Consider the following 56803-nt stretch of genomic DNA (forward strand, 5'->3'; position numbering starts at 1 on the left):
TCCATTGGCAGGTCGGGCGGTATCACGCGGATCGGGCCGCTGATGGGGTTGAACTGATTATCGAACAGGCCGTAGGCGTCAACGCCCTTCATGTCGAAGGTCATGCTGGTGGTCAGGGCTTCCACCAGCTCTTCGCCGTCAAACCGCTGGAACAGGTGCTGGCGCTGCATCAGGGAGTGGCGCGAGAGGTCGCCCAGGTAACCGGACACCTCGTAGTACAGCACGCCCATGAGGATGCAGCTCCAGGCCACGAACAACGAACTGTAGAGCGCCAGCAGCCGGCTGCTGGAAGAGCGCCAGCCTTTAGAGGGGTTCAGCAATGACATACCCGGAACCTCGTACCGTGCGGATCAGCGGCGTGAGGCCCGGCGGGTCGATTTTTTTGCGCAGGCGACCGATGTGCACGTCGATCAGGTTGGTGCCCGGGTCGAAGTGATAACCCCAGACTTCCTCGAAGATCATCATCCGCGAGAGGATTTGCCCGGTGTTGCGCATCAGGAATTCCAGCAGTTTGTATTCGGTCGGCAACAGGCTCAGGGGCTGTTCGGCGCGGCTGGCTTCACGGCTGATCAGGTTCAGTTCCAGATCCGCCACGCGCAAGGCAGTTTCGAACTCCTTGACCGTGCTTTTGCGCCGCAGCAGCACTTCGACGCGGGCGGCCATTTCGTCGGAGGCGAACGGTTTGGTCAGGTAGTCATCACCACCGGCCCGCAGGCCACGTACCCGTTCATCCACATCGGAGAGGGCGCTGATCATCAGGATCGGCGTGGATACGCCGATGGTGCGCAGGGTGGTGACGATGGCCAGGCCATCCAGTTCCGGGAGCATGCGGTCGAGGGTGATCAGGTCGTAATCACCGCTGACGGCACGGACCAGGCCTTCGCGGCCATTGTCTACCCAGTCTACGTCCAGTCCATGGCTACTCAGCTCGGCAACGATCTCGCGGGCCGTTACGGCGTCGTCCTCGATGGTCAAAATGCGGGTCATAAGGATTACCTGGTGAGCGATTCACACTGAAGTGCGGGCATTTTGCCAAGAAATGATAGCCCGCTTCCTAAATAAAAATTTATGTAGGCACAAACGACACAATTCACCATAACCCGCTGAATCTGAACGAACGCTGTGTGTGTAGGATTTTTTGCATGCCACGGCGTGCGTACGGGTTATTTCCTACGAGGAATGCAATACGCCCGCCGCTCCGGGCCATTTCTTGCAAGTTGCATGGTTCAAATTAGTTCAAATTAATTAAGTTATTGAAATATATGAAGTTTTAATTTTCGAGCTTCTGGCACGTCGCCTGCACTGTCCCTTTTGAGACTTGTAACACTATTTTTCATGCCTGGAGCAAAACAACAATGATTACATCCTCATCCACGCTGCAAGAGTCGAGCACGCTCTCCGGGGTTTCCTGGGGCGCGATCTTTGCCGGGGCCGCTGCCGCGGCTGCGCTGTCCTTGATTCTGGTACTGCTGGGCTTCGGCCTGGGCTTTTCGGCGGTGTCGCCGTGGGCCGACAGTGGCATCAGCGCCAAAGGGCTTGGCATTTCTACCATTGTCTGGCTGGCGGTTACGCAAATCATCGCGTCGGGGATGGGCGGTTACATCGCCGGTCGCCTGCGGGTGAAATGGGCCAATATGCACGGCGATGAGGTGTACTTTCGCGACACCGCCCATGGCTTCCTGGCCTGGGCCGTGGCGACACTGGTAACGGCGGTGCTGATCGTCGGTTCGGTCAGCAGTGTGGTCAGCGGTGGTGTGAAGGCCGGTGCCAGTGTGGCCTCGGGTGCCGTCAGTGGCATGAGCCAGGTGGCTGGCGCTGCCTCCAAGGGCGAAGACTTTGGCTACTACGTCGACAGCCTGTTCCGTGATGATCGCCCGGCCGCCGTCAGTGATGACGCGGTGCATGGTGTGGTCGCTCGCATCTTCGCTCGTACCGTGAGCAACAATGGTCAGCTGGCACCTGAAGACCGTGCGTACCTTGCACAGTTGATCAGCCAGCGGACCAACCTCAGCCAGGCCGATGCCGAGGCGCGTGTTGACCAGGTCTATGGCCAGGCTCAAAAAGCCCTGGATGACGCCAAGTTGAAAGCCAAGCAGGCTGCCGACACGGCTGCAAAAGTGGCTGCCTACACGTCGCTGTGGACCTTCGTGGCGCTGTTGATCGGTGCGTTTTTTGCCAGCCTCGCTGCAACCTTTGGTGGTCGTCGCCGGGATGCCGTGGTGTATCTGGAAACCACTCCCCACACCACTTCCGTTCGTTAATTCAAGGAGAACGTCATGCGCTCATTACTGCTGTTTTTCCTCGGTGTGCCTATCCCGGTCATTATCCTGATCGCGATCTTCATGCACTGATCCTCAGGCTTGCTCGGTCCCCATGTGGGAGCGGGCTTGCTGGCGAAAAAAGCGGTGTATCAGTCACATATGAACTGGCTGATACACCGCTTTCGCGAGCAAGCCCGCTCCCACATTTTGTTTTGTGTCGTTGCTGCATTCCGGGCGAAGGCGAAATCTCCGGATTTTGTTAATTGTTGCTTAACCACCATTTGGCTAAGCTCCCGTCCCATGAGCCGCTATCTGCGTTTTTTCCTGGTACTGCTGTTGAGTCTTGCGCTTCCCCTGACCGGGATGGCGGGTGTGCCGTCGAGCACCGAGCCGTGCCCGATGCAGATGTCCGACATGCAGATGATGAGCGACATGGCCCCTGACTGTTGCCAGGACGGCGCAGCTGCCGACCACGGCAAAAGCTGCAAGCCCGGCCAGGAGTGCAAGACCGGCGGCATGCTGCAATTGTCGATGCCGGTGCTCAAGGCCCCGGTGACTGCTTCCAATGCGCTGGTTGTCAGCGTCTCTTCTGATTTCATCCCCGACCGCACGCCGTCCGGCGTCTGGCGCCCGCCCCGTAGCTGAATCCTGTTGCACCTGAAGACTCGTCCCTGAACCGGGACGGCCTTGCTGTGGGCCGCGTAAAGCGGTGCGCAGCGCAACAGAACAGGACACTTCAAGATGAATTTCCTATGCGTGCGTGCCCTGGTGATGGGCGTGCTGGCGTGGCCGACGCTGGCGTCTGCGCTGACCCTGGATGAGGCCTTGCGCCTGGCGCAAAACAACGCGCCGTCGCTGACGGCTGAATCCTCCAAATTGCAGGCCGCGACCCAGGCGGCGATTCCGGCCGGCGAACTGCCGGACCCGAAACTGGTAGTAGGCCTGCAAAATTTCCCCGTCGGCGGGCCCAATCGCGGCACGTTGTATGGCGATGACATGACCGAGCAAATGATCGGCATCCAGCAACAAGTGCCCAGCCGCGACAAGCGCAAGGCACGGGTTGAGTTGGCGTCGGCCAGCGTGGACACGGCTGCCGCCGAAGGCCGGATCGAGCGCTTGAATGTGCGTCAGGCCACCGCCCAGGCGTGGATTCGCGCCTATGCGGTGGAGCGCAAAGAGGCACTGTTCAAGGACTTCTATCAGCAGAATCGCCTGCTGCAAGACACCGTGCGTGCGCAACTGGCCGGCGGTCGCGGGCAGCCTTCCGACGTCGTGATCCCGAAGCAGGAAGCGGCTGACCTGGCCGAGCGCGAGGATGAGCTGATCCAGCAACGCGCCCAGGCCCGGGCGGCCCTCAAGCGCTGGATCGGCCCGGCCGCCAGCGAAGCCCCCAGCGGGCAATTGCCGAACTGGAAAATCGACACCACCGGCTTCACCCACAACCTGCACCAGCACCCGGTTCTGCAAGCCTTTGCACCGCGCACCCGCGAGGCCGAAGCCCGGCTGAACGAGGCCAAGGCGCAAAAGACCTCGGACTGGAGTTGGGAAGTGGACTACCAGCACCGAGGCCGTGAGTACGGGGACATGGTCAGCCTGCAATTCACCTTCGATTTGCCGATCTTCCCCGGTCGCCGGCAGGACCCCGGTATCGCCGCCAAGCAGGCCGAACTCGACCAACTGGACGCCGAACGCGAAGCCAAGACCCGTGAACATACCCAGGAACTCGAAGACGCCCTGGCCAACTACCAGCGCCTGGACCGCGCCGTGCAGCGCAGCCAGGACAGCCTGGTGCCGCTGGCCGAGGAGAAAGTGTCGCTGAGCCTGGCGGGGTATCGCGCGGGCAAGGGCGACCTGATGAGCGTGGTCAGCGCCCGCCGCGAGTGGGTCGAGGCGCGCTTCAAACAGATTGATGCCATTGAGCAGCGCGCCCTGACCGGCGCCCAGCTGTATTTTGCTTACGGGGAACCCGCCAATGAATAACCGAATCGTGAATATGGCCCTGTTGGGCGGCGTCCTGCTGCTAGGTCTGGGTGGCGGCTATTGGCTGGCGCAGACACGCGAGGCACAGCCGGCCATGGTCGGGACGATGCGGGCGCCGGACGAGAAAAAGGCGCTGTACTGGTACGACCCGATGTACCCGCAGCAAAAATTCGACAAGCCGGGCAAGTCGCCCTTCATGGACATGCAGTTGGTGCCGCGCTACGCCGGTGGCGCCGAGGAGAGTGCGGCGATTCAGATCGACCCCAGCCTGACCCAGAACATCGGCGTGCGCCTGGCGAGCGTCAGCCGTGGGGTGCTGGCGTCGAGTCTTGAGCTGTCGGGAATCCTCGCCTTCAACGACCGCGATGTGGCGGTGGTGCAGGCGCGCGCTGCCGGATTTGTCGAGCGGGTTTACGCCCGTGCGCCGGGGGATGTGCTCAAGGCCCAGGCGCCCCTGGCGGACATTCTGGTGCCCGAATGGGCCGCCGCTCAGGAAGAGTTCCTTGCTCTGCGACACAGCGATCCAGGTTTGTTGGCTGCCGCCCGCCAGCGTCTGCGCTTGAGCGGCATGCCCGCCGGGCTGATCACGCAGATGGAGCGCAGCGGCCGGGTGCAATCAGTGATGACCATCACCACCCCGCTGGGCGGCGCGTTGCAAACCCTCGACGTACGCGAAGGCATGACCGTCGCGGCGGGCCAAACCCTGGCGCGGGTCAATGGCCTGGGCACCGTGTGGCTGCAGGTCGCCGTGCCTGAAGCCCAGGGCGCCGCGCTGGCCGTTGGGCAAACGGTCGAGAGCCGTTTTGTCGGGTTGCCGGGACAAGTCGTCAAAGGCACCGTCGCCGCGATTCTGCCGGCAACTGCCATGGACAGCCGCACCGTGCAGGTTCGGGTCGAACTGCCCAACCCTGACGGTATGTTGCGCCCCGGTATGACCGCCCAGGTGCGCCTGGCCCAATCCAGCGGCCAATCGGTGCTGTTGCTGCCGAGCGAGGCGTTGATTCGCACCGGCAAACGCGTGCTGGTGATGGTGGCCGAGGAGGGCGGGCGATATCGCCCGGTAGAAGTCCAGGTGGGTGCAGAAAACCAGGACAACACCGTCATCCTCGCCGGCCTGCAGGAAGGCCAGCAGGTGGTGGCCTCCGGTCAATTTCTGCTGGACTCCGAAGCAAGTTTGAAGGGAATTACCACTCAATCGTCCGGCGGTTTTTCAGATGAGGGGGCCATGGACGGCATGAGCATGCAACCGGGAGCCCGGCCATGATCGCCCTGTTGATTCGCTGGTCGGTGGCCAACCGCTTTTTGGTGTTGTTGGCGACTTTATTCGTGACGGCCTGGGGTTTGTGGTCGATCCAGAACACCCCGGTGGACGCCTTGCCGGACCTGTCGGATGTGCAGGTGATCATCCGCACGCCTTACCCGGGCCAGGCCCCGCAGATTGTCGAGAACCAGGTCACTTACCCGATGACCACCACCATGCTCTCGGTGCCGGGGGCGAAGACCGTGCGCGGCTTTTCGTTCTTCGGCGACAGCTACGTCTACGTGCTGTTCGACGAGGGCACCGACCTGTATTGGGCGCGCTCGCGGGTGCTGGAATACCTGAGCCAGTTGCAGGCGCGTTTGCCGGCATCGGCCAAGCCGGCGCTGGGCCCGGATGCCACCGGTGTCGGCTGGATCTACCAGTACGCGCTGGTGGACCGCACCGGAAAACACGACCTGGCGCAACTGCGCTCGTTGCAGGACTGGTTCCTCAAGTTCGAGCTCAAGACCCTGCCCAATGTCGCCGAAGTGGCGACCATCGGCGGCCAGGTCAAGCAGTACCAGGTGCAGATCGACCCGCTGGCCCTGGCCAGTCGCGGCATCACCCAGGCCCAGGTGGTGGAAGCCATCGGCAAGGCAAACCAGGAAACCGGCGGTTCGGTGCTGAACATGGGTGAGTCGGAATACATGGTGCGTGCGTCCGGCTACCTGAAAACCCTGGAGGACTTTCGCGGCATTCCCCTGCGGCTCGACACCCACAACGTGCCGGTGACCCTTGGGGATGTGGCGACGATCCAGCTGGGCCCGGACATGCGCCGGGGCATCAGTGAACTGGATGGCGAAGGCGAGGCGGTGGGCGGCGTGGTGATCCTGCGCAGCGGCAAGAACGCCCGCGAGGCCATCGCGGCGGTCAAGACCAAGCTGGAGCAACTGCAAACCAGCCTGCCGCCCGGGGTGGAAATCGTCACCACCTACGATCGCAGCAAACTCATCGATCGCGCCGTGGACAACCTCAGCCACAAGCTGCTCGAAGAGTTCCTGGTGGTGGCGCTGGTGTGCGGGATCTTCCTGTGGCACCTGCGCTCCTCGCTGGTGGCGATCATTTCGTTGCCGGTGGGGGTGTTGATTGCCTTTATCGTCATGCGCTTCCAGGGCATCAACGCGAACATCATGTCCCTGGGCGGGATTGCGATTGCCATCGGCGCGATGGTCGATGGCGCGGTGGTGATGATCGAGAATGCCCACAAGAAAATCGAAGCCTGGCACCACGCGCATCCGAACCAGGAATTGAAGGGGGAGGCGCATTGGAAGGTCATCACCGATGCAGCAGTGGAGGTGGGGCCGGCGTTGTTTTTCTGCCTGCTGATCATCACCTTGTCGTTTATCCCGGTGTTCACCCTGCAAGCCCAGGAAGGCCGCTTGTTCGGGCCGCTGGCCTACACCAAGACCTATGCCATGGCCGCTGCAGCGGGGTTGTCGGTGACCCTGATCCCGGTGCTGATGGGCTACTGGATTCGCGGGCGTATTCCCGATGAGCAACGCAACCCGCTGAATCGCGGCCTGATCAAACTCTACCAACCGGCCCTCGACGCGGTGCTGCGCTGGCCGCGCATGACCTTGCTGGTCGCGCTGCTGATGGTCGCCAGTGCGCTATGGCCAGTGTCGCACCTGGGCGGTGAATTCCTGCCGCCGCTGGATGAGGGTGACCTGTTGTATATGCCGTCGGCGTTGCCTGGTTTGTCGACGCAAACTGCCGGCGCATTGCTGCAACGTACCGACCGCTTGATCAAGAGCGTGCCGGAAGTCGCCCACGTGTTCGGCAAGGCCGGCCGCGCCGAAACCGCCACCGACCCGGCGCCGCTGGAAATGTTCGAAACCACCATCGAGTTCAAGCCGCGAGACCAATGGCGGCCGGGCATGACCCCGGAAAAACTGGTGAAGGAACTCGACCGGGTGGTGCAGGTGCCGGGGCTGACCAACATCTGGATTCCGCCAATCCGCAACCGTATCGACATGCTCGCCACCGGGGTCAAAAGCCCGATCGGCGTGAAGGTCGCGGGTTCCAGCCTGATGGACATCGACGCCGTGACCCAGGCCGTGGAAAAGGTCGCCAAGACGGTGCCCGGCGTCAGCTCGGCGCTGGCGGAACGCCTGACGGGCGGGCGCTACATCGACGTGGATATCGACCGCCCGGCCGCCGCGCGTTATGGCCTGAACATCACCGATGTGCAGTCCATTGTCTCCGGGGCGATTGGCGGGGAAAACATCGGCGAGACCGTCGAAGGCTTGGCGCGGTTTCCCATCAACCTGCGCTACCCGAAAGAATGGCGCGACTCGGTGAGCGCGTTGAGCAACCTGCCGATCTATACGCCGTCGGGCAGCCAGATCACCCTGGGCACCGTGGCCAGGATCAAGGTCAGCGAAGGCCCGCCGATGCTCAAGAGCGAAAACGCCCGGCCTTCCGGCTGGGTGTACATTGACGTGCGTGATCGCGACCTGGCGTCGGTGGTGAAGGACTTGCGCGAGGCGATCAACCAGAACGTGCAACTGCAACCGGGCATGAGCCTCAGCTACTCGGGGCAGTTCGAGTTCCTGGAGCGGGCCAATGCGCGCCTGAAACTGGTGGTGCCGGCGACCTTGCTGATCATCTTCGTGCTGCTGTACCTGACGTTCCGGCGGGTGGATGAGGCGCTGCTGATCCTCGCCACGTTGCCGTTCGCGCTGACGGGAGGGGTGTGGTTGCTGTACTGGCTGGGCTTCAACCTGTCGGTGGCGACGGGTGTTGGATTTATCGCGTTGGCGGGGGTGTCGGCGGAGTTTGGCGTGATCATGCTGCTGTATTTGAAAAACGCCTGGGCCGAACGCCAGGGAGGAGGGGACCAGGCCCTGCTGGAAGCCATCACCGAAGGTGCCGTATTACGCGTGCGGCCCAAGGCGATGACCGTGGCCGTAATCATCGCCGGCTTGCTGCCGATCCTTTTAGGCGGCGGCACCGGCAGCGAAGTCATGAGCCGGATTGCCGCGCCCATGATTGGCGGCATGCTCACAGCGCCGCTGCTATCCCTGTTCGTCATCCCGGCGGCATATAGGCTAATGCGCAAATCCAAAAGCTAACGACAATCAAATGTGGGAGCGGGCTTGCTCGCGAAAGCGGTGTGTCAGTCGCCAGATGCCGTGGCTGACCCACCGCGTTCGCGAGCAAGCCCGCTCCCACATTTAGACCTCATTCAGCCTGACCCACCGCTCCTCCTTGGCCGCCACCCGAATCGCCGTGGCCAACCGCTCAATCTCCCAAGCCGCCGCAAAATCCGTCCCGTCACTGCCCTTGCCGGCCAACGCCATCACCAACTCATGCACCTCCAGCGTCTTCAACTCGTTGTACCCCAACTGATGCCCCGGCGCCGGACTGAACGCCGCATACCCTGGCAACGAAGGCCCCGCCAACACCCGCTGAAACCCCTCCTGCCCAACCCGAAACAGCTGCAATTCATTCAACCGTTCCTGATCAAACAACAACGTGCCCCGCGTGCCACTGATCTCAAAGCTCAGGTGATTCTTATACCCATGCTTCAGCCAGCTACTGCTCACCGTCCCCCGTGCCCCATTGGCAAACCGCAACAACGCATGCACCTGGTCATCCACCGCAATCTCCCGCAGCGTCTCACTCCCGGCGGTGGCAGGCCGCTGCCCGTGCACCGTTTGCGTATCGGCACACACACTCACCACATCCCCCACCAAATACCGCGCCATGGACAGTAAATGACTGCCCAGATCCGCCAACGCACCGCCGGCATGTCCAACCTCACAGCGCCACGACCACGGCGACGCCGAATCCGCCATGAAATCCTCGCTGAACTCCCCCTGAAAACTGATGATCTCCCCCAACTCACCGCGGGCGATCAACTGCCGGGCCAAGCCAATCATCGGGTTGTGCTGATAGTTGTAACCCACCCGCGTCACCACCCCGGCCTTGCTCGCCGCATCACGCATCGCGGCCGCCTGCTCCAGGCTCACCGCCAGCGGCTTCTCGCAATACACCGCCTTGCCTGCCGCCAGTGCAGCCATGGCCATGGGGTAGTGCAAATGGTTGGGAGTAGTGATGGCGACAACATCCACCTTGGGATCGTCAATCAACTGCTGCCAGTCGCCATGGGCCTGGGCAAACCCCCAGTCATTGGCGCAGCGTATTGCGCGCTCGGTATCGGCATCGGCCAGGGCGGCCAGCGTGAGCTTCACCGGCAGCTCGAACACCGCCCGCGCATTATTGAACGCCAAGGCGTGGGCACGCCCCATAAAGCCTGTACCAATCAGGCCGATTCCGAGTTCGCGCATAGCCGGGTTCCTTCGAATTATTGTATTGAGAAGCCTATTTATGGAATAAATATTCCCAAAACTCAACACATGGAATAAAAATTCATTCCAAGACCCACACCTCACCCCGTGGCGAGGGAGCTTGCTCCCGCTGGGCTGCGCAGCGGCCCCAAAAAGCGTAGGAGCGCTGCGCACTCCAGCGGAAGCAAGCCCCCTCACCCCAACAGCCCCCCTCCACGGATCACCGCCGCTGATAGCACTACATTCAGCACCAACCCAAACCCCTCCAGTTAACAAAACATAACGTAGCGCCGATTGTCAGACGATTCCAAAGCCCGCTAGGATGGCCCAGCTTGCCCAAGGCGCTCTAGATTGCAGGTTTCAGGGCTCCCCACGGCAAGACGACCTAACAATAATAAATGGGAGAAAGGTCTATGAGTGAGCCTGTCATGGGTGTGGTGTTTTTCCGCCCGAAGGCCACGCGCAGGGTCGCATTGCTGGCCACAGCGCTCTCGTTGCTGGGGGTTGTCGCGTTGTCGACACCGGCCCATGCCGCCACAGAAACCACCGCCGCCGCGGTGTTCGCCATTGACTCCCCCAAGGCCGCCAAAAGCCTGATGATCGACGTGGTCCACGCAGGCAAGCGCCTGGTCGCGGTCGGTGATCGCGGGCACATCCTCTATTCCGACGACCAGGGTGTCACCTGGACCCAAGCCAAAGTCCCCACCCGGCAACTGCTGACCGCCGTGTTTTTCGCCGACGACCAACACGGCTGGGCGGTGGGCCATGACGCACAGATCCTCGCCACCACCGACGGCGGCGTGACCTGGACCCAACAATTCCAGGACCTCAAGCGCGAAGCACCGCTGCTTGACGTCTGGTTCAAGGACGCCAGCAACGGCTTTGCCGTGGGTGCCTACGGTGCGCTGATCGAAACCACCGACGGGGGCAAGACCTGGGACGACGTCAGCGACCGCCTCGACAACGAAGACCAATACCACCTCAACGCCATCGCCCAGGTGAAAGACGCCGGGCTGTTTATCGTCGGTGAGCAGGGCAGCATGTTCCGCTCCCATGACGAGGGGCAGACCTGGGAAAAACTCGAAGGCCCCTACGAGGGCTCGCTGTTCGGCGTGATCGGCACCGCCCAGGCGCAGACGCTGTTGGCCTACGGCCTGCGTGGCAACCTGTTCCGCTCCACGGATTTTGGCAGCACCTGGGAGCCGGTGGAGCTGAACGCCACTCGTGGCGCGCTGGAGTTCGGTTTGTCGGGGGCGACCCTGCTGGACGACGGTTCCATCGTGGTAGTGGGCAACGGTGGCAGCGTGGTGGTCAGCCACGACGACGGCCTGACCTTCAGCGTATTCAATCGCCCGGACCGCATTTCGCTGTCGGCGGTCACCGCGGCGGGCAACGGCAACTTGATTCTGGCGGGGCAGGGCGGCGTTCGCGTGGCCAGTCCAACCGGCGCCGAGCCGACAAAACAATAAGAAGGCGGGGACACAATGAGCAGTCATCACAACGACAAGGCCACGTTTCTCGAGCGCCTGATTTTCAATAACCGCCCGGCAGTCATCACGATCTGCCTGCTGGTGAGTATTTTCCTGTTCTGGCAGGCGACGTTGATTCGCCCGTCCACCAGCTTCGAAAAAATGATCCCCCTCCAGCACCCCTTCATCGAGAGGATGATGGAGCACCGCAACGACCTGGCGAACCTGGGCAACACGGTGCGCATTTCGGTGGAGGCCAAGGACGGTGACATCTTCACGAAGGAGTACATGGAGACCCTGCGCCAGATCAACGACGAGGTGTTCTACATCTCCGGCGTCGACCGCTCCGGCCTCAAGTCCCTGTGGAGCCCCAGCGTGCGCTGGACCGAAGTTACCGAAGAAGGCTTTGCCGGCGGTGAAGTGATCCCGCAGAGCTACAACGGCTCGCCGGAAAGCCTCGACCAGTTGCGCAACAACGTGCTGAAGTCCGGGCAGGTCGGTCGGTTGGTGGCCAACGACTTCAAGTCGAGCATCGTCGACATTCCGCTGCTGGAGTCCTATCCGGACCCACAGGACCAGGGCAAGCTGCTGGCCCTGGACTACCGCAAGTTCTCCCATGAGCTCGAAGACAAGATCCGCGACAAGTTCGAAGCGCAGAACCCTAACGTCAAGATCCACATTGTCGGTTTCGCCAAGAAGGTCGGCGACCTGATCGACGGCCTGGTGATGGTGGTGATGTTCTTCGGTATCGCCTTCGTCATCACCCTGGTGCTGCTGCTGTGGTTCACCAACTGCCTGCGCAGTACCGTCGCGGTGTTGAGCACCACGCTGGTGGCGGTGATCTGGCAGCTCGGGCTGATGCATGCCCTGGGTTTCGGGCTGGATCCCTACTCGATGCTCGTGCCGTTCCTGATCTTCGCCATCGGTATTTCCCACGGCGTACAGAAGATCAACGGCATCGCCCTGCAATCCAGTGATGCCGACAACGCCCTGACCGCGGCCCGGCGTACCTTCCGCCAGCTGTTCCTGCCGGGCATGATCGCGATCCTCGCCGATGCGGTCGGTTTTATCACCCTGTTGATCATCGATATCGGCGTGATCCGCGAGCTGGCAATCGGTGCTTCGGTGGGTGTGGCGGTCATCGTGTTCACCAACCTGATCCTGCTGCCGGTGGCGATCTCCTATGTTGGCATCAGCAAACGCGCCATCGCCAAGAGCAAGAAGGATGCGCATCGCGAACACCCGTTCTGGCGCCTGCTGTCGAAGTTCGCCAGCCCCAAGGTCGCGCCGGTGTCGATTGCCCTGGCGCTGATCGCCTTTGGTGGCGGCCTCTGGTACAGCCAGAACCTGAAGATCGGTGACCTCGATCAGGGTGCACCGGAACTGCGCCCGGACTCGCGCTACAACAAGGACAACAATTTCATCATCAACAACTACTCCACCAGCTCCGACGTGCTGGTGGTGATGGTCAAGACTCCGCCCGAAGGCTGCTCGCGGTATGAAGCCATGGCGCCCATCGACCAGTTGATGTGGAAGATGCAGAACACCGAAGGCGTGCAGTCGGCCATCTCGCTGGTGACCGTGTCCAAACAGATGATCAAGGGCATGAACGAGGGCAACCTGAAATGGGAAACCCTGTCGCGCAACCCGGACGTGCTGAACAACTCCATTGCCCGTGCCGATGGCCTGTATAACAACAACTGTTCGCTGGCGCCGGTGCTGGTGTTCCTCAACGACCACAAGGCCGAAACCCTCGACCGCGCGGTGCATGCGGTGCAGGACTTCGCCAAGGAGAACAACAAGGACGGCCTGGAATTCATCCTCGCCGCCGGTAACGCCGGGATCGAGGCGGCCACCAACGAGGTGATCAAGGAGTCCGAGCTGACCATCCTGATCCTGGTGTACCTGTGCGTGGCCACCATGTGCATGATCACCTTCCGCTCGTGGGCGGCGACCCTGTGCATCGTGCTGCCGCTGGTGCTGACCTCGGTGCTGGGCAACGCGCTGATGGCGTTCATGGGCATCGGTGTCAAGGTCGCGACCTTGCCGGTGGTGGCGCTGGGGGTGGGGATCGGCGTGGACTACGGCATCTACATCTACAGCCGCCTGGAGAGTTTCCTGCGGGCCGGCCTGCCGTTGCAGGAAGCCTATTACCAGACGCTCAAGTCCACCGGTAAAGCCGTGCTGTTCACCGGCCTGTGCCTGGCAATCGGCGTATGCACCTGGATCTTCTCGGCCATCAAGTTCCAGGCCGACATGGGTCTGATGCTGACCTTCATGCTGCTGTGGAACATGTTCGGCGCGCTGTGGCTGCTGCCGGCGCTGGCACGCTTCCTGATCAAGCCCGAGAAGCTGGCGGGGCAGAAGGGCAATTCGCTGTTCGCCCACTGATCCAACGCTGTTTGCCAAAACGCCGTGGCCTGTGCCACGGCGTTTTGCATTGCGCGGGCTTAGGCCGATGCAACGATTTGACCTATCATGAGGTCTTTCCTCTTGATGATTGATGGTTATGACTGCCGACACCGCTACCTTGCCCGACGCTTTTGAAGACTGCCAGATGGTCGAAATCGATGGCCTGCACAGCTTCGATTTCAGCCTGGATGACCAGACGTTATTGATCATCTGCATGGACGGTCGCGTCGAGAAGCGCTGGAGTTTCACCCTGGAGCAAGTCAAGGCGGCGACCTTTGATCAAACCCTGCAAAGCTGGACACTTACCGATGACAAGGGCGAACACCGCCTGGTCTGCATGAGCGGCGTCACCGGCAACAATAATGACGAGGATGAAGCGGATGATGATGCGTAAATTCTGGCCCCTGCTGATGGCCGGCAGCGTAGGCGCAATGTCGGTCCAGGCCGCGCCGGTGGACACCTATGAATTGCTCGTTGGCAGCTACACCGCCGGCACCAGCGAAGGTATCTACCGTTTGCAGTTCGACAGCCGTACCGGGCAGTTCAGCGGCCAGCCGGTGCTCGCCGCCAAGGCGGCCAACCCGTCGTGGCTGACCCTGTCCAAGGACCAGAAGCACCTGTTTGTGGTCAACGAAAACGGCCCGGGCCAAAAAGACCCGGTGGGGCGCGTCAGCAGCTACAGCATCGACCCGAAGAACCATCAACTGACCCTGATCAACCAGGTGCAGAGCCTGGGCAACGAGCCGACCCATTCCAGCCTGGCCAGTGACGGGCGCTACCTGTTCGTGGCCAACTATTCGGTGCTGGAAGATCCGGGCGGCAGCCTCGCGGTGCTGCCGCTAGACACCGAAGGCAAGCTGTCGCCGCCAGTGCAGTTGAGCGGGCACCCGGCCAGCCGGGTCAACCCGGAGCGCCAGGCGTCCAACCACGTGCATTCGGTGGTGTCTTCGCCGGACGGCAAATACGTGTTTGTCCAGGACCTGGGGGCGGACAAGATCTTTGCCTACCACTACGACCCCAAGGCCAACCATGAACTGCCGCTGACCCCGGCCGACCCTGCGTTTGTGCAATTGCCACCGGGCAGCGGCCCGCGGCACCTGCTGTTCACCGCAGACGGCAAGCACGCCTGGCTGACCACCGAGATGAGCGCGCAAGTGGCGGTGTTCGACTACAACGATGGCAAGCTGACCCAGAAGCAACTGGTCAACTTCGCGGATGGCCAGCCGGTGTCCGACAAGGCCGGTGCTGCACTGCACACCTCAAGCGACGGCAAGTTCCTCTACGTGAGCAACCGTGGCACCGCCAACCAGATGTTGGTGTTTGCCATCGACCCGGCCACTGCGCAGCTCAAAGAGATCCAGCGCCGATCGGTGGAAGGCGACCATCCCCGGGAGTTCGCCCTGGACCCCAGCGGCAAGTTCCTGCTGATCGCCAACCAGAAGAGCAACGAGATTGTGGTCGTCGAGCGCGATCCCAAGACCGGTCTTTTGGGCAAAACCGTGCAGAAACTGGCGATTGGTGCCCCCAGCGACCTCAAGTTCCTGGTGCGGCAATAAGCCACAGGCCCCGCAGTGCGGGGCCTGACTTGTTGTATTAATACTATTAATAGCGGCTAGTGTTTCAATGAATTTCTAAGGCTAACCCCTCGGGCGTAAGTTTGGTTCCAAGGCCAACACAGGCCACCAAGCCAACCGAACACAAGGGTTACCGACATGAACTTCAATCTTTTCTCGATCATCGCCGCTTCCGCTGTTTCCGCCACCGTAGCGTTGCCAGCCAGCGCCAGTGTTGAAATCAGCAGCAAAAAAACCAGCACCAGCGCCTACACCCAGAAATACCTGCAACAAAGCGCCAACTTCTACGCAGCGCTGGACCACAAAATCCAGAACTGATCTTGAAGCTGATGAAGATCAAATGTGGGAGCGGGCTTGCTCGCGAAAGCGCCGGGTCAGTCTATACATGGGCTGACTGATACACCGCCTTCGCGAGCAAGCCCGCTCCCACATTTTGTCCTGCGACAGTCTCAGGTTTTTGCCATCACGGCGATGAACAACGGCGATTCCAGGAAGCGCTGCAACCAGTCCTGCAACCGCGGATACGGCGCCCGGGCAAACCACTCCCGATCCACATGGGCAAACTGCCGCACAAACGGCGCAAGTGCCACATCCGCCAGGCTCAAATGCCCGGCCAGCAAATACTCCCGCTCCGCCAGCAACCCCTCCAGCCTCATCAAAAACACCTCACCCTCGGCCCGATAATGCTCCATCGGATACTCCGGATAGCGCTCGGCATACTTGTATCGATTCAATTGATGTTTGAAGCCCTGATCATTCTCTTCAATCAGCGCCTGCGTCGCCCGATCATCCCCAAGCAACCAACCCTCAGGATCGTTCTTTGCCAGTGCCCAGCGCATGATCGCCAGGCTTTCATCGATCACCCGGCCATCCACGCTCAGCACCGGCACCGTGCCTTTGGGTGACAACGCCAGCATCTCAGCCGGCTTGGCCTTGAGGCTGACCTCGATGATCTGCACCGCCACCCCTGAATACCGCAAGGCCATCCGCGCCCGCATCGCATAGGGGCAACGGCGGAACGAATACAACACGGCCTCGCTCACTTGACCTCCAGGGTGCTCAAGCCATTGCCCTGGCGCTTGACCTGAATCTGCACCGGAATCCGCTCGTGCATTTCCTGCACATGGGAAATCACCGCCACCTTGCGGCCCTGGGCCTGCAAGCCGTCGAGGGCATCCATTGCCAGTTGCAGCGACTCGGGGTCGAGACTGCCGAAGCCTTCGTCGATAAACAGCGACTCGATCTTCAACGTGCTCGACGCCATCGACGCCAGGCCCAAGGCCAGCGCCAGCGACACCAGGAACGTCTCGCCGCCGGACAACGAGTGCACCGAACGCAGTTCGTCGCCCATCTCCGTGTCGAGTACCAGCAGGCCGAGCATGCTGCCACCGCGCTTGAGGCGGTAGCGGCGCACCAGTTGGCGCAGTTGGACGTTGGCGTGGTGCACCAGCAGGTCGAGGTTGTAGGCCTGGGCGATCTTGCGGAAGGTATCGCCGGTGGCCGAACCGATCAGTGCATTCAGGCGTGCCCAGCGTTGCCATTCTTCGTAGGCCTTGGCGATCTCGGCCGCCAAGGCCTGGTTGGCATCCTGGCGGCGCTGGTCGTCGGCCTGTTGGGCGCGCAGTTCGGCGCAGTGTTTTTCGCCAATGATCAGCGCGGCATTGAGTTCGGCCAGGGCGCTGTCCAGTTGCTCGGCGTCGAGGTTGCCGTTGTGCAGCGCCTGGTGATCCTTGAGCCGCTGTTCGCGCTCTTGCAGCAACACCTTGGCCTGCTCGATGGCTTTTTCGCTGTGTTGCAGTTGCTGGCGTAGCTCGGCCACCTGCGGCTCATCGAAGGCCACCAGGCGCGCCAGGCCTTCGTCATCGAGTTCCGGGTGCAACGCGCGCCAGTCGCTCAGGCGCGTAGTGAGGGCCGCGTGTTCGGTTTCCAGGGACTGTTGGCGTTCTTGCAGCGATTTGAGGTCGGCGGCCAGTTGGATCAACTGGTTGCGGGTGTCCTGCAACTGTTGGTTGGCCTCGGCCTCATGTTGCCGCGCCTGGTCGACGGCCAGGTCCAATTGCTGTTGCCAGTGTTCGGCGCTGGAGTTTTCGCCCAGTAGGCCGGCGAGTTTTTCCTTGGCGGCGTGTTGCAGGGCGCTCTGTTCGGCGAGCTGTTTGTGCAAAGTCTCCAGCTGCTGCTGGCGATGTTGCTGGCGGTCCTGCTCTTTCTCGATGGCTTGCTGGCGCTGCAGCTGCTCGGCCAATTCTTCCTTTTGGTTGTCGAGCTGTTCCAGGCGCTGGCTGACCTGCTGGTCGAGCAACATGAAGGTCGCCGCCGGCTCGCTGCGCAGGCCTTCGAGGGTCTCGGTGGGCAGCAGGCTGGCGAAGGCGTTGAGTTCTTCGTCCAGGCGTTCGCGGTCGTTGGACAGTTCCCGTTGCTGGTCGATCAGTAACTGGCGCGCCTGTTGGCTGGCGTCCTGGGCGGCTTGCAGTTGTTGCTGCAAACGCCCGGCGTTCTGTTGCAGGTTGAGCAGGGCGCCCTGGCGTTGCTCGTCCTGGGTGAGGCTCTGGCTGAGCTGGCTCAGTTGCTGGGCGAGCCAGGCGTCGCGCTTGGCCGCGTCCTGGTTGAACAGCGAGGCGGACAGCGGATGGGCTTCAAGGCTTGGCAGCAAGGCCTGCAACTGGCTGGCGAGTTGCTCCTGTTGTTGCAGGAATTCCTTTTGCTGGGCGATCAGGCCGCCCACTTCGCCACGCAGGTCAGTGAGTTTTTCCTTGAGCACATCCACGGCTTGCTGCGCGTTGGCTTCTTCGCTTTCGTCGTGGCGGGTCAGGCTTTGCAGCATGGCTTCGGGCTGGTGATACGGGTGCTCGACACTGCCGCACACCGGGCACGGCTGCTCATCCTGCAGCTGGCCGCGCAACTCTTCGACGCTGGCACTGCGGGCCAGGCGCTGGCGCTCCAGCAGTTGCTTGGTGACGGTCAGGGTTTGTTCGGCGACGGCCAGCTCGGCCTTGGCCTGCAAGCCGCTCTGGTTCAACAGTTCGCGTTGTTGCTGGGCGAGGGTCTGCTTTTGCGTCAGGGCCTGGCTCTGGCTGTCGAGTTGCTGATGGCTGTTCCACAGCCGCGCCAGGTCCTCAAACGCGCGATGTTGCTTGCGGTTGTCCTGGAGCAGGCTGCCGAGCAACTGGATCTGTTCGGCCACTGCATGGGGTTCGGCGCCGGCTTCGTGGTACAGCAGGTCAAGGGCTTCGCGTTGCTCGGTCCATTTTTCACCGAGACGGGTGGCGCGCTCTTCCAGTTGTGGCAGTTCGGCCTGGCCTTTATTGAGGCGATTGCCGATCAGCATCAGCTGTTGCAAGCGGTCGCGGTAGGCGCTCCAGGCCTCACTCAACGGCGCGAGGGCGGCGCTGCGTTCAAGCTCTGCGGCCAGCCTGTGCAGGCGTTCGGCGACAACTTTTTGCTTGTCGAGCAAGCTGGTCAACGTCGCCTGGCCTTCCACACAGGCAGCTTCGCCCAGCTGTTTCTCTTCGCTGCGTTTGGCCAGCTCGCGGGTCAAGTGGGCGAGGGTGGTTTGCTCCTCGAAGGCCTGGCGCAGCAAGGGCACAGCGTCGGCTTGCTGCTTGAGGGCCTGGGCGAGGGTGGCTTGCACGTCGGCCTGTTGCTGTTGCAGTTGGGTCTGGCGGGTGTGCAGCGCTGTTTGTTGCTCAAGGTGCTGCTGGATCTGCGCGGCAAGGGGCTGCAACTGCGTGGTCAGTTCGGCCTGGCGGGCGAAGTGGTGACGTTGTGGCGCCAGTTGTTCCAGGCGGCTGAGGTCCAGGCGCTGCGGGCCCTGGCTTGCCCAGTGTTGCTGGGCCTGTTGCAGTTGCTCGACCGCACTTTGTTGGCGCTCCTGCCACTCCCGCAGTTCCTTCAGCCAGGTGTGCTGCAACTCAAGGTGCTTGAGCTGCGCCTGCTGGGTCTTGAGTTGCTGCTGGGCGGCGGTCAGCTGTGCGTCCAGCTCGGCGCGGGCTTCAGGGGCCAACGGGGTGACGCCGATGGCCTGGTCCTGCAGGTGTTTGTGGGCGTCCCGGGCGTCCTTGGCCTTGTCGAAGGCGCGGCGACCGAGCTGGGTGTAGAGCGCAGTGTCGGTGAGCTTTTCCAGCAGTTCGCTGCGCTCGTTGTCGTTGGCCTTGAGGAACGCGCTGAACTCACTTTGCGCGAGCAACACCGCGCGGGTGAACTGCTCGAAGTTCAGGCCCAGGGCCAATTCCAGCTGGGTCTTGTATTCGGTTTTCTGGCTGGCCAGCAGCTGCTCGCTGTCCAGGTCGATCAGGCTTTGCCGGCTGGCTTGCAGCTTGCCGCTGGCCTTGTCCCGGGCACGGTTGGCTTCCCAGCGGGCGCGGTAGCGGCGGCCACTGACGCCGACAAAATCCACTTCGGCATAACCGCCGCCAGTGCCCCGGCGAATCAGGGTGCGTGGGTCACCGATGGAAATATCGGTGTCGGCATCCGGCATTTTTGCCTGGCCGGTATCGCCCAGGCGCGGCACGGCGCCAAATAGCGCCAGGCACAGCGCATCGAGCAAGGTACTTTTGCCGGCGCCGGTGGGCCCGGTAATCGCGAACAGCCCGGCGCTGGCCAGGGGCTCGGCGGTAAAGTCGATTTCAAACGGACCCGCCAAAGAGGCGAGGTTTTTCAGGCGAATGGCGAGGATCTTCATGGCTGTTCGCCCTCCTGTTGTACTTCCTGGAGCAGCACGGCGAAGTCCTTCAGGGTCTGTTCGTCCACTTCACTGCCGTAGCTTTCCTGCCAGGCGCGGCTGAACAATTCCTGGGGCGTGAGCTGGTCGAGTTCGATCAGGCGGTCTTCCTGGCTGTCTTCACGGCCTCCGCTACCTGCGTATTCAGCGGCGATGCGCACCAGGCGCACGGCCTTGCCTTGCAGGGCGTTTTCCACCTGCTGGCGCAGGTCGGGCTGCGGTTCGTCGAGGCGCACCCGCACTTCCAGCCACGGTTGGCGCTGGGTTTCGGCCAGCAGGTCGATGTCGGGCAGGTCGGCCAGTTGCTTGAGGATGTCGGCCAGGGGCGCGGCTTCCAGGCGTTGCAGGTTGACCGAGCGCGGGATCAGGCGGGATTCGACGCTGACCAGGATTTCGCCGTCCAGTTGCACGTCGAGGATCTGGTGCTGGTAGCCGATTTCCGAGAATGACAGCGGAATCGGTGAGCCGCAGTAGCGAATCCGCTCCTCGCCATTCACCCGCTGGGGTTTATGCAAATGGCCGAGGGCCACATAGCTGACGGTGGCATCGAACAGGCTGGCCGGCAGCGCTTCGGCATTGCCGATGATCAGGCTGCGCTCGGAGTCTTCCGACACCGAGCCGCCGGCCATGTGCGCATGGCTGATGGCAACCAGTGCCTGGCCCGGCTGGCGCTTGGCATTGGCGGCAGCAATCAGCCACTCGTGAACCTGGCCGATGCCCCGCAGGTAATCGTCCCCCAGTTGTGCGCCGGTCACTTCGGCCGGGCGCAGGAACGGCAATGCCAGGCACCAGCCGGCAATTTCACCGTCGGCACCGGGCAATGGAATCAGCAGGCGTTCGACATCCAGTTGTCCGTCATCCAGCCACAGCACCCGTCCCAGGGCGTGGGTGCGCAGGCGGCGCATCAACGGCGCCGGCAGTTCGATGCGCGAGCCGGAGTCGTGGTTGCCGGCGATCATCACGATGGTCAGTGCAGGGTTTTGCTCATGGGCGCTGATGATGAAGTCGTACAGCCGCTCCTGGGCCTTGAGTGGCGGGTTGACCGTGTCGAAAATATCGCCGGCGATCAATAGCACGTCAGGGCGATGCAGGCCCAACTGGCCCAGCAGCCAGTCGAGGAAGCAGGTGTGTTCGAAGTCGCGTTCCTGGCCGTGCAGGTTTTGCCCAAGGTGCCAGTCGGAGGTATGAAACAGACGCAAGGCGATCTCCGTAAAAAAGAGGGTGACCGCTCAAGACAAGGTGGCGGTACGCAGAACCGCCAATTCTACTTTGCAAATGAACCTATTGCGCGTACGCCCTGCTTTTTGTGGTGAGGAGCTTGCGGTGGTGAAGGAGAGTGCTGTGGTGGGGGAGCTTGCTGTGGTGAGGGAGCAAGCTCCCTCACCACAGCAAGCTGTCTCACACTCATTGAGGTGTCTGGCGAAGTTAAACGTCGCGCATCAAAAGGCCGAAACGCAGGTCCATCTCCGCCGGGATCGGCAAATACACCGTATGCCCGTCGCCCGGCGCCACCGCGATGGCCTCGCCCTTGGCGTTGTGCAATGAGCCCAGGTCAAAGTGGAAATTCCCCGCCGGGGTCATCAGTTCCAGGTGATTGCCCACGGCAAAACGGTTCTTGACCTTGACCTCGGCCAGTTCGCCGCGCCGTTCACCGGTCAGTTCGCCGACGAACTGCTGGCGTTCGGACACCGAGCTGCCGTTCTGATAGTTCTGATACTCATCGTGCACGTGCCGGCGCAGGAAACCCTCGGTGTAGCCGCGCTGGGCCAGGGATTCGAGGTTGGTCATCAAGCCCCGGTCAAAGTCGCGCCCGGCCACCGCGTCATCAATCGCCTGGCGATATACCTGGGTGGTGCGGGCGCAGTAAAAGTGGGATTTGGTGCGGCCTTCGATCTTCAACGAGTGCACGCCCATGCGCGTCAGCCGCTCGACGTGCTGCACCGCCCGCAGGTCCTTGGCGTTCATGATGTAGGTGCCGTGTTCATCTTCGAAGGCGGGCATCTGTTCGTCGGGGCGATTGGCCTCCTGCAGCAGGAACACCTGGTCGGTGGGCGCACCGAGGCCCAGGGTCGGCTCGGGCGCATAGTGCTGCACGATGTCGCCGACCGCGTTTTCCACCGCCGGCGTCGCCTGGTATTTCCAGCGGCAGGCGTTGGTGCAGGTGCCCTGGTTGGCATCCCGCTTGTTCATGTAGCCCGACAGCAGGCAGCGCCCGGAATAGGCCATGCACAGCGCACCGTGCACAAACACTTCCAGCTCCATGGCGGGGACTTGCTGGCGAATCTCGTCGATTTCCTCCAGCGACAACTCCCGCGACAGGATGATCCGGCAGATGCCCTGCGCCTGCCAGAATTCGACGCTGGCCCAGTTCACCGTATTGGCCTGCACCGACAGGTGGATCGGCATGTGCGGGAAGTGCCGGCGCACCAGCATGATCAGGCCCGGGTCGGACATGATCAGCGCATCCGGGCCCATGGCGATCACCGGGGCAAGGTCCTTGAGGAAGGTTTTCAGCTTGGCGTTGTGAGGCGCGATGTTGACCACCACATAGAACCGCTTGCCCTGGGCCTGGGCTTCCTGGATGCCGAGGGCGAGGTTGGCGTGGTCGAACTCGTTATTGCGCACCCGCAGGCTGTAGCGCGGTTGCCCGGCGTAGACGGCATCGGCACCGTAGGCAAAGGCATAACGCATGTTTTTCAGGGTGCCGGCGGGGGCGAGCAGTTCGGGGGCGATAACGGGAGGCATGGGTTCGGGTCGCAAAAGGGCGGCAGGGTAGCCGGGCCGGGTGCGCAGTTTATTGATCCAGGTCTAATAAGTAGGGCACTCGCGGGATTTGCAGTGGACTAAACATCAAGGCGCACATGAGCGCCTGGTGTTTTAGACATGGACCGGACATGAACCAAACCAATCTGCAATTCAAAACCCTGCTGTTACTGCTCGCCCTGGTGACCATCGCGTTTATCTGGATTTTGCTGCCGTTCTACGGCGCGGTGTTCTGGGCGGTGATCCTGGGGATCATCTTTGCGCCGATGCAACGGCGCTTCCAGCAACGTTTTGGCTGGAACCGCAATCTCACATCTCTGGCAACCCTGACGGTGTGCCTGATAATCGCGATTCTGCCGGTGATCATCACCAGTGCCTTGCTGGTGCAGGAGGGCGCGACGCTTTACAAGAACGTCGAGAGCGGCAAGCTCGACGTTGCCGGGTATATCGAGCAGTTCAAGAACTTCCTGCCACCGTATTTCCAGCATCTGCTGGACCGCTTCGGCATGGGCAACCTGGAAGGCCTGCGGGAGAAGATCGTCAAGAGTGCGATGCAGGGCAGCCAGTTTTTTGCGACCCAGGCGTTCAGCTTCGGCCAGGGCACGTTTGATTTCCTGGTGAGCTTTTTCATCATGCTGTACTTGCTGTACTTCCTGCTGCGCGATGGCCCCGAGCTGGTGCGCAAGGTGCGCACCGCGGTGCCGCTGGCCGAACCGCAGAAGCGTCGCCTGCAATTGAAGTTCAACCGGGTGGTGCGTGCCACGGTGAAAGGCAACGTGCTGGTAGCGGTCACGCAAGGCGCGTTGGGTGGTTTGATCTTCTGGTTCCTGGACATTCCCAGCGCGCTGCTCTGGGCGGTGTTGATGGCGTTTCTGTCGCTGCTGCCGGCGGTGGGCGCGGGGATTGTGTGGGGGCCGGTGGCGGCGTACTTCCTGCTGAGCGGGTCGATCTGGCAGGGCGTGGTGCTCGGGTTGTTCGGGGTATTTGTGATCGGGCTGGTGGACAATGTGCTAAGGCCCATCCTGGTGGGCAAGGACACCCGCATGCCGGATTACCTGATCCTTATCTCAACCTTGGGCGGCCTGTCGATCTTTGGCTTGAACGGCTTTGTCATCGGGCCACTGATTGCTGCGTTGTTCATGTCCAGCTGGGCGCTGTTTGTGGAAACCAAACCGCGGGTGCAACTGCCTTAGGCATGAAAGCAATGCGCCATTTTGACCGACAGGGCCTGGGCGGCCGGTAATGAAGTGAGTGGGCCGCTGATGGCTTCGCCATCGCGTACCAGGTACCAGCAGGCGAGCAAGCCAAGCTCCCGCAGAGAGGCGGGAACGGCACTGCCGATGACAGACATGATTTGAATAGTGGGCATGATGACCTCCGATACGCTATGGAGGTGACATTACGGTGCGTAGGCCTTCAGGGAAAATCAACCTGCTCGATAGTCGACATCACTGTTATCGAGCGACCCTCAGTCAGTCGACCACCTGGTCGAGCATATGCACCACTTCCTGTTCACTGAGCAGGCCCTTGCGCACCAGGTTTTCCGTCAGCAAGGACAGGAACTTGGCGTTGCGATGGCCTTCCAGGGCCTTGAGCTCCGTCAGTACGCTATAGACCTTGCTCGAGGTGCAGAGGCCGGCGGTGCGATGTGGGTTTTGCGTGGGCATGGGCAATCGTCCTTGTTGTTATTGGTCGGACAGTGTTGATAGTGGAAGCCTTTTGAGACACAAACATGACAGCGCAGGCCCCGTTCGGGCAAGCGCCTATTGAGATCAATGATGTGGGATTTGGCCACAGCCATTGTCCTTATAACGACCTTGGCGAGATTTATTCAGACCTGCAGGCCAAAAAAAGGCCCCGCTTTTAGGGCGGAGCCTGTTCAGGTGTATCAGTTGAGGCTTACCAGCCGCGACCGTAATAGCCGTGTGGAGGGCCGTAGTAGCCGCGCGGTGGGCCGTAGTAGACCGGCGCCGGGCGGTAATAAACCTGTTGTTGCACATACACAGGCGGTGGCGGTGCGTAGTAGACCGGCGGCGGAGCGGCATACACCGGCTGCGGCTGGACATACACCGGTTGTTGCACGTAGACCGGCCGCGATTGGCTGGCGACGATCGAGCCGCCTACCACTGCACCAACAACGGCTCCCAGTGCGAGCGGAGCACCCCAACCACCACCGTGGGCGGAGGCCTGTCCTGCCATAGCGAGTGCGCCGATCAGCAAGGCGATCTTGGGGAGTTTACGAATCATGGTCATTCCTCGGTTAGCCCCTGCGCTCATGGTCTGCAATCAATCGACTCAAGGATTGTCGCGGGGATACTTTTAAGACAGCGTATTTCTAAAAAACAGCACAGCCGATAGGTAAAGGTTGTGTAAGGTCTGTATCGGTTGGCTTACACAAGTGGCCGGGCACAGTGCGTATGATCCATGACAACCCGCCGGCGCGGGTATTCCGTCTATCCGAAACCGCCTCTGGAATGGCTTCAAGGAGTTACCGATGCAGATGAACCCCAACAAGGACACCCAACTGTGCATGTCACTGTCGGCGCGCCCCGGGAACTTTGGCCTGCGCTTTCATAACCACCTGTACGAGCAGTTGGGGTTGAATTTCTACTACAAGGCCTTCAGTAGCCAGGACCTGCCTGGCGCCGTCGGTGGCATTCGGGCCTTGGGAATTCGGGGTTGTGGCGTGTCGATGCCATTCAAGGAAGCCTGTATTGCCCTGGTGGATGAGCTGGACGATTCGGCGCGGGCCATTGCGTCAATCAATACCATCGTCAACACCGACGGGCATTTGAAGGCCTACAACACCGATTACATCGCCATCGAGCAACTGCTGCACAAGCACCAGGTGCCCAAGGACTCGACCTTCGCCCTGCGCGGCAGCGGCGGCATGGCCAAGGCGGTGGCCAGTGCCTTGCGCGATGGCGGCTACGCCAAGGGCGTGATCGTGGCGCGCAATGAAGAAGCGGGCCGGGCGCTGGCCCAGAGCCTGGGGTATGAGTGGCAGGCGCAGTTGGGTGCCTTGCGCCCGCAGATGCTGGTCAACGTGACGCCGATTGGCATGACCGGAGGGGCGGAAGCGGATCAGTTGGCGTTTGAAGCTGACGCGGTTGATGCGGCCGAGACGGTCTTCGATGTGGTGGCGATTCCCTCGGAAACGCCACTGATCCTGCGTGGACGGGCCCAGGGCAAACGAGTGATCACCGGTTTGGAAGTGATCGCCATCCAGGCGTTGGAGCAGTTCGTGCTGTACACCGGCGTGCGGCCGACGGATGAACAGTTTCAGGCGGCGGTGGCATTTGCCCGGAGCTGAGCATCACCGCTGGCGGTGTGGAGAGTGAGCTTGCTGTGGCGAGGGAGCTTGCTGTGGAGGGTGAGCTTGCTGTGGAGAGTGAGCTTGCTGTGGAGGGTGAGCCTGCTGTGGCGAGGGAGCTTGCTTTGGAGAGTGAGCTTTTGTGGCGAGGGAGCTTGCTCCCGCTGGGTTGCGCAGCAGCCCCAAGAAAATGGGAGCGCTACGCACTCCAGCGGGAGCAAGCTCCCTCGCCACAGCAAGCTCCCTCGCCACAAAAGCTCCATCACCACAGAAGCCCACTCACCACAAATATTATTCGAGCCGCGAAAGGCGCTCTTCCAGCGCCGCAATCCGCGCTTCCAGCTCTTCGATACGCTCCAGGGAAACCCCACTTCCCGCACCACGCTCCACCGGATTCCCACGCGCCGCCAGGATCGCTTCAATGTCCGCCGGGTCGCCCAGGGCGTGCATGTACCGATCTTCCCGCTGCCCCGACTGACGCGGCACCAACAACGCCAGCCCACGGGCAATCAGGCGTTCCAGTTGATGCACCACCTGCTCGGCGTCTTCAAAGTCATGCATGCGCCCGCTCCGGGTCAGCAGTTCGTTGACCGTCTGCGGCCCCCGCAGGAACAGCAACCCGCTGAGAATCACCTGGGCCGGCACCAGCTCCAGCGCCTTGTCCACCCGATGCTCCCAGCGGTCGGCGCGGCTGCCCATCACCAGCCGGGTAAACCCGCGGCCTTCCAGGGCCCGCAGGCTCTGGCCAACCTGGCCCTGGCTGAGGTTCATCACCGGTTCGCGGCTGGTTTTCTGGTTACAGGCGATCACCAGCGCGTTGAGGGTCAACGGGTAGGTTTCAGGGCTGGTGGCCTGTTTTTCGATCAGGCAGCCCAGGATGCGGATTTCCGTGCTGTTCAGGCGCGGCTCTTCGGAAGTGGTGTCGTGCTCGGTGGTCATCGCGCTTTCCCTAATGCAGTGAGCTCACTAGCCTAATCCTGAAAAAATAAAAGACAAGCGGCGCCGGTGGCCGGCATGTCTATAATCGCGGCTGTTTCAAACCCTGCCACAACTGTCGAGACTGTCATGACTATTTCCCTGTACGCCGCTTCCCTCCCGGTCTTCAAGCAAATGCTCAACGCCCTGAGCGATGTGCTGAACAAGGCCGAGGCCCACGCCACCGCCAAGAACATCGACCCGAACGCCTTCCTGCAGGCACGCCTGTACCCGGACATGTTCCCGCTGGTGCGCCAGGTGCAGATCGCCGTCGACTTCGCCAAAGGCGTTTCTGCCCGCCTGGCTGAAATCGAAGTTCCGAAATACGACGATACAGAAGTCACCTTCGCCGACCTGCAAGCGCTGATCGCCAAGGTCCTGGCGTTTATCGACACCATCACCCCGGCCCAGGTCGACGGTAAAGAAGGCATCGAGATCATCACTCGCCCTGGCACCCCGAAAGAGAAGCGCTTCAGCGGCCAGTCGTACCTGCTGAGCTACGGCCTGCCGCAGTTCTTCTTCCACGTCACCACCGCTTACGCCTTGCTGCGTCACAACGGCGTGGAAGTGGGCAAGCGCGACTACATGGGCGCGTTCTAAGCCTTGTAATAAAAAGCCCGGGGCGGTTCATTCACGAACTTCCCCGGGCTTTTTTGTGCGCGCAAGGTCTACGCGGCTTGTTCTTCCTTGCCCAGGCACGCGGCAGCGGTGAACAACACGTCGGTGGACGAGTTCAGTGCGGTCTCCGCCGAGTCCTGCAACACGCCGATGATGAAGCCCACGGCCACCACCTGCATGGCGATTTCGCTGGGAATGCCGAACAGGCTGCACGCCAGCGGGATCAACAGCAGCGAGCCCCCGGCAACCCCCGACGCGCCGCAGGCACACACCGCCGCGACCACGCTGAGCAGCACGGCGGTGGGGATGTCCACGGCAATGCCCAGGGTGTGCACGGCGGCCAGGGTCAGCACGGTGATGGTGATGGCAGCGCCGGCCATATTGATGGTGGCGCCCAGCGGGATCGACACCGAGTAGGTGTCTTCATGCAGGCCCAGGCGCTTGCTCAACGCCAGGTTGACCGGAATGTTGGCCGCCGAACTGCGGGTGAAAAACGCGGTGATCCCGCTTTCCCGCAGGCACATCAGCACCAGCGGGTAAGGGTTGCGGCGCAGCTTCCAGAACACGATGGCCGGGTTGATCACCAGCGCGACGAACAGCATGCAGCCGATCAACACCAAAAGCAGGTGTGCGTAGCCCAGCAGGGCGCCGAAGCCGGACGTGGCGAGGGTCGAGGCCACCAGGCCGAAAATCCCCAGGGGCGCGAAGCGGATCACCATGCGCACGATCAGCGTGACGCCGTTGGACAGGTCCCCCAGCACGGTGCGGGTGGTGTCGCTGGCATGGCGAATGGCGATGCCCATGCCGATGGCCCACGCCAGGATACCGATGAAATTGGCGTTCATCAGCGCGCTGACCGGGTTGTCCACCACGCTCAGCAACAGGCTTTGCAACACATCACCGATACCGCCGGGAGGGCTGACGGCCACATCGTGGGTGGCCAGCACCAGCGAGGAGGGGAACAGCGTGCTGGCGATCACCGCGACCACGGCGGCAGCGAACGTGCCCAGCAGGTACAGGAACAGGATCGGGCGGATATGGGTTTCCTGGCCGTGCTTGTGGCTGGCAATCGAGGCCATCACCAGCACAAATACCAGGATGGGCGCGACGGCCTTGAGCGCCGAGACAAAGACCTTGCCAATAAACCCGGTGGCTTGTGCGACGTCGGGCAACAGCAGGGCCAACAGGATACCGGCGATCAGGCCGATGACAATTTGGGTGACCAGGCTGATAGACATCAGGCGTTGGAAGAGGGAAGGGGCAGCAGTCATAAAAAGGTTGTCTCTGGTTTTTTTAATAGATGCAGCTAGGCAGCATGAATCTGGCAGGAGCGAAGTCTAACATCTGTAGGAAACGTCTAATCCGGGTGCGGCGTTCCGTCACCACGCCGCTACACATTCTGTTAACATTGCCCATCCTCTTATTTCTTCTCTATCAGCGGGCCCTCCGGGCTGTCGTTGATGTCGCTGTTTTCTGGAGTTTTTGATGTTGTTTCCGATCCTGCTGTTGTCGGCAGCCGGTTTTACCGTGCTGACCACAGAGTTCATCATCGTCGGCCTGTTGCCTTCCATCGCCCGGGACCTCGATGTAAGCGTGTCCCAGGCCGGTTTGCTGGTGACGTTGTTCGCCTTCACCGTGGCGGCGTTTGGCCCGTTCCTCACCGCGTATTTCGCCCGGTTCGAGCGCAAGCGACTGTTTATCACGATCCTGATCATGTTCGGCCTGGCCAACACTCTGGCGGCGATCGCGTCGAATATCTGGGTCATGTCCCTGGCGCGCCTGATTCCTGCCTTGGGATTGCCGGTGTTCTGGGCCCTGGCCAGCGAGACAGCGGTGGACATTGTGGGGCCGGACTTCGCAGGCCGCGCGATTGAAAAAATCGGCTTCGGCATCGTGTGTGCCACGGTCTTCGGGATCCCGGTGGGCACGCTGATTTCCGATATGTTCGGCTGGCGCACCGCCTTTGGCATTCTTGCGGTGGTGGCGTTCGCCAAGGCCCTGCTGCTGTTTATCTACCTGCCGAAGACCCGGGCAAAGAACGACCAGGTCAGCCTGCGCTCGCAGTTCAAGATCTTGCGCAGCCCGCTGATGCAGGGCCATATCCTGCTGTCGATCCTGGTGTTCAGCGGGATGTTCACCGCCTACACCTACCTGGCAGACATTCTCGAACGCCTGGCGGGTTTTGACGGCACGGTAGTGGGCTGGTGCCTTATGGGCTTTGGCGCGGTCGGCCTGATCGGCAACTCTTTGGGCGGGCGCATGGTCGACCGTCATCCGCTGATTGCGTCGATGGTGTTCTGCGGTTTCATGATCGCCGGCATGGTGGCGCTGGTGCCCGCTATCCATTCCACGATCGGGTTGGCGGCGGCGATGGCGGTATGGGGCGTGACCCAGGCGGCATTGTTTCTGGTCAGCCATGTGCGACTGATGAAGGCCGCACCCCATGCGCCGGCGTTTGCCGCCTCGTTGAACATTGCCGGGGCCAACCTGGGGATTGGCCTGGGGGCGCTGGTGGGCGGGCACGTGATCGACACCCTGGGCCTGGGCAGCCTCGGGTTTGCCGCGGCGGGCTTTATCCTGTTGTCGATCCTGCTGGCGCTGTGGCTGATGACTGCCAAGACTCGCGCCGTCTGCGCCTGAGCCTTCAGGGCAGGGAGGTGAACAGCTCCCGTCTGGCACCTTCGGTAATCGCCACGATGCCGGGGTGCTTGACCTTGCGCTCCACCGAGATTGCATAAAACGATTCGGTCACCGCATCCGTCTGGCCGATCAGCGCCACGCCATACTGGCGTTCCACCTCGTCGGCAATCACGCTCGGCGCGATGAAAATCCCGCTGCCGGATTGGCCAAAGGCCTGCATCAACGCGCTGTCGTCAAATTCCCCGACAATCCGAGGCTGGATCTGCTGCTCGGCAAACCAGCGCAGCAAACGGCTGCGCACCACCGTCTCCGCCCCCGGAATCAACAGCGGCGCACCCTGCAGGCATTGTGGGAAATCGCCGCGATGCTGGTCAGCCAATGCCTGGGTTGCGAAGAAACTGATGCCGCATTCCCCGAGCTTCTGGCTGTAGCCCTTGATGTCCAGGTGCGGCGGCATCGGGCTGTCGGAGATCACCAGATCCAGGCGCTGGATCGCCAGGTCCGCCAGCAAGCGTTCGAGTTTGTCTTCACGGCAGGTGATGCGGATCGGCTCGCTCAACTCCATGGTTGGCGCAATCAGCCGATAGACGATGGACTTGGGCACCACATCCGCGACGCCAACCCGGAACAGGATCTGCTGCTCATTGGGCTGGGTGCGCAACATCGCTTCAAGCTCATTGCCCAGCTGGAACATCTGCTCGGCATAGGGCAGCGCCTGGCGCCCGGCTTCGGTCAGCTCCAGCTGGCGCCCGACCTTCTGGAACAATGCCACGCCAAAGGTCTGTTCCAGCAGGCTGATCTGCCCGCTGATGGTCTGCGGCGTGAGGTTCAGTTGCTCGCAGGCGCGCACGATGCTGCCGGTCTTGGCGACGACCCAGAAGTAGTGCAGTTGTCGGTAATTGAGCATGGCGACCAATACTTCGTGAAAACAGAAGTATAAACGAAAAAAATACGAATTTTCCTGAAGTGTCCCCCTGCATAGAATGCGTCGCTATCGAGGGGCCACTACTTGGACCCGACGGTTCTAACGAGGAACGCATCATGAAACTCAATTCCCTGGGCGCAACGGCGTTACTTGGGCTTTCATTAGTCATGCTCAGTGGCTGTGACCAAGCGGAAAAAAGCGCGCAACAACTGCTGGGCAAGGCCACCGAGTCGGCCAAGCAAGTGATTGACGACACCCACCAGGCCGCCGAACAGGCGTTGAGTGACGCGACCAAGGGCTTGATCGCACCGCCGCAAGGCAAGCCGGACAAGCCGGAACAGGAAGACAGCAAGCCTGAGTCCACCTCCCAAGAAACCTGATACCCGCACACAACACCAGGAATGACCTATGGAATACCTTTTACAACTGGCCGCCAGCCCGACCGCGTGGATCGCACTGGCCACCCTGATCGTCATGGAGATCGTGCTGGGGATCGATAACCTGATCTTTATCTCGATTCTCACCAACAAGTTGCCGGTGAAGCACCGGGCCAAGGCCCGCCGCATCGGCATCAGCATGGCATTGATCCTGCGTCTGGGCCTGTTGAGCACCATCGCCTTTATCGTGCAGCTGACCGAGCCGGTCATCGACATCCTGGGGCAGTCGTTCTCCTGGAAAGACATGATCCTGATCGCCGGTGGCCTGTTCCTGGTGTGGAAGGCCACCACCGAGATCCATCACAGCATGGACCCCGAGAAGGAGCATGTGGACACCGGCGCGCCGAGCGTGACCCTGGGCTTCGCCTCGGCGATTGGCCAGATCCTGCTGCTGGACATGGTGTTTTCCATCGACAGCATCATCACCGCCGTGGGCATGACCGAGCACTTGCCGATCATGATCATTGCCGTGGTGGTCTCGGTGATCGTGATGCTGGTGGCGGCCGAGCCGCTGGCCAAGTTCATCAACGACAACCCGACCATTGTGATGTTGGCCCTGGGCTTCCTCATCATGATCGGTATGACGCTGATCGCCGAAGGTTTCGGCGCCCATGTGCCAAAAGGCTATGTGTATGCGGCCATGGCGTTCTCGGCGGCTATCGAATGCCTGAACATGATGCGACGCAACCGGCATAAACGGCTTGCTGCCAAACACTAAGGGCTGAACATAAAGGCCGACTGCATGCAGTCGGCCTTTTGCTGTCTGCTAGAATCCGCCCACTTGACGCCTTGAGGGATACCCATGAACGAGCCGATTCGCCTGACCCAATACAGCCACGGTGCTGGTTGCGGTTGCAAGATCTCACCTCAGGTACTGGAAGTGATCCTCGCCGGCAGTGGCGCACAGAACCTCGACCCCAAGCTCTGGGTAGGCAACGCTTCGCGCGATGACGCGGCGGTGTACGCCATCGACGAGGAGCGCGGCGTGGTGTCCACCACCGACTTTTTCATGCCGATCGTCGATGACCCCTTCGACTTCGGCCGCATTGCCGCCACCAATGCCATCAGCGATATCTATGCGATGGGCGGCGATCCGTTGATGGCCATCGCGATTCTCGGTTGGCCGGTCAACGTGCTGGCTCCGGAGATTGCCCGGGAAGTGATTCGCGGCGGCCGTTCCGTGTGTGACGCTGCCGGGATTCCCCTGGCCGGCGGCCACTCCATCGACGCCCCGGAGCCGATCTTCGGCCTGGCCGTCACCGGGCTGGTGGAAAAGCGCCACATGAAGCGCAACGACACCGCCACCGCCGGTTGCCAACTGTACCTGACCAAACCCCTGGGCATCGGCATCCTCACCACGGCCGAGAAGAAGGGCAAGCTGCGCGAGGCCGACGTGGGCCTGGCCCGTGACTGGATGTGCACCCTCAACAAACCCGGCAGCCGTTTTGGCAAGCTGGCCGGTGTCACGGCCATGACCGACGTCACCGGTTTCGGCCTGTTGGGCCACCTGGTGGAAATGGCTGACGGCAGCCAATTAACTGCCCGCATCGAATACGAAAAAGTCCCACGCCTGCCCGGGGTTGAGTACTACCTGGAACAGGGCTGCGTCCCCGGCGGCACCTTGCGCAATTTCGACAGCTACGCCAGCAAGCTGGGGCGCCTGAACGAACTGCACAAGCGCGTGCTGTGCGACCCGCAAACCAGCGGCGGGCTGCTGGTGGCGGTCACCCTCGAAGGCAATGCCGAATTCCTCGCCGTGGCGGCGGAGCTGGGCCTGAACCTTGAGCCGATCGGCGAACTGGTTGAGCGACAGACCAACGCGGTAGAGGTGTTCTGATGCCCATCGACATCACCGATTACCGCGATATCTTTCTCAACGACCGGCCGATGATGGATACCCGCGCGCCGATCGAGTTCATCAAGGGCGCGTTTCCCGGGGTGGTCAACCTGCCGTTGATGACCGACGACGAGCGCGAACGGGTGGGCACCTGTTACAAGCAGCAAGGCCAGCAGGCGGCCATTGTTCTCGGGCACGAACTGGTGTCCGGGGCGATCAAGGCCGAACGTATCGAACACTGGGCGCGTTTTGCCCAGGCCAATCCGGATGGTCTGCTGTACTGCTTTCGCGGCGGGATGCGTTCGCAGATTGCCCAGCAATGGTTGAAAACCGAGGCGGGTATTGACTATCCGCGAGTGGGCGGTGGCTACAAGGCCATGCGGACTTTCCTGCTCGACACGGTTGAAAGCGCCACCGCGCAATGCGACTTCGTACTGTTGGGCGGCATGACCGGTACCGGCAAGACCGAAGTGCTCGGCCAGTTGAACAACGCCCTGGACCTGGAAGGCCACGCCAACCATCGCGGTTCCAGCTTCGGCAAACGCGCTACGGCGCAACCTTCCAACATCGACTTCGAAAACCGCCTGGCGGTGGACCTGCTGAAAAAGCGCGCCGCCGGTATCGAGCAGTTTGTGGTCGAGGATGAGAGCCGCATGATCGGCAGCTGCGCGCTGCCGTTGCCCTTGCACAAAGGCATGCAGGGCTTCCCGATGGTCTGGCTGGAAGACAGCGTTGAAGGCCGGGTGGAGCGCATCCTGAAGGATTATGTAGTGGACCTCTGCGCCGAGTTTGTCGCGGTGTTTGGCGACACTGGCCAGGAACTGTTTGCCGAGCGCCTGACCCAGAGCCTGGGCAATATCCACAAGCGCCTGGGCGGCGAGCGGTTTGCGCGGTTGCACGCGATCATGCAGGAAGCATTGGCAGAACAAGCCAGCAGCGGCGCGGTGGAGTTGCACCGCGGCTGGATTGAGGGGTTGTTGCGTGAGTATTACGACCCGATGTACGCGTTCCAGCGGGAAAGCAAAGGCGCACGCATCGAGTTTGCGGGAGAGCAAGCGGCGGTGGTGGAGTATTTCCGGGACAGGCTCGCTCGGCGTACGTGATTGATTGAGTTCGCCGGCCCCTTCGCGAGCAAGCCCGCTCCCACATTCGACCGCGCTCCTACAGGATAAACGCGGTCGAATGTGGGAGCGGGCTTGCTCGCGAAGAGGCCCTCAAACTCACCCAATCACTACAGGATAAACGCCCCGATCAGCCCACACACCACCCCCATCAGCATGGTCAAGCCGGCCACAGTCACCAGCACCCGCGCATCGAAATCCTTGCGCAGCATCAGCAGCGACGGCAGGCTCACGCTCGGCAGGGTCATCAGCAAGGCCACGGCCGGGCCGGTGCCCATGCCGAGGGTCATCATGGTCTGCACGATGGGGATTTCGGCGGCGGTCGGGATCACGAACAACGTGCCGACAATCGCCAGAGGCACCAGCCACACCAGGCTGTTGGCCATGGCGCCGTCAACGTGGGGAAACAGCCAGACCCGCACCGCGCCAAGGATCAGCACCGCCAGGATGTACACCGGAATCGTGCTCCAGAACAGCTGCCACAGGGTGCGCAGCCAGCGGGTCAGGAACGGTTCGGTTTCGGCATGGCTGGCCTGGGCCACGGCGTCGAGCGCGGCTTCCGGTACCTGCTCCGGCCGCGCGATGCGTTGCGCCACCAGCGAAACACCCACCACCAGCACGATCCCGGCCACCAACCGCAGCGCGGTAAAGCCCCAGCCCAGCACAAAGCCCATGAACACCAGTGTCGCCGGGTTCAGCACCGGGTTGGCAATCCAGAACGCCAGCGCCGCGCCGACCGAGACTTTCTGCCGACGCATACCGGCCGCCACCGGAGCGGCGCAGCAACTGCACATCATCCCCGGCAGGGCGAACAGCCCGCCACGCAGGGTAGATCCCAGCCCGGCACGGCCAAACAGGCGCAGCAGCCAGTCCCGTGGGATCAGCACCTGCAGCAATGAGCCGAGAATGACCGCCAGCACCGCAGCCTTCCAGATCGCCAGGAAATACACCTGGGCATAGGCCAGCGCGGCGGCCAGTGGCGCGCTTTGCTGGTCGTTGAGAATCGAGGCGCCGATGCTGTGGTTGTCTGCCGCGATAAACGCCTTGGCGTAGTAGGACGACCATTTCACGTAGTAGAGGCCGACGCAGGCCACCAGCAGGAACAGCGCTGGTTTCCACCAGAAGGACCAGCCCCGGGCAGGCTGGGTGGAGGAGAGGTTGGACATGTAGATGATCCGCAGGTGAGTCAATAGCGCAACATCATACGCTGTACAAGGCCGCCTCCGAAGCACTGTGGCGAGGGAGCTTGCTCCCGCTGGGCTGCGAAGCGGCCCCAAAATTCTGGGAGCGCTTCGCACTCCAGCGGGAGCAAGCTCCCTCGCCACGGGTCTTCGGGGGCGGTCAGATATCGGCGCTGACTTGCGTTGCGTCCGGGCAAGTCTGCTGGCCATTGTCCAGGCCTTGCTTGTAGTTGCGGCTGAGCAGCGAGGCCTTGCCGTTGTGCCAGGTCAGGGTCAACACATACAAGCTATCGAAATCGCTGCCGGACCAATCGTCGGTAATCACATGTTTTTCACCGACGGCCTCGCTTGCCACCTTGTTGATCAAGTCCGGCAGATACCCATGGGACCAGGCAGTGTAGATGACGGCGTTGTGGTATTTGTCTTCCACCAGTTCGTCAGCGAGGGCGCTGGTGTCATTGGCCGAGAACTTGATGTTGACCGGCAACCCGAGCTTGATCGCGCTGGGGCTGATGGTCATCAACGGGCGGATGTAGCTGTAGGAGTTGTCTTTCTCGCCTTCCTCGACATTGCGGGTCGGGTTGGGTGCGAACACGTAGTTGGCGTTGCCGAATTTTTCCGGCAGCACGGTGGCCAGGTTCATCGCACGGTTAAGCCCCTGGCAGTTGAGTTGGCCGAGGCCCCCGGCAGGTTTCTCGCCATGGCGCAGGAACACCAGGGTTTGCACGCCGTCGACCGGCTGGGCGCGGCTGACCCGCGATTCCAGGCTAAGGCCGACCGCGGCGCTCACCAGCAATACCGGCAGCAGGATGTAGGAGTAGCGTTTGAAGCGTTTCGCAAGGCACAGAGGCTTGATGGTCATGATGGTTCTAAGTCTCGGTGCAGGGATTCAGGGCAAGCAAGCCCAGCCATCGGGCGCTCTTTAAGAGTCCCCCAAGGCAGTTTGGTTCGTTTCGCGGGGGAGATGGGGCGGCATCCTTGCCGTGTGCAGGAGATTAACCCGCCGATGTTGCTGAATTAAGACGGATGCACGATAGGCACTGAACCACTACTCTCCTACTTTTATCAGGAGTCCCATGATGAACTCACTTTCAGACTTCCCCATCACCGCCAAATGGCCGGCCCGGCATCCCGAGCGTCTGCAGCTGTATTCGTTGCCCACGCCCAACGGGGTCAAGGTGTCGATCATGCTCGAGGAAATCGGCCTGCCCTACGAGGCGCACAAGGTCAGTTTCGAGACCCAGGACCAGCTTTCCAGCGAGTTCCTGTCGCTGAACCCCAACAACAAGATCCCGGCGATCATCGACCCCAATGGCCCGAGCGGCCAGGCGCTGGGGCTGTTCGAGTCGGGCGCGATCCTGATCTACCTCGCCGAGAAGAGCGGTGAATTGCTTCCCGAAGACCCGGCGATGCGTTACGAGACGATCCAGTGGCTGATGTTCCAGATGGCCGGTATCGGGCCGATGTTCGGCCAGGTGGGGTTCTTCAACAAATTCGCCGGCGCGGCCTACGAAGACAAGCGCCCGCGCGACCGCTACGTCGCCGAGTCGCGCCGCTTGCTGGACGTGCTGGAAAAGCGCCTGTTGGGCCGCACCTGGATCATGGGTGACGAGTACAGCATCGCCGATATCGCCACCTTCCCGTGGGTTCGCAACCTGATCGGCTTCTATGAGTCCGGCGACCTGGTGGGTATTACCGACTTCCCGAACGTACTGCGGGCCCTGGACGGGTTTGTCGCCCGGCCGGCGGTGATCCGTGGCTTGAACATCCCAGCATAAGGACCGGCATGGCTTCTTTCGACTTCAAACAACTGGACGTTTTCAGCAGCGTGGCCGTCAAGGGCAACCCGTTGGCCGTGGTGCTGGGCGCCGACAGCCTGAACGACCAGCAGATGGCGGATTTCGCCAACTGGACCAACCTCAGCGAAACCACCTTCCTGCTCAAGCCCCGTGATCCACGAGCGGACTACCGCGTAAGGATCTTCACGACCCTCAAGGAATTGCCGTTTGCCGGCCATCCGACCCTGGGCAGTTGCCATGCCTGGTTGCTGGCCGGTGGCCAACCCGCTGGGGAGGAGATCATCCAGGAGTGTGAGATCGGCCTGGTGCGCATCCGCCGCCAGGGCGATGAACTGGCGTTTATCGCGCCACCGTTGCTGCGTTCCGGCCCGCTGGAAGCTGAATTGGTCGAGCGCGTGCGTCGGGCCCTGGACCTTGAGCCCGGTGCGATTTTGCGCAGCCAGTGGGTGGATAACGGCGCGGGCTGGCTGGCGGTGATGCTGGCGGATCGCGAGCAGGTACTGGCACTGCGGCCGGACTATTCGCAGTTGCAGGGCTTGGCCGTGGGCGTGATCGCCCCGTGGAACCCCGAGCGGGATGGCGATGAGGCGCAGTTTGAGGTGCGGGCCTTTATTGCCGGCGACGGCGCTCCGGAAGATCCGGCCACCGGCAGCCTGAACGCCGGTGTCGCCCAGTGGTTGCTGGGCGAGGGGTTGGCGCCCAGCCGCTATGTGGTCAGCCAGGGCACCGCCATGGGCCGCGCCGGGCGAATCCGCATTGAACACAGCGGCGAGGAAATCTGGGTCGGCGGCGCGGTTGCCGTTTGCATTGAAGGCCGTCTACAGCTCTAGATCAATGCAATTGTTACCAAGCCTGCAATAAACTGTTCCGCACTTGGCGTTTGTGCTCTGCGGTGCACGAGGCATAAGCTTTCGCCCCAAAGATTTTTGGCCTGCCTTTTTTCAGGAGCATCAATGTCCAGCCAGTTCCCCGAAGCCCGTCCACGCCGCCTGCGCCGCTCCCCGGAGTTGCGTGGCCTGTTCCAGGAAAGCGAATTCACCCTCAATGACTTGGTGCTGCCGATCTTCGTTGAAGAAGAAATCGACGACTTCGTGCCGATCACCAGCATGCCCGGGGTGCAGCGCATTCCCGAGTCGAAGCTGGCCGGCGAGATCGAACGCTATGCGAAAGCCGGGATCAAGTCGGTGATGACCTTCGGCGTGTCCCACCACCTGGACGCCTCGGGCAGTGACACCTGGCAAGAGCGTGGCCTGGTGTCGCGCATGTCCTCGATCATCAAGGATGCGGTGCCGGAAATGATCGTGATGTCCGATACCTGTTTCTGCGAATACACCGACCACGGCCATTGCGGCGTGATGCACGGCGCCGAAGTCGACAACGACCGCACCCTGGTCAACCTTGGCAAGCAAGCTGTGGCTGCCGCTCGTGCCGGTGCCGATGTGATCGCGCCGTCTGCCGCGATGGACGGGCAGGTCCAGGCCATTCGCCGGGCCCTGGATGAAGCAGGCTTCAGCCATATCCCGATCATGGCCTATTCCACCAAGTTCGCCTCGGCCCTCTACGGCCCGTTCCGCGAAGCCGGCGGCAGCGCGCTGAAGGGCGATCGCAAGAGCTACCAGATGAACCCGATGAACCGCCGCGAAGCGGTGCGCGAATCGTTGCTGGATGAGCAGGAAGGTGCGGACGCGCTGATGGTCAAGCCGGCCGGCGCGTACCTGGACATCATCCGCGACATCCGCGAAGCCTCGCGTTTGCCGGTGGCGGCGTACCAGGTCAGCGGCGAGTACGCGATGATCAAGTTCGGCGCCCAGGCGGGCGCGATCGACGAAGCCCGCGTAGTGCGGGAAACCCTGGGCTCGATCAAGCGCGCCGGTGCGGACTTGATCTTCACCTACTTCGCGATGGACCTGGCACTCGCCGGGATCTAAGTAACCTGTGGCGAGGGACCTGGCACTCGCCGGGATCTAAGTAACCTGTGGCGAGGGAGCTTGCTCCCGCTGGGGCGCGCAGCGGCCCTGAAAATGGGCCTGCTGCGCAGTCCAGCGGGAGCAAGCTCCCTCGCCACAAGAAGGCTGTTCGCGGCTGCTTGCAACTTAGCGCTGGGCAAATGCCAGGTTCAGCCCCAACCCCGCAAACGCCGCTGCAAAACTGCGGCGCAGCCAGTTCTGTACACGTGGCGATTCGATCACCGCGCGGCGGAACACATTGGCCAGCAGGCCATAAATCACAAACACCGCAAACGTCATCGCCATGAATACACTGCTCAGCAACAGCATTTGCAGGGCCGGTGCGCCCGCGCCCGGGGTGACGAATTGCGGCAGGAACGCCAGGAAGAAAATCGTCAGCTTGGGGTTCAGAATATTCAGCAACAGGCCTCGCACCATCAGGCTGTTGGCGCTGGAAATCGTCGGTGCGTCGTTCATGGCAAAGGCCGAGCGGTCCCGCCAGGTGGCATAGGCGAGGTACAGCAAGTAGGCGGCGCCGGCATACTTGAGGGCTTCGAACGCCAGGGCGCTGGTATGCAGCAGGGCGGACAGCCCAAGCACGGAGGCCAACAAGTGCGGGACGATCCCGGCGGTGCAGCCCAGCGCGGCGAACACACTGGCGCGCTTGCCGGCGGTCAGTCCGGTGGACACGGTGAAGATCACGCCGGTGCCGGGAATGAGCACGACGATCAGGCAGGTGATCAGGAAGTTCAGGCTAAGCATGGCATTCAAACTCCTTGTAGGAACGACGGGAGCCTGATCCTTTCACGTTGCGGTTTTTTTGGCGAGTGCGGCAGGTCGGCGAACCCCGGTTAGACTTACCGGTCGATATCTGCCAAGACTGGCCCATTGTCGCCCAAGGAAGCCCCATGCGTTCATCTCGCCTCATCCTGTGCCTTACCACCTTATTGGTACTGGCCGGCTGCTCCAGCCAGCGCACCCAGCAACTGCCGGAGCGCAGCGAAGCCGAGGTAAAGGCGCAGATCGTGCGGCTGATGCCGGCCAGCGTGCCGGATCGTGGCGGCTGGGCCCAGGACATCTACACCGCCTTCAATACGCAGAAAATCTACCCCAGCACGGAAAACATCTGCGCGGTATTGGCCGTGACCGAGCAGGAGTCCACCTATCAGGTTGACCCGCCGGTACCGAACATGGGCAAGATCGCCCAGGACGAAATCCTGCGCCGCGCCGCTAAAGTCCACGTGCCGGCGGTGCTGGTGCGCACGGCGCTGCAACTGCGCTCGCCCACCGGCAAGTCCTACGCCGAGCGCTTGAACGCTGCGCGCACCGAGCGGGATTTGAGTGGAATCTTTGACGACTTCATTAGTGTCGTGCCCTTGGGCAATACGCTGTTTGGCGGCTTCAACCCGGTGCATACCGCAGGCCCGATGCAGGTCAGCATCGACTTCGCACAGAAGCAGGCCCGGGATTATCCCTACACCGTGGATGGCAGCATCCGCCGGGAAGTGTTTACCCGCCGAGGCGGCATGTACTTTGGCATCACCCATCTGCTGGGCTACCCGGTGAATTACGACCAGATGCTGTACCGCTTCGCCGATTTCAATGCCGGTTGGTACGCCAGCCGCAACGCCGCATTCCAGGCAGCGGTCAGCCGGGTCTCGGGTACCACGCTGGCGCTGGACGGTGATTTGATCAACTACGGCTCGTTCCTGCCAGGCACCACCGAGCTGGCAGTGCGCTCACTGGGCAAGGCGCTGGACATGCGCAACCCGAGCATCCGCAGCCAGCTGGAGCAGGGCGAGCGCCTGGATTTTGAAGACACCACCCTGTACCAGCGTGTGTTCGCCCTGGCCGACAAGGCCGCCGGCAAACCGGTGCCGCGGGCGATCCTGCCGGGCATCGTGCTGAAAAGCCCGAAGATCACCCGCAACCTCACCACGGCCTGGTTTGCCAAGCGCGTGGATGAGCGTTATCAGCGCTGCATGAAGCGTTAGGCTTATCACCGGGGATTTACCGGGCTGATGTTGATGGTCCGGATGGCTGCGGTGGGATACACCTCCAGCCTTGTCCCCAAGGAAGAACCTGACATGACTGCCCATGCCATCCCCGAAGGCTTTACCCCGCTGCGTCGCAGCAGCCCACTCCTGGACCTGCTTGGCCCGGTGTATAGCCGAGGTGAAGGCTTGCAGCTGGAAATCGGCCTGCGCGCCGACAACCGCCACGCCAACGGACGCGGCACCGTGCACGGTGGCGTGCTGGCCACCCTGGCGGATGTGGGCATGGGCTACGCCATGGCGTTTTCCAGCGAGCCGCCGCTGCCGTTGATCACGGCGAGCATGACCCTGGACTATCTCGGCGCGGTGCAGGTAGGGGAGTGGGTCGAGGTGCGTCTGGAGCATCACAAGCGCGGGCGGCAGATGGCGTTTGCCACGGTCAGCGTGCAGGTCGGGGAGAAGGTGGTGGTGCGGGCAAATGCGGTGTTTGCGGTGCCCCAGGCGCGGGACTGACCGATAAAGAAAAGGCCCGGTTTTCGTGGAACCGGGCCTTTTCCATGTTGCTCTTTGAAATCAGCTGCGTTCAAGGGCCAGGGCTACACCTTGCCCGCCACCGATGCACAGGGTGGCCAGGCCTTTCTTGGCGTCACGCTTGATCATTTCATGCAGCAGGGTCACCAGCACACGGCAGCCTGACGCGCCAATCGGGTGGCCGATGGCAATCGCGCCGCCGTTGACGTTGACCTTGGCCGCGTCCCATTCCAGCTCTTTGCCCACCGCCAGTGACTGCGCGGCAAAGGCTTCGTTGGCTTCGATCAGGTCCAGGTCGCCCAGGCTCCAGCCGGCCTTGTCCAGGCAGCGGCGGGTGGCCGATACCGGGCCAATGCCCATGATCGCGGGATCGACGCCGGCGTTGGCGTAGCTGGCGATTCGGGCCAGCACTGGCAAGCCGAGCGCCTTGGCTTTGTCCGCGCTCATCAGCAGCACGGCAGCCGCGCCGTCGTTGAGGCTGGATGCGTTGCCGGCGGTGACGGTGCCGTCTTTCTTGAAGGCCGGCTTGAGCTTGGCCAGGGATTCGGCGGTGGTGCCCGCCCGTGGCTGTTCGTCCACGGCGAAGGCCACCGGGTCGCCCTTGCGCTGGGGAATCAGGATCGGCGTGATCTCATCGCTGAAACGCCCGGCTTCAATGGCCGCCGTGGCTTTTTGCTGGGAGGCGGCGGCGAAGGCGTCCTGGGCTTCACGGCTGATGCCGTACTTGTCCACCAGGTTCTCGGCGGTGATGCCCATGTGGTAGTCGTTGAACGCATCCCACAGACCGTCGGTGATCATGCTGTCGATCATCTTCGCATGGCCCATGCGCAGGCCGGTGCGGGCGGCCGGCAATACGTACGGGGCCAGGCTCATGTTCTCCATGCCGCCGGCGATGATTACCTCGGCATCGCCGCAACGGATCGCTTGTGCGCCCAGGTGCAGGGCCTTGAGCCCCGAGCCGCAGACCTTGTTCAGGGTCAGCGCCGGCACGGCGTGGGGCAGGCCGGCGAGGATCGAGGCCTGGCGGGCCGGGTTCTGGCCGCTGCCGGCGGTGAGCACCTGGCCAAGGATCACTTCATCCACGAGTGCCGGGTCGATGCCGGTCTGCTCCAGCAGGCGACGAATCACCGCAGCCCCCAGCTCCGGGGCCGGGATGCTTGCCAGCGAACCTTGGAAGCTGCCCACGGCGGTGCGGGTGGCAGCAACAATCACGACGTCTTGCATGGAATCTGTCCTCACTGGAAGTGCATTTCTGGAACGTTGTCCGGGACGATCAGTTTACCGGCTGTCTTGCTGACGATCTCTTCAACACTGACGCCAGGTGCGCGTTCCTTGAGGACAAAAGCGCCATTTTCGATTTCCAGGTAGGCCAGGTCCGTCAGCACGCGCTTGATGCAGTTGGCGCCGGTCAGCGGCAGGCTGCAGCGGCTGAGCAACTTGGATTCACCGTCCTTGGACGCGTGGGTCATGATCACGATGATGTTCTCGGCACCGGCCACCAGGTCCATCGCGCCGCCCATGCCCTTGACCAGCTTGCCGGGGATCATCCACGAGGCGATGTTGCCTTGTACATCGACCTCAAACGCGCCGAGCACGGTCAGGTCGACGTGGCCGCCGCGAATCATCGCGAAGGATTCGGCCGAGGAGAAGATCGACGCGCCAATGCGCGCGGTGACGGTCTGTTTGCCGGCGTTGATCATGTCGGCATCGATGGTTTCTTCAGTAGGAAACGGACCCATGCCCAGCAGGCCGTTTTCCGACTGCAGCATGACCTCCATGCCTTCTGGGATGTAGTTGGCCACCAGGGTCGGAATGCCGATGCCGAGGTTGACGTAGAAACCGTCCTGCATTTCGCGGGCGACGCGTTGAGCCATTTGTTCGCGGGTAAGAGCCATTTTTTGTCTCCTTATTATTTGGGCTGGTGGATTATTTGCGGAGGGTGCGCTGTTCGATGCGCTTCTCGAAGGTGCCGCAAATGATCCGGTCGACGTAGATCCCTGGGGTGTGGATATGCGCCGGGTCCAGCTCGCCCGGTTCGACGATTTCTTCGACTTCGACCACGGTGATCCTGCCGGCGGTGGCGGCCAGCGGGTTGAAGTTCTGGGCGGTGTGGCGATAGATCACATTGCCGAAGTGGTCGGCTTTCCAGCCTTTGACGATGGCGAAGTCGCCGGTGATGGATTCTTCCATCAGGTACGGGCGACCGTTGAACTCGCGGGTTTCCTTGCCTTCAGCGACTGGCGTGCCGACGCCGGTGGCGGTGAAGAAGGCCGGGATGCCGGCACCGCCTGCGCGCAGTTTTTCGGCGAGGGTGCCTTGGGGCGTCAGGACCACTTCGATTTCGCCGCTGAGCAGTTGCTTCTCGAACAGGGCGTTTTCACCGACGTAGGACGCGAAGACCTTGCTGATCTGCTTGCCTTCCAGCAGCAGGCCCAGGCCGAAGCCGTCGACGCCGCAGTTGTTGGAGACCACGGTCAGGTTGCGGGTGCCCTTGCGCTTGATTTCGGCAATGAGGTTTTCCGGGATGCCGCACAGGCCAAAACCACCGGCAAGTACCGTCATGCCATCTTCCAGGCCTGCCAGCGCCTCTTCATAGGACGCTACGCGTTTATCAAAACCTGCCATATGCACCTCTTTTATTGTTTGTGGGCCAGCCATATGAACCGAGTGTTGCGCCGACGGATTGATTTGTTAAGTTGTTTTTTAAGGTTGATTGATTTAAAAAACAGCATAGTCCTTAGCCATCGGGAGAAGCTTGATGACAGTTAAACAGATGCGCGCCTTTCTTGCCGTAGCCCAGACCTTGAGCTTTGCGGCCGCCTGTGAGCGTTTGCATCTTTCCCAGTCGGCCTTGAGCCTGACCATCAAAGGTCTGGAAGAAGGCCTGGGCGGGCGGCTGTTCAGCCGCAATACGCGCAATGTCGCGCTGACTCCCGAAGGGGAATCGCTACTGCCCCTGGCCCGGCGCCTGATCGCCGATTGGGACAATGCCGAGGATGAGTTGCGCCAGCGTTTCACCCTGCAGCGCGGGCGGGTAACGGTGGCGGCGATGCCGTCGTTTGCCGGAAACCTGCTGCCACCGATCCTGAAGATTTTTCGCGCGCGCTATCCTCAGGTCAACGTAACGGTGAATGACGTGATCAACGAGCAGGTGCTGGAAATGGTCCGCGATCGCCAAGTGGAGTTGGGCGTGGCGTTTGAACCGTCGGAAAGCTCATCGCTGGTGTTCACCCCGCTGTATGTGGACCGCTTTGTGGCGGTGGTGCCCGGTGACTCGCCATTGGCACGCCGCTCCGATATCGCCTGGCACACCCTGCTGGAACAACCCTTCATCACCTTGCAGCGCCCGTCCACGGTACGAGTGATGCTTGAAGAACACCTGAAGGCGCTGGACCTGAAGCTGCCCGTAGCCCTGGAGAGCCATCAACTGGCGACGGTGGGCAAGATGGTTGCCAGTGGCTTGGGCGTGAGTGCAGTGCCGGCGTTGTGTGCACGCCAAATGCAGGAAGCAGGCGCCCATTGCATCACCTTGAGCGATCCGGTGATCGAACGGCCGATTGGTGTACTGACCAAGCCCGGCCACGAACTTTCAGCGGCGGCCCAGGCCATGTTTGATATTTTTTGCGATGAAGCGGGGAAGGGGCGTTTCCCGGCGTTGTTGCAATAACCGTCGGCCATAAAAAAGCCTGCTCGTTTTAAGCGAGCAGGCTTAAGTGATAAGTGCGTAGTTATCAGCAGTATCTGTCGATCACCTTAACTTGCGAATGGCCTTTAAGGTTCTGCCACTCGGTATTAAGTGTATGGAAGACCTGCTCGATAAAGTTGCGATCGGCGGCGGCTTTCTTGCCGACATAACCCTGGCCGCGGCGGTACATCTTCAGGCGCGCTGCCAGTTCACGGTTATTCCTGTCGAACTCTTCTTCCACGGTGTGGGGCGCCAGGCAGTCAATATGGACCTGGCCCGATTTACCAATCCAGAGGATATGGTCGTCGAGCGTGTCTTTCTGCGCTGCGAACATCTCAGCCAATTCATCGATAGTTGGTTGGTTGTTCAGATTCATGTGTAAGCCCCTTGACCAGTTGGCGATCTCTAGTTGATCCGTTAAAACTACTAAGTTGTCTCCGGCTCAGAAAACCGGGCGTCAGCGACTGTCTGCCGAATACGGGCAGGGTCTTGAACCGATGCATGTAGTCTTGCTGATGACCTGCTACGCAATGGTTTCATAACGAAGACAAGCAGCGTTTGAGCTCCTTGTACCGATCCTTTCGGGCCGGTCAGCTTCATCAATCTGCCTTGTGGGCAGTGCACATCCGGAAAAAACAGCTCGGCGGTCAGACGAGCTTGTTCAAAACGCGTGTTACCAACGCTCCCGATCCGGGAGACGCTTGAATCATGCAATTACAAAACGGTTACGTCAACGATTATGTAGTGATTATTTTTGAGCACTACATAAATCCTTGCAGGGCGGGGGTGTGAGCGGAAAACATGACTTGGGCGTCACTTTTCGTGCGGGCAGGTCGCGGGATCCGGGGGGCTTTTTGTGGCGAGGGAGCTTGCTCCCGCTGAGGGGCGAAGCGCCCCCACCAGGCTGACTGCGGTTCTTCAGGAATCATTCGGTTGTCGGTTTTGGGGCTGCTGCGCAGCCCAGCGGGAGCAAGCTCCCTCGCCACAGAAAAGCAGGATTGGGCTATCCCAGGCGTTCTGCCAGCAACGGCAACAAACGTTCGCAGGAGGCTTCGATCTTGAGTTGCAGCAATTCGTCGCCCCGGGTCTTGCCCAGATTGATGGCGATCACTGGCTTGCCTTGCTCAACCATCGCCTTGCACAACCGAAACGCCGAATACGCCATCAGCGACGAACCCACCACCAGCAATCCTTCTGCGTCGCCCACGGCCGCCATCGCTTTGGCGGCGGTGCCCTGGGCGACGTTCTCGCCGAAAAACACCACATCCGGCTTCAACCGTTGCCCACCGCAATGGGGGCAGCGGGGCACCTGGAAACGTCCTTCAAAGGCCGGGTCCAGCAAGGTGTCACCATCGGGGGCTTGGACGGCATCCACACCCGCCAGGTACGGGTTCTCGGCTTCCATCTGGCGCTGGATCAGATCCCGCTCGCTGGTCTGCTGGCAATCCAGGCACAGCACCCGGTGCAGGCTGCCGTGGAGTTCGATCACATCATGGCTGCCGGCCTGGTCGTGCAGGGTGTCGACGTTCTGGGTGATCAGCCCGGTAATGCGCTGGCGTTGCTGCAGAGTGGCCAGGGCGATATGCGCCGCGTTCGGCTGCGCGACACGCACCCTTGGCCAGCCGAGCATCGCCCGCGCCCAGTAGCGGCGGCGCGCCTGTGGGGTTGCGAGGAACTCCTGGTACATCATCGGTGCCTTGCCCCGGCGCACGCCTTCGCTGTCGCGATAATCGGGAATCCCCGAAGAGGTGCTGATACCCGCACCGGTCAGCACCAGGAAGCGCCGTTCGGCCATGGCCCGGTGCAGGTTGTCGAGCTGGTTATCGACTTGATGTTGCAGGGTATCGAGCATGGGTTCCCCAATGATTATTCGCCGCGAATGTACTGCTCCAGCTGTTTGATCAGGTCGGCCTGTTCGGCAATCGCTTCCTTGACCAGGTCGCCGATGGACAGCAAGCCAAGCAACTCGCCGTTCTCCACCACAGGCAGGTGCCGCAGATGTCGGTCGGTCATGATCGTCATGCACGTCTCGACAGTCTGGTGAGTGTCGACGGTGATCACCGGTGAATTCATGATCTCGTGGGCTTTGGTCTTCACCGAAGACAATCCATGGAGGATGACCTTGCGGGCATAGTCTCGTTCACTGATGATGCCCACCACCTTGCCGTCCTGGAGCACTGGCAAGGCCCCGACGTTTTTCGAAGCCATCACGATCAAGGCCTCAAATACCGTATGGTCGTGGGGGATGGTGTGGACTTGATGGTTATGCTGGTCTTTGGACTTCAGCACTTGGGCAACGGTTTTCATGGAGGCCACTCCGGTGTTGTTATTGTTGGGAGGTTAGCAGGCCCTACAGAATCCTGGATGGCCTGCAGCAGGGCAAGGTCCAAAGCGGCATACATCCCGTCGAAAAACGTCATTGTCGCGATTTCTTAGTGCTTCTCAGCCCTTGTTTGCCGGTTTTGCCGCCCGCTTCGGGCTGGTGGCCGTCTTGCGCTTGGCCGATTTGCGTTTGTTTTTCCACGGTGTGGCGCCACGTCCGGCCGGGCTGGCCGGGCCGCTGATGGTCAGGCGCATGCCAGTGCAGCGGGTCACCTGTTTGCTCATCCATGCGGCCTGTTTGGCGACGAACTCTTCCAGGCTCATCTCGCCGCTTTGTACCATGTCCAGTGCCTGCTCCCAGATAGCGGTGGTACCGGGGTCGGCAATTGCCCGTGGCACTGCATCAATCAGGCTGAAAGCGGCGGGTGTTGCCGACAGCGCCTTGCCGTTTTTCACCAGGTAGCCGCGGTCCAGCAGGCCCTGGATGATCCCGGCGCGGGTGGCTTCGGTGCCGATCCCGGTGGTGTCCTTGAGCTTTTGCTTGAGCAGCGGGTCTTCCACCAGCTTGGCGACGTTTTTCATCGCCTTGATCAGGTCGCCTTCGGTGAAGGGTTTGGGTGGCTGGGTCCACAGGTCCTTGAGGTTGACCTTGGCCACGGCGTAGTCCTGCCCCTGAACCAGTTTTGGCAAGGACTGCGGCGCAGGTGCTTCACGGCCCTTGGCCGGTGCCAATGCTTCCGGCAATGCGCGTTTCCAGCCCGGCTCGACGATGACTTTACCGACAGCCCGCAAGGCTTCACCGGCACAATCGAAATCTGCCTGGGTACGGTCGTACTCGTGGTTGGGCAGGAACTGCGCGAGGTAGCGGGCACGAATCAAGGTGTAGACGGCGCGATGCTTGCCCGTCAATTGCCCGACATCCTTGCCGGCGCCGGTGGGAATGATGCCGTGGTGAGCGCTGACCTTGGCGTCGTTCCAGGCTCGTGACCGGCGTTGTGGATCCATGTGCGGCATCAACGCGTTCACTGCCGGATCGGCCCGCCCCAGCGCCGCGAGAATTTTCGGCGCGTCGCCGTGCTGGCTAAGGGGCAGGTAGCCGCAATCGCTGCGCGGGTAAGTGATGACCTTGTGGGTTTCGTAGAGCGACTGCGCAACATCCAGGGTTTCCTGAGCGCCGAGGCCAAGCTTTTTCGAGCAGATTTCCTGCAGGGTGCCGAGGTCGAAGGGCAGGGGCGCGACGTCGCGCATGCGCTCGGTACGCAGTTTGACCAGCCGGGCGCTGGCGGCGTTGCTCATGGCATTGGCGGCGTCCCGGGCAAGCTGCGGATTGAGGCAGCGGCCCTGATCGTCACAGGCGTCTTCGGTCGCGCGCCATTGCGCAGTGAAGGTGATGTCGTCGTGGAGCAGATCCACATCGATGGCCCAATAAGCGACGGGTACAAAGTCGGCAATGCTGCGGTCCCGGTCCACTACCAGGCGCAAGGTCGGGGTTTGCACACGGCCGACCGGCAACACGCCCTGGTAGCCGGACTGTTGGCCCAGCAGGGTAAACAGGCGGCTCATGTTCATCCCGATCAGCCAGTCGGCACGGGAGCGGCCAAGGGCCGAATGGTAGAGGCTGAAGGTTTCAGCACCGGGCTTCAACGAGGCCAGGGCCTTGCGGATCGACGCGTCGTCGAGCGCCGAGAGCCATAGCCGCTGGATGGGGCCGCGATAACGGCAATGCTCCACCAGCTCACGGGCGATCATCTCGCCCTCACGGTCGGCATCGGTGGCGATCACCAGTTCCTGGGCTTCCCCCAGCAGACGCTTGACCGCCTTGAACTGGCTGGCAGTCTTGGGCTTGACCAGCATCTTCCACTTTTCGGGGATGATCGGCAGGTCGGCCAGCACCCAGCGCTTGTACTTGGCGTCGTAGCTGTCGGGCGGGGCGGTTTCCAGCAGGTGGCCGATGCACCAGGTCACCGTCACGCCTGAACCCAGCCAACAACCGTCGCCACGCCGGGTCGCGCCGAGCACGGCGGCGATATCCTTGGCCTGGGACGGTTTTTCACAGAGGAACAGCCGCATGGTCACCACATTCGCTACGCAATTGAATGGGGAGCAGGATGAGCAATAAATCAGAATTGGGCAACTTTTATCTGGATGGATATACAGCAATTTGTGTGTCTGGTGCTAAACCCAATGTGGGAGCGGGCTTGCTCGCGAACGCGGTGTATCAGTCAACCTATCCGGCGACTGACACCCCGCTTTCGCGAGCAAGCCCGCTCCCACACTGAAACTCCAGCGTCGGCCGGATCGACGTTTAGTTATTGTCGATATCGACGTTCTTGGTCTCTTTCAGGCAAATCAGCCCCACGATCAGGCTCACCCCGGTAATGACCACCGGGTACCACAGCCCATAGAAAATATCCCCGGTGTACACCACCAGCGCAAACGACACCGTCGGCAGGAACCCACCAAACCAGCCATTCCCGATGTGGTATGGCAGCGACAGCGAGGTGTAGCGGATGCGTGTCGGGAACAGCTCCACCATCAGCGCTGCCAGCGGGCCGTAGCACATGGCGGCGATCAGGATCAGCGCGACAATCAGCACCACCACCATGGTTTTGTTGACCTGGGCCACATCAGCCGATTGCGGATAACCCGCCAGGGTCACCGCGCCTTTCAGGGCGGCTTCGTCGTAACCGTCGATACGCACATCACCCACGCTCACCTGCACTGCGCTGCCCGCCGGGGCGGCCGCGCTTTCATACGGCAGGCCCTGTTTCACCAGGAAGGTCTTGACCTTGTCGCACGGGCTGTCAAAACGCGCCTTGCCCACCGGGTCGAACTGGAAGGTGCAGGTTGCCGGGTCTGCCAATACGGTGATCGGCGACTGGCGGCTGGCGTGGTCCATCGCCGGGTTGGTGTAGTGCGCCAGGCCCTTGAAGATCGGGAAGTACAGCGCGGTGGCCAGCAGCAGGCCGACCATCAACACCGGCTTGCGCCCCAGCTTGTCCGAAAGCCAGCCGAAGAAGATGAAGAACGGTGCACCAATCACCACGCTGATGATCAGCAGCATGTTGGCCAGCGCCGGATCCATCTTCAAAAACTGTGTGAGGAAGAACAGCACATAAAACTGCGCGGCATAGAACGTCACTGCCTGGCCGGCGTTGATGCTGAACAGCGCAATCAGCACGATCTTGAGGTTTTCCCATTTGCCGAACGACTCGCGGATCGGCGACTTGCTGGCCTTGCCTTCCTCTTTCATTTTCAGGAACGCCGGCGACTCGTGCAGGCTCAGGCGGATCCAGGTGGAGATGCCCAACAGCACGATCGACAGCAGGAACGGCAGGCGCCAGCCCCACACTTCGAATTGGTCGCCGGTGAAGTAACGGCACGCCAGCACCACCAGCAGCGACAGCAGCAGGCCGAGGGTCGCGGTGGATTGAATCCAGCTGGTGTGGAAGCCGCGTTTGCCCGCCGGGGCGTGCTCGGCCACGTAAGTGGCTGCACCGCCGTACTCGCCGCCCAGCGCCAGGCCCTGGAGCATGCGCAGTGCCACGAGGATGATCGGTGCGGCAATGCCGATGCTCGAATAGGTCGGCAGCAGGCCGACGCAGAAAGTCGCCAGGCCCATCAGGATGATGGTGGCGAGGAAGGTGTACTTGCGCCCGATCATGTCGCCCAGCCGACCGAACACCAGCGCGCCGAACGGGCGCACCACAAAGCCGGCGGCGAAGGCCATCAGGGCAAAGATAAACGCCGTGGTGTCGTTGACCCCGGCAAAGAACTGCTTGCTGATCACCGCCGCGAGGGCGCCATAGAGGAAGAAGTCATACCACTCGAACACCGTCCCGAGGGAGGAGGCGAAGATGACTTTCTGTGTGTCGTTGCTGTCTCGCGCCTTGGTGGCGGAGCCCAGGGGTTGAGCGTGTTCTGACATTTGGGTAGCCCTCACAGTGATTATTTATTGTTGTTCCACTGTCGGCGCCACATCGGCGCCGCTATTCCCCTGTAGGCGCCCGGCTTGCCGGCGATGGCGCTCTTAAGCTGTGCACAACGCTTGAAAACGCCACCGCCGGCAAGCCGGGCTCCCGCAGGTCAAGCCGGTAAGGTCAGTTCTTTCTCCGGGGCGAGGCTCCTTGTGTTCGGCGAAAGGATAAGCTGCGCGGCTTTTTCCGCGATCATCAGCGTCGGTGAGCAGGTGTTGCCTGAAGTGATGCGTGGCATGACCGACGCGTCGGCGATGCGCAGGCCGGGAACCCCGTGCACTCGCAGTTGGGCGTCGACCACCGCGTCCTTGTCGCTGCCCATGCGGCAGGTGCCCACTGGATGGAAAATCGTGGTGCCAATGCGGGCGGCGGCTTCCTGCAGTTGTTCGTCCGTCTGCAGTTCTGCGCCGGGCAGGTACTCCACCGGGTTGAATTGCTTCAGGGCCGGCGCCGAGACGATGCGTCGGGTCAGGCGAATGGCGTCGGCGGCCACCCGCAGGTCTTCCGGATGGCTGAGGTAGTTGGGGCGGATCAGCGGTGCGTCTGCCGGGTTGGCCGAGCGAATGTCGATGCGGCCACGGCTTTGCGGGCGCAAGTCGCACACCGAAGCGGTGAAGGCCGGGAACCCGTGCAGTGGTTCGCCAAAGCGCTCCAGGGACAGCGGTTGCACGTGGTATTCGAGGTTGGCCGACGTCTGCTCCGGCCCGGAACGGGCGAACGCGCCAAGCTGGCTGGGGGCCATGGACAGCGGGCCGCTGCGGTCATACAGGTAGCGCAGGCCCATGCCCATCTTGCCCCACACGGTGCCGGCGATCTGGTTCAGAGTGCGGGCGTTTTCCAGCTTGTAGATCAGGCGCAGTTGCAGGTGATCCTGCAGGTTGCCGCCCACGCCGGGTAACTCGTGCAGCACATCGATGCCCAAAGGCTTGAGCACGCTGGAGGGGCCGATACCGGAGCGTTGCAGGATGCCGGGCGAACCGACGGAGCCGGCGCACAGGATGATTTCCTTGCGCGCCCGCCACGTGACTGGCTGGCCTTGCCGGCGAGCAACCACCGCCGCCGCACGGCCGTTCTCCAGGAGTACGCGGTCGACTTCAACCTCGGTCATCACCGTCAGGTTGGGCCGCTGGCGGATCGGCTTGAGAAACGCCTTGGCCGCATTCCAGCGCACGCCGGATTTCTGATTGACCTGGAAATAGCCACAGCCTTCGTTGTCGCCCTGGTTGAAGTCGCTGATGCTGTCGATACCGCTTTGCTGCGCCGCCTCACGAAACGCATCGAGGATCGGCCAGTGCAGGCGCTGTTGCTCAACCCGCCATTCACCGGCGTCACTGTGAAATTGCGAGGCACCGGCAAAATGGTTTTCGCTCTGCTTGAACAGCGGCAGCACATCCTTCCAGGCCCAGCCGGGATTGTCCTCGGCCCAGCCGTCGTAATCCCGGGCCTGGCCGCGCATGTAGATCATGCCGTTGATGGACGAGCAACCGCCCAGCACCTTGCCGCGCGGGTAGCTCAGCGCACGGCCTTGCAGGCCTTCCTGGGCTTCGGTCTTGAAGCACCAGTCGGTGCGTGGGTTGCCGATGCAGAACAGGTAGCCGACGGGAATATGGATCCAGGGGTAGTTATCGCGACCGCCTGCTTCAAGCAGCAACACGCGATGGGCAGGGTTGGCAGACAGTCGATTGGCCAGCAGGCAGCCCGCCGGGCCGGCGCCTACCACCACGTAATCGTATTCAGCAGCTGCAGAATGCATCTGTGACCTCGCTTGTTTTTCTTATTGGTTCCATCCTAGTTGTTAGTTTTCGTCTTAAAAATGTTAGTTTTTACCCAGCTGCTGTGCGTTTTTAGACAACGCTGCTGTTCAGGGGAAGAAGGGGAAGGCATGTTCGACTGGAATGATCTGCGGTTCTTTCTTGAGTTACAGCGTAGCGGACGCTTGCTCACGGCGGCGCAACGCCTGAAAACCACCCACGCCACCGTGGCCCGGCACATCGAGGCCATCGAGAAAAGCCTGGGCACTGCGCTGTTCGTGCAGCACGCCCAGGGTTACGAACTCACGCCCTCCGGCGAAGCCCTGCTCAAACATGCCGAAGCCATGGAAAACGTGGCGCTGCTGGCCGAAGAAGAACTGACTCATTCCGCCGCGCCCCTGGGCAAGATCCGCCTGGGGGTGGCCGAGGGTTTGGGCGTGATGTTCCTGGCCAGTCGCATGGGCGGCCTGTTCGAACGCTACCCGGGCCTGGAAGTGGAACTGCTAGCAGTGCCACGGTTTGTCAGCATCCTCAACCGCGAAGCGGAAATCAGCATCCACCTCGAACGCCCCAGCGTCGACCAACTGGTGACTCGCAAACTCACCGACTACCGGCTGGCGCTCTACGCCAGCCGCAGCTACCTGGACCGCACACCGCCGATTGAAAAACGCGAAGACCTGGCGGTGCACGCCTGGATCGATTACGTCGATGATTTGCTGTTCAGCCAGGAATTGAAATTCCTCAGCAGTTTCTGCCGCAACCCCAAAGTGGTGTTCCACAGCACCAGCGTGATCGCCCAGCACCAGGCGGCGCGCTCGGGGTTGGGAATTGCCGTATTGCCGTGCTTCATGGCGGCGAGCGACCCGGACCTGGTGCCGCTGCTGCCGGCGGAGAGCATCCAGCGCAGCTACTGGATCAGCTCCCGGCGCGAGCTGCACAAGTCGGTCAGGTTGCGGGTGTTGTGGGATTACCTGGTGGAACTCTGCGCGCGGGAGCAAGGGGTTTTGCTGGGGGAGGGTTAGAGCTTCACCACCTGATGCACCTGCTCACCACAGGCACGGATCTCCTTGATCATTTTTTCAAACGGCGCGCTGACAATTTCATCGTGGGTCAGCCAGCGTATTTTCTGCGTCAGGACGTAGTGATAACGCCAGTCGCCCTTGACGCGCTCACCCGTCAGGTCCAGGTCGTACCACGGCGAGCGTACCTGGCAAGCCTTGATGTCCTTGTCGATCTGCCCACCCGACAGTGTGATGGTGTAATCCAGCGTCTCGGGGTTGCCTATGTACAAGTCGGCCAGTTGCCCATTGCGGCGGTAGTTGAGCAGACCGTCCCATTTCTCTTGCAGCAAGGCATCGTTGTAGACGTGGTCGTTGCCCAGCGGTTCCAGGGGCCGCATGTCCGTCAGGGTGGCGCTGACCTTGTAGCTGGCCGGGATCAAGAAGGCGGTGGCGGGGCGCTCGACCTGGCAGTCGGTGATCTGTTTGCCGAAGTTGTCGCAGATGTTCTGGTCGCTGGCGGTGGCGCCTTGCTGGCGGTCGGCGACGCTCAGTTGCATCAGCGGCATGCCGCGAAAATCAACGGTGGCCGAGACCCGGGCGGTGCCCTGGGCGTCGAAGCGCTCCTGTTTGTCGAGGATCAACGTGGGGGCGGCGGGTTGCAGCGGGATGTGTTCTTCACGTACCTGGCCCTCGGCGTTGGTCACCAGCACCCAGCGGTCCTGGATGTCGGGCAGGGTCTGGCCGGGGGCGAAGATCGGGTTGGTCGGGTCCAGCCACCACACCTGGCCATCGACTTCGGCGCGGACGATGGCGTGGTTCGGTGCGCCGGTGCCGGGAATCAGCAGCGGGTTAACCACATCGCCACGGCTGACCCAGGCGGGCTCGGCCTTGATTCCGCTGGCCTTGAGCATGGCCGCCAGCAGCGTCGAAAGGTCTTTGCAGTCGCCGTAGCCGTGCTGTTCGATCTCCGCCAGGCTGAAGGGTACATAGCCGCGATCCGAGGCGCGCCAGTCGCCCAGGTAACGGTAGTGGTCGTTGATGTGCTGCATCAGGCCGGCCACCTGTTGTGCCGGTGGCAAGCCGCGAACGGCGGCCACGGCGGCGGCGCCCTGGGGCGGCAGCTTGGCGCCGAGAATCTGGTTGTAGCGTTCGGCAAAGCCGCCGAAGTACTGCTGGCGATCCAGGGAGCTGCCGACTTCGATACGCGGGGCGTGGCGTATGTAGGCGTTGGCGGATTCGTTGATGTAGCTGAGGTAGGTCGGGGCCTTTTGCACCACGTCCAGGGTCTTGCGATTGGCCGATGGCGTAATGCTGAAACCCTCCATCAATTCGCTGCGCCACTCGATCGGCCGCTCGGCGGTGAAGCGTGCCTTGAAGTGGTCGCGCCGTGCGGCGTTGGGGCCGAACTGCAAGGCGTAGTAGAACTCGGTCATCAGCGGTTTGGCCGGGTGATGTTCGCGCACCGTGTAGCGGATTTGCGTGCCGACCCGCAGGTTGGGAAACGCCAGCGAGGTCTGTTTTTCCCGGGAGAAACCCTGGTCCGGGTTGGGGGCGGTGCGGGTGTCGATTTGCGTCGGGTCCAGGGGCACAGGTTTGCCGCCGGGCTGGGTGGACTCGGCCTTGATCAGTTCGAAGCCGTCTTCTTCCTGGTAGCTGAAGTCGATCCGCGAGAGCATTTCGCGGCCGCTTGGCTTGAGGATGGTGTAGTGAAAGCGGGTAGTGCAGTCGACGCTGGCGTCGCGGTTGAAGTGGCAATGCAGCTCGGTGTCGCTGGCCAGTGGGGCTTCGGCCATTGGTTGCAGGGCGGCAAGCGCGCTGTGACTGGCAAGCCCCCAGCTGATGCAGATCAGGGGACGGTAAAACGAAAAACGGAGCATGGGCGCCTCAGGTGGAACATTGACACAAGTACCCTAGGGGTACCGAGAAGGCGCCGGATGATAATGGATCGCAACACGAATGCCTAGCATTGTCCGACAATTAAT

Annotated in this window: 51 protein-coding genes (1 of these 51 only partly in view); 25 read left to right on the plus strand and 26 right to left on the minus strand. The window is 61.8% G+C overall.

The genetic code is table 11. From position 1 onward, the window contains the following. Together HX821_RS10370 and HX821_RS10375 are read right to left on the minus strand one after the other, a co-directional pair. Window positions 1-326 carry the beginning of a cell wall metabolism sensor histidine kinase WalK gene (locus tag HX821_RS10370; protein WP_008435962.1) on the minus strand. The gene continues 1072 nt to the left of window position 1, outside the view, so 326 of the gene's 1398 nt are visible here — the first part of the coding sequence; its start codon is at window positions 324-326; the stop codon falls past the left edge of the window. Beyond that, window positions 304-987, minus strand: a complete 684-nt coding sequence (locus tag HX821_RS10375; RefSeq protein ID WP_003219726.1) for a response regulator transcription factor — start codon at window positions 985-987, stop codon at window positions 304-306. The genes HX821_RS10370 and HX821_RS10375 overlap by 23 nt, the downstream gene beginning before the upstream one ends. 368 nt (window positions 988-1355) lie before the next feature. Here HX821_RS10375 and HX821_RS10380 point away from each other — a divergent pair, with 368 nt between their 5' ends. The 5 genes from HX821_RS10380 (at window position 1356) to HX821_RS10400 (ending at window position 8615) form a co-directional block, all read left to right on the plus strand. Continuing rightward, window positions 1356-2261 (plus strand): hypothetical protein, encoded by a 906-nt coding sequence (locus HX821_RS10380; protein WP_003219728.1) that lies wholly within the window; start codon window positions 1356-1358, stop codon window positions 2259-2261. Window positions 2262-2561: 300 nt separating this feature from the next. Beyond that, complete coding sequence (locus HX821_RS10385) at window positions 2562-2906, plus strand: hypothetical protein (protein ID WP_102369398.1); 345 nt, start codon at window positions 2562-2564, stop codon at window positions 2904-2906. Window positions 2907-3002: 96 nt separating this feature from the next. Continuing rightward, a complete protein-coding gene (locus HX821_RS10390; protein ID WP_177035704.1) occupies window positions 3003-4241 on the plus strand; it encodes a TolC family protein in 1239 nt (412 codons plus the stop codon). Next, on the plus strand, window positions 4234-5505 hold the full coding sequence (locus tag HX821_RS10395) for an efflux RND transporter periplasmic adaptor subunit (protein ID WP_177035705.1): 1272 nt from the start codon (window positions 4234-4236) through the stop codon (window positions 5503-5505). Before HX821_RS10390 ends, HX821_RS10395 begins: the two co-directional genes overlap by 8 nt. Further along, window positions 5502-8615 (plus strand): efflux RND transporter permease subunit, encoded by a 3114-nt coding sequence (locus HX821_RS10400; RefSeq protein ID WP_177021645.1) that lies wholly within the window; start codon window positions 5502-5504, stop codon window positions 8613-8615. Before HX821_RS10395 ends, HX821_RS10400 begins: the two co-directional genes overlap by 4 nt. Before the next feature lie 102 nt (window positions 8616-8717). Here HX821_RS10400 and HX821_RS10405 read toward each other — a convergent pair whose 3' ends face one another. Beyond that, the gene (locus tag HX821_RS10405) at window positions 8718-9833 is read right to left on the minus strand and encodes a Gfo/Idh/MocA family protein (protein ID WP_087694111.1); all 1116 of its coding nucleotides are present in this window, start codon (window positions 9831-9833) and stop codon (window positions 8718-8720) included. 428 nt (window positions 9834-10261) lie between these two features. Here HX821_RS10405 and HX821_RS10410 point away from each other — a divergent pair, with 428 nt between their 5' ends. The 5 genes from HX821_RS10410 to HX821_RS10430 all read left to right on the plus strand — a co-directional run bounded on the left by HX821_RS10410 (window position 10262) and on the right by HX821_RS10430 (window position 15606). Next, on the plus strand, window positions 10262-11302 hold the full coding sequence (locus tag HX821_RS10410) for a YCF48-related protein (RefSeq protein ID WP_008435949.1): 1041 nt from the start codon (window positions 10262-10264) through the stop codon (window positions 11300-11302). Between the two features lie 15 nt (window positions 11303-11317). After that, entirely contained in the window at window positions 11318-13693 is a 2376-nt protein-coding gene (locus HX821_RS10415) for an RND family transporter (RefSeq protein WP_003211205.1), read from the plus strand. A gap of 118 nt (window positions 13694-13811) precedes the next feature. Continuing rightward, complete coding sequence (locus tag HX821_RS10420) at window positions 13812-14108, plus strand: DUF5629 family protein (protein WP_008435940.1); 297 nt, start codon at window positions 13812-13814, stop codon at window positions 14106-14108. After that, on the plus strand, window positions 14095-15270 hold the full coding sequence (locus HX821_RS10425; protein ID WP_177035706.1) for a lactonase family protein: 1176 nt from the start codon (window positions 14095-14097) through the stop codon (window positions 15268-15270). Before HX821_RS10420 ends, HX821_RS10425 begins: the two co-directional genes overlap by 14 nt. A gap of 156 nt (window positions 15271-15426) precedes the next feature. Continuing rightward, window positions 15427-15606, plus strand: coding sequence for a hypothetical protein (locus tag HX821_RS10430; protein ID WP_003211212.1), 180 nt, complete (start codon window positions 15427-15429; stop codon window positions 15604-15606). Window positions 15607-15737: 131 nt separating this feature from the next. Here the strand turns inward: HX821_RS10430 and HX821_RS10435 are convergent, their stop codons facing one another. The 4 genes from HX821_RS10435 to yegQ all read right to left on the minus strand — a co-directional run bounded on the left by HX821_RS10435 (window position 15738) and on the right by yegQ (window position 22750). Continuing rightward, window positions 15738-16331, minus strand: coding sequence for a glutathione S-transferase (locus HX821_RS10435; protein WP_177035707.1), 594 nt, complete (start codon window positions 16329-16331; stop codon window positions 15738-15740). After that, window positions 16328-19966: an AAA family ATPase gene (locus tag HX821_RS10440; protein WP_177035708.1), complete on the minus strand. Its 3639-nt coding sequence runs from the start codon at window positions 19964-19966 to the stop codon at window positions 16328-16330. Before HX821_RS10440 ends, HX821_RS10435 begins: the two co-directional genes overlap by 4 nt. Further along, window positions 19963-21204, minus strand: coding sequence for an exonuclease SbcCD subunit D C-terminal domain-containing protein (locus HX821_RS10445; protein WP_177009762.1), 1242 nt, complete (start codon window positions 21202-21204; stop codon window positions 19963-19965). Before HX821_RS10445 ends, HX821_RS10440 begins: the two co-directional genes overlap by 4 nt. Before the next feature lie 226 nt (window positions 21205-21430). Then, window positions 21431-22750 carry a tRNA 5-hydroxyuridine modification protein YegQ gene (yegQ, locus tag HX821_RS10450; protein ID WP_023658943.1) on the minus strand — a complete coding sequence of 440 codons (1320 nt, stop codon included), beginning with the start codon at window positions 22748-22750 and terminating at the stop codon, window positions 21431-21433. Between the two features lie 149 nt (window positions 22751-22899). On the opposite strand from yegQ, the gene HX821_RS10455 reads away from it, so the two are divergent. Continuing rightward, window positions 22900-23961, plus strand: coding sequence for an AI-2E family transporter (locus HX821_RS10455; protein ID WP_003211223.1), 1062 nt, complete (start codon window positions 22900-22902; stop codon window positions 23959-23961). Here the strand turns inward: HX821_RS10455 and HX821_RS10460 are convergent. The 3 genes from HX821_RS10460 to HX821_RS10470 all read right to left on the minus strand — a co-directional run bounded on the left by HX821_RS10460 (window position 23958) and on the right by HX821_RS10470 (window position 25021). Further along, entirely contained in the window at window positions 23958-24137 is a 180-nt protein-coding gene (locus HX821_RS10460; protein ID WP_003211225.1) for a hypothetical protein, read from the minus strand. The genes HX821_RS10455 and HX821_RS10460 overlap by 4 nt on opposite strands. A 103-nt stretch (window positions 24138-24240) precedes the next feature. Continuing rightward, the gene (locus HX821_RS10465; protein WP_003211226.1) at window positions 24241-24435 is read right to left on the minus strand and encodes a hypothetical protein; all 195 of its coding nucleotides are present in this window, start codon (window positions 24433-24435) and stop codon (window positions 24241-24243) included. A 232-nt stretch (window positions 24436-24667) separates the two neighbouring features. Further along, window positions 24668-25021 (minus strand): hypothetical protein, encoded by a 354-nt coding sequence (locus HX821_RS10470; RefSeq protein WP_008435927.1) that lies wholly within the window; start codon window positions 25019-25021, stop codon window positions 24668-24670. Window positions 25022-25262: 241 nt separating this feature from the next. On the opposite strand from HX821_RS10470, the gene HX821_RS10475 reads away from it, so the two are divergent. Beyond that, on the plus strand, window positions 25263-26081 hold the full coding sequence (locus HX821_RS10475) for a shikimate 5-dehydrogenase (RefSeq protein WP_003211230.1): 819 nt from the start codon (window positions 25263-25265) through the stop codon (window positions 26079-26081). A gap of 291 nt (window positions 26082-26372) precedes the next feature. Here HX821_RS10475 and HX821_RS10480 read toward each other — a convergent pair whose 3' ends face one another. Beyond that, a complete protein-coding gene (locus HX821_RS10480; RefSeq protein WP_003211232.1) occupies window positions 26373-27020 on the minus strand; it encodes a YceH family protein in 648 nt (215 codons plus the stop codon). Window positions 27021-27146: 126 nt separating this feature from the next. Here HX821_RS10480 and HX821_RS10485 point away from each other — a divergent pair, with 126 nt between their 5' ends. Further along, the gene (locus HX821_RS10485) at window positions 27147-27656 is read left to right on the plus strand and encodes a DUF1993 family protein (protein ID WP_003211233.1); all 510 of its coding nucleotides are present in this window, start codon (window positions 27147-27149) and stop codon (window positions 27654-27656) included. Between the two features lie 68 nt (window positions 27657-27724). Here the strand turns inward: HX821_RS10485 and sstT are convergent, their stop codons facing one another. Beyond that, window positions 27725-28945, minus strand: a complete 1221-nt coding sequence (gene sstT, locus HX821_RS10490; RefSeq protein WP_003211235.1) for a serine/threonine transporter SstT — start codon at window positions 28943-28945, stop codon at window positions 27725-27727. Window positions 28946-29159: 214 nt separating this feature from the next. Here sstT and HX821_RS10495 point away from each other — a divergent pair, with 214 nt between their 5' ends. Continuing rightward, entirely contained in the window at window positions 29160-30314 is a 1155-nt protein-coding gene (locus tag HX821_RS10495; RefSeq protein WP_008435923.1) for an MFS transporter, read from the plus strand. A 4-nt stretch (window positions 30315-30318) separates the two neighbouring features. On the opposite strand, the gene nhaR is transcribed toward HX821_RS10495, so the two are convergent. Then, window positions 30319-31221: a transcriptional activator NhaR gene (gene nhaR / locus HX821_RS10500; RefSeq protein WP_003211241.1), complete on the minus strand. Its 903-nt coding sequence runs from the start codon at window positions 31219-31221 to the stop codon at window positions 30319-30321. Between the two features lie 134 nt (window positions 31222-31355). Between nhaR and HX821_RS10505 the strand changes: the two genes are divergently transcribed. From HX821_RS10505 to mnmH, 4 genes are all read left to right on the plus strand, one after another. Continuing rightward, window positions 31356-31619 (plus strand): hypothetical protein, encoded by a 264-nt coding sequence (locus tag HX821_RS10505; RefSeq protein WP_023658942.1) that lies wholly within the window; start codon window positions 31356-31358, stop codon window positions 31617-31619. 28 nt (window positions 31620-31647) lie between these two features. Then, window positions 31648-32394, plus strand: a complete 747-nt coding sequence (locus tag HX821_RS10510; RefSeq protein WP_003211245.1) for a TerC family protein — start codon at window positions 31648-31650, stop codon at window positions 32392-32394. Window positions 32395-32478: 84 nt separating this feature from the next. Further along, complete coding sequence (gene selD, locus HX821_RS10515; RefSeq protein WP_177035709.1) at window positions 32479-33513, plus strand: selenide, water dikinase SelD; 1035 nt, start codon at window positions 32479-32481, stop codon at window positions 33511-33513. Further along, window positions 33513-34616 carry a tRNA 2-selenouridine(34) synthase MnmH gene (mnmH, locus tag HX821_RS10520; protein ID WP_008435919.1) on the plus strand — a complete coding sequence of 368 codons (1104 nt, stop codon included), beginning with the start codon at window positions 33513-33515 and terminating at the stop codon, window positions 34614-34616. The genes selD and mnmH overlap by 1 nt, the downstream gene beginning before the upstream one ends. 128 nt (window positions 34617-34744) lie before the next feature. Here the strand turns inward: mnmH and HX821_RS10525 are convergent, their stop codons facing one another. Then, complete coding sequence (locus HX821_RS10525) at window positions 34745-35800, minus strand: permease (protein WP_177035710.1); 1056 nt, start codon at window positions 35798-35800, stop codon at window positions 34745-34747. A gap of 175 nt (window positions 35801-35975) precedes the next feature. Beyond that, window positions 35976-36677, minus strand: a complete 702-nt coding sequence (locus HX821_RS10530; RefSeq protein ID WP_102604857.1) for a histidine phosphatase family protein — start codon at window positions 36675-36677, stop codon at window positions 35976-35978. A 217-nt stretch (window positions 36678-36894) separates the two neighbouring features. Between HX821_RS10530 and HX821_RS10535 the strand changes: the two genes are divergently transcribed. From HX821_RS10535 to hemB, 3 genes are all read left to right on the plus strand, one after another. Beyond that, complete coding sequence (locus HX821_RS10535) at window positions 36895-37593, plus strand: glutathione S-transferase N-terminal domain-containing protein (RefSeq protein ID WP_087694098.1); 699 nt, start codon at window positions 36895-36897, stop codon at window positions 37591-37593. Between the two features lie 8 nt (window positions 37594-37601). Next, a complete protein-coding gene (locus HX821_RS10540; RefSeq protein WP_177019734.1) occupies window positions 37602-38444 on the plus strand; it encodes a PhzF family phenazine biosynthesis protein in 843 nt (280 codons plus the stop codon). A 123-nt stretch (window positions 38445-38567) separates the two neighbouring features. Further along, window positions 38568-39542 (plus strand): porphobilinogen synthase, encoded by a 975-nt coding sequence (hemB, locus tag HX821_RS10545; RefSeq protein ID WP_003211635.1) that lies wholly within the window; start codon window positions 38568-38570, stop codon window positions 39540-39542. A 165-nt stretch (window positions 39543-39707) separates the two neighbouring features. Here hemB and HX821_RS10550 read toward each other — a convergent pair whose 3' ends face one another. Beyond that, entirely contained in the window at window positions 39708-40322 is a 615-nt protein-coding gene (locus tag HX821_RS10550) for a LysE family translocator (protein ID WP_177035711.1), read from the minus strand. A gap of 146 nt (window positions 40323-40468) precedes the next feature. On the opposite strand from HX821_RS10550, the gene HX821_RS10555 reads away from it, so the two are divergent. Together HX821_RS10555 and HX821_RS10560 are read left to right on the plus strand one after the other, a co-directional pair. After that, window positions 40469-41554, plus strand: coding sequence for a DUF1615 domain-containing protein (locus tag HX821_RS10555; RefSeq protein ID WP_177035712.1), 1086 nt, complete (start codon window positions 40469-40471; stop codon window positions 41552-41554). Window positions 41555-41647: 93 nt separating this feature from the next. Beyond that, complete coding sequence (locus tag HX821_RS10560; RefSeq protein WP_003211628.1) at window positions 41648-42067, plus strand: PaaI family thioesterase; 420 nt, start codon at window positions 41648-41650, stop codon at window positions 42065-42067. Window positions 42068-42127: 60 nt separating this feature from the next. Here the strand turns inward: HX821_RS10560 and HX821_RS10565 are convergent, their stop codons facing one another. The 3 genes from HX821_RS10565 to HX821_RS10575 are packed head-to-tail and all read right to left on the minus strand — an operon-like array spanning window position 42128 to window position 44710. After that, window positions 42128-43309: an acetyl-CoA C-acetyltransferase gene (locus tag HX821_RS10565; RefSeq protein WP_003211627.1), complete on the minus strand. Its 1182-nt coding sequence runs from the start codon at window positions 43307-43309 to the stop codon at window positions 42128-42130. 11 nt (window positions 43310-43320) lie between these two features. Continuing rightward, the gene (locus tag HX821_RS10570) at window positions 43321-43980 is read right to left on the minus strand and encodes a CoA transferase subunit B (protein ID WP_177035713.1); all 660 of its coding nucleotides are present in this window, start codon (window positions 43978-43980) and stop codon (window positions 43321-43323) included. 31 nt (window positions 43981-44011) lie between these two features. Further along, window positions 44012-44710 carry a CoA transferase subunit A gene (locus HX821_RS10575; RefSeq protein WP_008435892.1) on the minus strand — a complete coding sequence of 233 codons (699 nt, stop codon included), beginning with the start codon at window positions 44708-44710 and terminating at the stop codon, window positions 44012-44014. 133 nt (window positions 44711-44843) lie between these two features. Between HX821_RS10575 and HX821_RS10580 the strand changes: the two genes are divergently transcribed. Beyond that, window positions 44844-45752, plus strand: a complete 909-nt coding sequence (locus HX821_RS10580; protein WP_023658941.1) for a LysR family transcriptional regulator — start codon at window positions 44844-44846, stop codon at window positions 45750-45752. Between the two features lie 64 nt (window positions 45753-45816). On the opposite strand, the gene HX821_RS10585 is transcribed toward HX821_RS10580, so the two are convergent. From HX821_RS10585 to HX821_RS10610, 6 genes are all read right to left on the minus strand, one after another. Then, window positions 45817-46146 carry a hypothetical protein gene (locus HX821_RS10585; RefSeq protein ID WP_003211618.1) on the minus strand — a complete coding sequence of 110 codons (330 nt, stop codon included), beginning with the start codon at window positions 46144-46146 and terminating at the stop codon, window positions 45817-45819. 627 nt (window positions 46147-46773) lie between these two features. Then, window positions 46774-47622 carry an NAD-dependent protein deacetylase gene (locus tag HX821_RS10590; RefSeq protein WP_177035714.1) on the minus strand — a complete coding sequence of 283 codons (849 nt, stop codon included), beginning with the start codon at window positions 47620-47622 and terminating at the stop codon, window positions 46774-46776. Between the two features lie 14 nt (window positions 47623-47636). Then, window positions 47637-48077 (minus strand): CBS domain-containing protein, encoded by a 441-nt coding sequence (locus HX821_RS10595; RefSeq protein WP_177009754.1) that lies wholly within the window; start codon window positions 48075-48077, stop codon window positions 47637-47639. Between the two features lie 135 nt (window positions 48078-48212). Beyond that, a complete protein-coding gene (locus HX821_RS10600; RefSeq protein ID WP_177035715.1) occupies window positions 48213-50162 on the minus strand; it encodes a DNA topoisomerase III in 1950 nt (649 codons plus the stop codon). A gap of 235 nt (window positions 50163-50397) precedes the next feature. Next, window positions 50398-52020: an MFS transporter gene (locus tag HX821_RS10605; RefSeq protein ID WP_177035716.1), complete on the minus strand. Its 1623-nt coding sequence runs from the start codon at window positions 52018-52020 to the stop codon at window positions 50398-50400. 158 nt (window positions 52021-52178) lie between these two features. Further along, window positions 52179-53822: a GMC family oxidoreductase gene (locus tag HX821_RS10610; protein ID WP_177035717.1), complete on the minus strand. Its 1644-nt coding sequence runs from the start codon at window positions 53820-53822 to the stop codon at window positions 52179-52181. Window positions 53823-53951: 129 nt separating this feature from the next. Here HX821_RS10610 and HX821_RS10615 point away from each other — a divergent pair, with 129 nt between their 5' ends. Continuing rightward, window positions 53952-54842 (plus strand): LysR family transcriptional regulator, encoded by an 891-nt coding sequence (locus tag HX821_RS10615; protein WP_003211603.1) that lies wholly within the window; start codon window positions 53952-53954, stop codon window positions 54840-54842. Here the strand turns inward: HX821_RS10615 and HX821_RS10620 are convergent. Further along, window positions 54839-56698, minus strand: a complete 1860-nt coding sequence (locus HX821_RS10620; RefSeq protein ID WP_008435877.1) for a DUF3857 domain-containing transglutaminase family protein — start codon at window positions 56696-56698, stop codon at window positions 54839-54841. The two genes, HX821_RS10615 and HX821_RS10620, sit on opposite strands and share 4 nt — an antisense overlap. Window positions 56699-56803: the final 105 nt, after the last annotated feature.

This window comes from Pseudomonas sp. B6001 (assembly GCF_013386015.1).
Classification (GTDB): domain Bacteria; phylum Pseudomonadota; class Gammaproteobacteria; order Pseudomonadales; family Pseudomonadaceae; genus Aquipseudomonas.

Bases quoted from the DNA above. Each gene is read 5' to 3' on its own strand.
- HX821_RS10555 (WP_177035712.1), top strand. From the start codon at position 40,469: ATGCGTTCATCTCGCCTCATCCTGTGCCTTACCACCTTATTGGTACTG.
- HX821_RS10620 (WP_008435877.1), bottom strand. From the start codon at position 56,698: ATGCTCCGTTTTTCGTTTTACCGTCCCCTGATCTGCATCAGCTGGGGG.
- HX821_RS10420 (WP_008435940.1), top strand. From the start codon at position 13,812: ATGACTGCCGACACCGCTACCTTGCCCGACGCTTTTGAAGACTGCCAG.
- HX821_RS10590 (WP_177035714.1), bottom strand. From the start codon at position 47,622: ATGCTCGATACCCTGCAACATCAAGTCGATAACCAGCTCGACAACCTG.
- HX821_RS10605 (WP_177035716.1), bottom strand. From the start codon at position 52,020: ATGTCAGAACACGCTCAACCCCTGGGCTCCGCCACCAAGGCGCGAGAC.
- HX821_RS10575 (WP_008435892.1), bottom strand. From the start codon at position 44,710: ATGGCAGGTTTTGATAAACGCGTAGCGTCCTATGAAGAGGCGCTGGCA.
- nhaR (WP_003211241.1), bottom strand. From the start codon at position 31,221: ATGCTCAATTACCGACAACTGCACTACTTCTGGGTCGTCGCCAAGACC.
- selD (WP_177035709.1), top strand. From the start codon at position 32,479: ATGAACGAGCCGATTCGCCTGACCCAATACAGCCACGGTGCTGGTTGC.
- HX821_RS10410 (WP_008435949.1), top strand. From the start codon at position 10,262: ATGGGTGTGGTGTTTTTCCGCCCGAAGGCCACGCGCAGGGTCGCATTG.
- HX821_RS10390 (WP_177035704.1), top strand. From the start codon at position 3,003: ATGAATTTCCTATGCGTGCGTGCCCTGGTGATGGGCGTGCTGGCGTGG.
- HX821_RS10430 (WP_003211212.1), top strand. From the start codon at position 15,427: ATGAACTTCAATCTTTTCTCGATCATCGCCGCTTCCGCTGTTTCCGCC.
- HX821_RS10400 (WP_177021645.1), top strand. From the start codon at position 5,502: ATGATCGCCCTGTTGATTCGCTGGTCGGTGGCCAACCGCTTTTTGGTG.
- yegQ (WP_023658943.1), bottom strand. From the start codon at position 22,750: ATGCCTCCCGTTATCGCCCCCGAACTGCTCGCCCCCGCCGGCACCCTG.
- HX821_RS10455 (WP_003211223.1), top strand. From the start codon at position 22,900: ATGAACCAAACCAATCTGCAATTCAAAACCCTGCTGTTACTGCTCGCC.
- HX821_RS10480 (WP_003211232.1), bottom strand. From the start codon at position 27,020: ATGACCACCGAGCACGACACCACTTCCGAAGAGCCGCGCCTGAACAGC.
- mnmH (WP_008435919.1), top strand. From the start codon at position 33,513: ATGCCCATCGACATCACCGATTACCGCGATATCTTTCTCAACGACCGG.
- HX821_RS10540 (WP_177019734.1), top strand. From the start codon at position 37,602: ATGGCTTCTTTCGACTTCAAACAACTGGACGTTTTCAGCAGCGTGGCC.
- HX821_RS10395 (WP_177035705.1), top strand. From the start codon at position 4,234: ATGAATAACCGAATCGTGAATATGGCCCTGTTGGGCGGCGTCCTGCTG.
- HX821_RS10470 (WP_008435927.1), bottom strand. From the start codon at position 25,021: ATGACCATGATTCGTAAACTCCCCAAGATCGCCTTGCTGATCGGCGCA.
- HX821_RS10580 (WP_023658941.1), top strand. From the start codon at position 44,844: ATGACAGTTAAACAGATGCGCGCCTTTCTTGCCGTAGCCCAGACCTTG.
- HX821_RS10415 (WP_003211205.1), top strand. From the start codon at position 11,318: ATGAGCAGTCATCACAACGACAAGGCCACGTTTCTCGAGCGCCTGATT.
- HX821_RS10495 (WP_008435923.1), top strand. From the start codon at position 29,160: ATGTTGTTTCCGATCCTGCTGTTGTCGGCAGCCGGTTTTACCGTGCTG.
- sstT (WP_003211235.1), bottom strand. From the start codon at position 28,945: ATGACTGCTGCCCCTTCCCTCTTCCAACGCCTGATGTCTATCAGCCTG.
- HX821_RS10550 (WP_177035711.1), bottom strand. From the start codon at position 40,322: ATGCTTAGCCTGAACTTCCTGATCACCTGCCTGATCGTCGTGCTCATT.
- HX821_RS10565 (WP_003211627.1), bottom strand. From the start codon at position 43,309: ATGCAAGACGTCGTGATTGTTGCTGCCACCCGCACCGCCGTGGGCAGC.
- HX821_RS10560 (WP_003211628.1), top strand. From the start codon at position 41,648: ATGACTGCCCATGCCATCCCCGAAGGCTTTACCCCGCTGCGTCGCAGC.
- HX821_RS10525 (WP_177035710.1), bottom strand. From the start codon at position 35,800: ATGTCCAACCTCTCCTCCACCCAGCCTGCCCGGGGCTGGTCCTTCTGG.
- HX821_RS10615 (WP_003211603.1), top strand. From the start codon at position 53,952: ATGTTCGACTGGAATGATCTGCGGTTCTTTCTTGAGTTACAGCGTAGC.
- HX821_RS10475 (WP_003211230.1), top strand. From the start codon at position 25,263: ATGCAGATGAACCCCAACAAGGACACCCAACTGTGCATGTCACTGTCG.
- HX821_RS10595 (WP_177009754.1), bottom strand. From the start codon at position 48,077: ATGAAAACCGTTGCCCAAGTGCTGAAGTCCAAAGACCAGCATAACCAT.
- HX821_RS10380 (WP_003219728.1), top strand. From the start codon at position 1,356: ATGATTACATCCTCATCCACGCTGCAAGAGTCGAGCACGCTCTCCGGG.
- HX821_RS10460 (WP_003211225.1), bottom strand. From the start codon at position 24,137: ATGCCCACTATTCAAATCATGTCTGTCATCGGCAGTGCCGTTCCCGCC.
- HX821_RS10375 (WP_003219726.1), bottom strand. From the start codon at position 987: ATGACCCGCATTTTGACCATCGAGGACGACGCCGTAACGGCCCGCGAG.
- HX821_RS10510 (WP_003211245.1), top strand. From the start codon at position 31,648: ATGGAATACCTTTTACAACTGGCCGCCAGCCCGACCGCGTGGATCGCA.
- HX821_RS10405 (WP_087694111.1), bottom strand. From the start codon at position 9,833: ATGCGCGAACTCGGAATCGGCCTGATTGGTACAGGCTTTATGGGGCGT.
- HX821_RS10585 (WP_003211618.1), bottom strand. From the start codon at position 46,146: ATGAATCTGAACAACCAACCAACTATCGATGAATTGGCTGAGATGTTC.
- HX821_RS10535 (WP_087694098.1), top strand. From the start codon at position 36,895: ATGAACTCACTTTCAGACTTCCCCATCACCGCCAAATGGCCGGCCCGG.
- HX821_RS10610 (WP_177035717.1), bottom strand. From the start codon at position 53,822: ATGCATTCTGCAGCTGCTGAATACGATTACGTGGTGGTAGGCGCCGGC.
- HX821_RS10600 (WP_177035715.1), bottom strand. From the start codon at position 50,162: ATGCGGCTGTTCCTCTGTGAAAAACCGTCCCAGGCCAAGGATATCGCC.
- HX821_RS10425 (WP_177035706.1), top strand. From the start codon at position 14,095: ATGATGATGCGTAAATTCTGGCCCCTGCTGATGGCCGGCAGCGTAGGC.
- hemB (WP_003211635.1), top strand. From the start codon at position 38,568: ATGTCCAGCCAGTTCCCCGAAGCCCGTCCACGCCGCCTGCGCCGCTCC.
- HX821_RS10485 (WP_003211233.1), top strand. From the start codon at position 27,147: ATGACTATTTCCCTGTACGCCGCTTCCCTCCCGGTCTTCAAGCAAATG.
- HX821_RS10385 (WP_102369398.1), top strand. From the start codon at position 2,562: ATGAGCCGCTATCTGCGTTTTTTCCTGGTACTGCTGTTGAGTCTTGCG.
- HX821_RS10440 (WP_177035708.1), bottom strand. From the start codon at position 19,966: ATGAAGATCCTCGCCATTCGCCTGAAAAACCTCGCCTCTTTGGCGGGT.
- HX821_RS10530 (WP_102604857.1), bottom strand. From the start codon at position 36,677: ATGACCATCAAGCCTCTGTGCCTTGCGAAACGCTTCAAACGCTACTCC.
- HX821_RS10570 (WP_177035713.1), bottom strand. From the start codon at position 43,980: ATGGCTCTTACCCGCGAACAAATGGCTCAACGCGTCGCCCGCGAAATG.
- HX821_RS10505 (WP_023658942.1), top strand. From the start codon at position 31,356: ATGAAACTCAATTCCCTGGGCGCAACGGCGTTACTTGGGCTTTCATTA.
- HX821_RS10465 (WP_003211226.1), bottom strand. From the start codon at position 24,435: ATGCCCACGCAAAACCCACATCGCACCGCCGGCCTCTGCACCTCGAGC.